Source organism: Phaeobacter gallaeciensis (assembly GCF_001678945.1).
Lineage (GTDB): Bacteria > Pseudomonadota > Alphaproteobacteria > Rhodobacterales > Rhodobacteraceae > Phycobacter > Phycobacter gallaeciensis_A.
The window spans coordinates 2,299,536-2,356,291 of the sequence record NZ_CP015124.1; the positions used below are offsets into that span (position 1 = coordinate 2,299,536).

The 56,756-nt window shown below is 60.9% G+C and carries 51 protein-coding genes; 29 read left to right on the plus strand and 22 right to left on the minus strand.

Translation table 11 applies throughout. The annotated features are described in order from the left end of the window. Positions 1–293 precede the first annotated feature (293 nt). Positions 294–2,390 carry a molybdopterin-dependent oxidoreductase gene (locus tag JL2886_RS11005; RefSeq protein ID WP_065272043.1) on the minus strand — a complete coding sequence of 699 codons (2,097 nt, stop codon included), beginning with the start codon at positions 2,388–2,390 and terminating at the stop codon, positions 294–296. Between the two features lie 216 nt (positions 2,391–2,606). After that, on the minus strand, positions 2,607–3,995 hold the full coding sequence (ahcY, locus tag JL2886_RS11010; RefSeq protein ID WP_065272031.1) for an adenosylhomocysteinase: 1,389 nt from the start codon (positions 3,993–3,995) through the stop codon (positions 2,607–2,609). 764 nt (positions 3,996–4,759) lie between these two features. Between ahcY and JL2886_RS11015 the strand changes: the two genes are divergently transcribed. Then, entirely contained in the window at positions 4,760–5,200 is a 441-nt protein-coding gene (locus tag JL2886_RS11015; RefSeq protein WP_065272044.1) for a response regulator, read from the plus strand. Positions 5,201–5,306: 106 nt separating this feature from the next. Here the strand turns inward: JL2886_RS11015 and JL2886_RS11020 are convergent, their stop codons facing one another. From JL2886_RS11020 to msrA, 6 genes are all read right to left on the minus strand, one after another. Further along, positions 5,307–5,855 (minus strand): biotin transporter BioY, encoded by a 549-nt coding sequence (locus JL2886_RS11020; protein WP_065272045.1) that lies wholly within the window; start codon positions 5,853–5,855, stop codon positions 5,307–5,309. Between the two features lie 47 nt (positions 5,856–5,902). Further along, complete coding sequence (locus JL2886_RS11025; RefSeq protein WP_065272046.1) at positions 5,903–6,502, minus strand: energy-coupling factor transporter transmembrane component T family protein; 600 nt, start codon at positions 6,500–6,502, stop codon at positions 5,903–5,905. Beyond that, positions 6,477–7,262 (minus strand): energy-coupling factor ABC transporter ATP-binding protein, encoded by a 786-nt coding sequence (locus JL2886_RS11030; protein WP_237028360.1) that lies wholly within the window; start codon positions 7,260–7,262, stop codon positions 6,477–6,479. Before JL2886_RS11030 ends, JL2886_RS11025 begins: the two co-directional genes overlap by 26 nt. A 261-nt stretch (positions 7,263–7,523) precedes the next feature. Next, positions 7,524–9,743: a putative bifunctional diguanylate cyclase/phosphodiesterase gene (locus JL2886_RS11035; protein WP_165832671.1), complete on the minus strand. Its 2,220-nt coding sequence runs from the start codon at positions 9,741–9,743 to the stop codon at positions 7,524–7,526. Positions 9,744–9,897: 154 nt separating this feature from the next. Beyond that, the gene (locus tag JL2886_RS11040; protein WP_082996063.1) at positions 9,898–10,674 is read right to left on the minus strand and encodes a substrate-binding periplasmic protein; all 777 of its coding nucleotides are present in this window, start codon (positions 10,672–10,674) and stop codon (positions 9,898–9,900) included. A 222-nt stretch (positions 10,675–10,896) separates the two neighbouring features. Then, positions 10,897–11,562 (minus strand): peptide-methionine (S)-S-oxide reductase MsrA, encoded by a 666-nt coding sequence (msrA, locus tag JL2886_RS11045; protein WP_065273652.1) that lies wholly within the window; start codon positions 11,560–11,562, stop codon positions 10,897–10,899. A 141-nt stretch (positions 11,563–11,703) separates the two neighbouring features. On the opposite strand from msrA, the gene JL2886_RS11050 reads away from it, so the two are divergent. Both JL2886_RS11050 and JL2886_RS11055 read left to right on the plus strand, forming a co-directional pair. Then, the gene (locus tag JL2886_RS11050; protein WP_065272049.1) at positions 11,704–12,612 is read left to right on the plus strand and encodes a D-amino acid aminotransferase; all 909 of its coding nucleotides are present in this window, start codon (positions 11,704–11,706) and stop codon (positions 12,610–12,612) included. Further along, positions 12,612–13,325 carry a branched-chain amino acid aminotransferase gene (locus tag JL2886_RS11055; RefSeq protein ID WP_065272050.1) on the plus strand — a complete coding sequence of 238 codons (714 nt, stop codon included), beginning with the start codon at positions 12,612–12,614 and terminating at the stop codon, positions 13,323–13,325. The genes JL2886_RS11050 and JL2886_RS11055 overlap by 1 nt, the downstream gene beginning before the upstream one ends. A gap of 22 nt (positions 13,326–13,347) precedes the next feature. Here the strand turns inward: JL2886_RS11055 and JL2886_RS11060 are convergent, their stop codons facing one another. From JL2886_RS11060 to JL2886_RS11070, 3 genes are all read right to left on the minus strand, one after another. Further along, on the minus strand, positions 13,348–13,632 hold the full coding sequence (locus JL2886_RS11060; protein WP_065272051.1) for an SCP2 sterol-binding domain-containing protein: 285 nt from the start codon (positions 13,630–13,632) through the stop codon (positions 13,348–13,350). A gap of 80 nt (positions 13,633–13,712) precedes the next feature. Further along, on the minus strand, positions 13,713–14,177 hold the full coding sequence (locus tag JL2886_RS11065; protein WP_065272052.1) for a DUF1810 domain-containing protein: 465 nt from the start codon (positions 14,175–14,177) through the stop codon (positions 13,713–13,715). Further along, positions 14,174–15,400 carry an argininosuccinate synthase gene (locus JL2886_RS11070; RefSeq protein WP_065272053.1) on the minus strand — a complete coding sequence of 409 codons (1,227 nt, stop codon included), beginning with the start codon at positions 15,398–15,400 and terminating at the stop codon, positions 14,174–14,176. Before JL2886_RS11070 ends, JL2886_RS11065 begins: the two co-directional genes overlap by 4 nt. Positions 15,401–15,537: 137 nt before the next feature. Here JL2886_RS11070 and JL2886_RS11075 point away from each other — a divergent pair, with 137 nt between their 5' ends. Together JL2886_RS11075 and ilvA are read left to right on the plus strand one after the other, a co-directional pair. After that, on the plus strand, positions 15,538–16,296 hold the full coding sequence (locus JL2886_RS11075; RefSeq protein WP_133245355.1) for a hypothetical protein: 759 nt from the start codon (positions 15,538–15,540) through the stop codon (positions 16,294–16,296). Between the two features lie 70 nt (positions 16,297–16,366). Further along, positions 16,367–17,605, plus strand: coding sequence for a threonine ammonia-lyase IlvA (gene ilvA, locus JL2886_RS11080; RefSeq protein ID WP_065272055.1), 1,239 nt, complete (start codon positions 16,367–16,369; stop codon positions 17,603–17,605). A gap of 58 nt (positions 17,606–17,663) precedes the next feature. Here ilvA and JL2886_RS11085 read toward each other — a convergent pair whose 3' ends face one another. Then, positions 17,664–17,987: an Hpt domain-containing protein gene (locus JL2886_RS11085; protein WP_065272056.1), complete on the minus strand. Its 324-nt coding sequence runs from the start codon at positions 17,985–17,987 to the stop codon at positions 17,664–17,666. A 215-nt stretch (positions 17,988–18,202) separates the two neighbouring features. Between JL2886_RS11085 and JL2886_RS11090 the strand changes: the two genes are divergently transcribed. Continuing rightward, entirely contained in the window at positions 18,203–19,435 is a 1,233-nt protein-coding gene (locus JL2886_RS11090) for a PP2C family protein-serine/threonine phosphatase (RefSeq protein ID WP_420480628.1), read from the plus strand. A 282-nt stretch (positions 19,436–19,717) separates the two neighbouring features. On the opposite strand, the gene JL2886_RS11095 is transcribed toward JL2886_RS11090, so the two are convergent. Continuing rightward, positions 19,718–20,155, minus strand: coding sequence for an NUDIX hydrolase (locus tag JL2886_RS11095; protein WP_065273653.1), 438 nt, complete (start codon positions 20,153–20,155; stop codon positions 19,718–19,720). A 76-nt stretch (positions 20,156–20,231) separates the two neighbouring features. Here JL2886_RS11095 and JL2886_RS11100 point away from each other — a divergent pair, with 76 nt between their 5' ends. The 8 genes from JL2886_RS11100 (at position 20,232) to JL2886_RS11135 (ending at position 29,667) form a co-directional block, all read left to right on the plus strand. Then, positions 20,232–21,218 carry an Hsp33 family molecular chaperone HslO gene (locus JL2886_RS11100; protein ID WP_065272058.1) on the plus strand — a complete coding sequence of 329 codons (987 nt, stop codon included), beginning with the start codon at positions 20,232–20,234 and terminating at the stop codon, positions 21,216–21,218. Between the two features lie 65 nt (positions 21,219–21,283). After that, on the plus strand, positions 21,284–21,856 hold the full coding sequence (locus tag JL2886_RS11105; protein WP_420480636.1) for a CoA pyrophosphatase: 573 nt from the start codon (positions 21,284–21,286) through the stop codon (positions 21,854–21,856). Then, positions 21,856–23,019, plus strand: a complete 1,164-nt coding sequence (locus tag JL2886_RS11110; RefSeq protein WP_065272060.1) for a CCA tRNA nucleotidyltransferase — start codon at positions 21,856–21,858, stop codon at positions 23,017–23,019. The genes JL2886_RS11105 and JL2886_RS11110 overlap by 1 nt, the downstream gene beginning before the upstream one ends. A gap of 227 nt (positions 23,020–23,246) precedes the next feature. Then, positions 23,247–25,091, plus strand: a complete 1,845-nt coding sequence (locus tag JL2886_RS11115; protein ID WP_065272061.1) for an ABC transporter ATP-binding protein — start codon at positions 23,247–23,249, stop codon at positions 25,089–25,091. Continuing rightward, on the plus strand, positions 25,085–26,938 hold the full coding sequence (locus tag JL2886_RS11120; protein ID WP_065272062.1) for an ABC transporter ATP-binding protein: 1,854 nt from the start codon (positions 25,085–25,087) through the stop codon (positions 26,936–26,938). The genes JL2886_RS11115 and JL2886_RS11120 overlap by 7 nt, the downstream gene beginning before the upstream one ends. 78 nt (positions 26,939–27,016) lie before the next feature. Beyond that, positions 27,017–28,264, plus strand: coding sequence for a class I SAM-dependent RNA methyltransferase (locus tag JL2886_RS11125; protein WP_065272063.1), 1,248 nt, complete (start codon positions 27,017–27,019; stop codon positions 28,262–28,264). 23 nt (positions 28,265–28,287) lie between these two features. Continuing rightward, positions 28,288–29,085, plus strand: a complete 798-nt coding sequence (locus tag JL2886_RS11130; protein ID WP_065273654.1) for an ion transporter — start codon at positions 28,288–28,290, stop codon at positions 29,083–29,085. Positions 29,086–29,148: 63 nt separating this feature from the next. Beyond that, the gene (locus JL2886_RS11135) at positions 29,149–29,667 is read left to right on the plus strand and encodes a L,D-transpeptidase family protein (RefSeq protein ID WP_065272064.1); all 519 of its coding nucleotides are present in this window, start codon (positions 29,149–29,151) and stop codon (positions 29,665–29,667) included. A 63-nt stretch (positions 29,668–29,730) separates the two neighbouring features. Here the strand turns inward: JL2886_RS11135 and JL2886_RS11140 are convergent, their stop codons facing one another. Continuing rightward, positions 29,731–30,225, minus strand: a complete 495-nt coding sequence (locus tag JL2886_RS11140) for a CAP domain-containing protein (protein WP_065273655.1) — start codon at positions 30,223–30,225, stop codon at positions 29,731–29,733. A 167-nt stretch (positions 30,226–30,392) separates the two neighbouring features. Between JL2886_RS11140 and JL2886_RS11145 the strand changes: the two genes are divergently transcribed. Next, positions 30,393–31,010, plus strand: coding sequence for a L,D-transpeptidase (locus JL2886_RS11145; RefSeq protein ID WP_065272065.1), 618 nt, complete (start codon positions 30,393–30,395; stop codon positions 31,008–31,010). 138 nt (positions 31,011–31,148) lie between these two features. Next, positions 31,149–31,331 carry a hypothetical protein gene (locus tag JL2886_RS11150; RefSeq protein WP_065272066.1) on the plus strand — a complete coding sequence of 61 codons (183 nt, stop codon included), beginning with the start codon at positions 31,149–31,151 and terminating at the stop codon, positions 31,329–31,331. A gap of 91 nt (positions 31,332–31,422) precedes the next feature. Here JL2886_RS11150 and JL2886_RS11155 read toward each other — a convergent pair whose 3' ends face one another. The 3 genes from JL2886_RS11155 to JL2886_RS11165 form a co-directional block, all read right to left on the minus strand. Then, complete coding sequence (locus JL2886_RS11155; RefSeq protein ID WP_065272067.1) at positions 31,423–34,425, minus strand: aminotransferase class III-fold pyridoxal phosphate-dependent enzyme; 3,003 nt, start codon at positions 34,423–34,425, stop codon at positions 31,423–31,425. Positions 34,426–34,492: 67 nt separating this feature from the next. Beyond that, positions 34,493–35,554, minus strand: coding sequence for a ferrochelatase (hemH, locus tag JL2886_RS11160; RefSeq protein ID WP_065272068.1), 1,062 nt, complete (start codon positions 35,552–35,554; stop codon positions 34,493–34,495). 125 nt (positions 35,555–35,679) lie between these two features. Further along, positions 35,680–36,510 (minus strand): SAM-dependent methyltransferase, encoded by an 831-nt coding sequence (locus JL2886_RS11165; protein ID WP_065272069.1) that lies wholly within the window; start codon positions 36,508–36,510, stop codon positions 35,680–35,682. Between the two features lie 14 nt (positions 36,511–36,524). Here JL2886_RS11165 and JL2886_RS11170 point away from each other — a divergent pair, with 14 nt between their 5' ends. The 4 genes from JL2886_RS11170 to JL2886_RS11185 all read left to right on the plus strand — a co-directional run bounded on the left by JL2886_RS11170 (position 36,525) and on the right by JL2886_RS11185 (position 38,882). After that, positions 36,525–37,253: a ComF family protein gene (locus JL2886_RS11170; RefSeq protein ID WP_065272070.1), complete on the plus strand. Its 729-nt coding sequence runs from the start codon at positions 36,525–36,527 to the stop codon at positions 37,251–37,253. Between the two features lie 86 nt (positions 37,254–37,339). Continuing rightward, a complete protein-coding gene (gene grxC, locus JL2886_RS11175; RefSeq protein ID WP_065273656.1) occupies positions 37,340–37,597 on the plus strand; it encodes a glutaredoxin 3 in 258 nt (85 codons plus the stop codon). 17 nt (positions 37,598–37,614) lie between these two features. Beyond that, positions 37,615–38,445, plus strand: a complete 831-nt coding sequence (locus tag JL2886_RS11180) for a carbon-nitrogen hydrolase family protein (protein ID WP_065272071.1) — start codon at positions 37,615–37,617, stop codon at positions 38,443–38,445. After that, the gene (locus JL2886_RS11185; RefSeq protein WP_065272072.1) at positions 38,445–38,882 is read left to right on the plus strand and encodes a MarR family winged helix-turn-helix transcriptional regulator; all 438 of its coding nucleotides are present in this window, start codon (positions 38,445–38,447) and stop codon (positions 38,880–38,882) included. The genes JL2886_RS11180 and JL2886_RS11185 overlap by 1 nt, the downstream gene beginning before the upstream one ends. Positions 38,883–39,189: 307 nt before the next feature. On the opposite strand, the gene ubiG is transcribed toward JL2886_RS11185, so the two are convergent. Next, positions 39,190–39,939: a bifunctional 2-polyprenyl-6-hydroxyphenol methylase/3-demethylubiquinol 3-O-methyltransferase UbiG gene (gene ubiG, locus JL2886_RS11190; RefSeq protein WP_065272073.1), complete on the minus strand. Its 750-nt coding sequence runs from the start codon at positions 39,937–39,939 to the stop codon at positions 39,190–39,192. Positions 39,940–39,988: 49 nt separating this feature from the next. Between ubiG and pip the strand changes: the two genes are divergently transcribed. From pip to infB, 6 genes are all read left to right on the plus strand, one after another. Further along, a complete protein-coding gene (gene pip, locus JL2886_RS11195) occupies positions 39,989–40,969 on the plus strand; it encodes a prolyl aminopeptidase (RefSeq protein ID WP_065272074.1) in 981 nt (326 codons plus the stop codon). Beyond that, a complete protein-coding gene (locus tag JL2886_RS11200; RefSeq protein ID WP_065272075.1) occupies positions 40,966–41,811 on the plus strand; it encodes an ABC transporter substrate-binding protein in 846 nt (281 codons plus the stop codon). Before pip ends, JL2886_RS11200 begins: the two co-directional genes overlap by 4 nt. A gap of 163 nt (positions 41,812–41,974) precedes the next feature. Then, on the plus strand, positions 41,975–42,592 hold the full coding sequence (rimP, locus tag JL2886_RS11210; protein WP_065272077.1) for a ribosome maturation factor RimP: 618 nt from the start codon (positions 41,975–41,977) through the stop codon (positions 42,590–42,592). Beyond that, positions 42,592–44,226 carry a transcription termination factor NusA gene (gene nusA, locus JL2886_RS11215; RefSeq protein ID WP_065272078.1) on the plus strand — a complete coding sequence of 545 codons (1,635 nt, stop codon included), beginning with the start codon at positions 42,592–42,594 and terminating at the stop codon, positions 44,224–44,226. Before rimP ends, nusA begins: the two co-directional genes overlap by 1 nt. A 29-nt stretch (positions 44,227–44,255) precedes the next feature. After that, positions 44,256–44,876: an RNA-binding protein gene (locus tag JL2886_RS11220; protein WP_065272079.1), complete on the plus strand. Its 621-nt coding sequence runs from the start codon at positions 44,256–44,258 to the stop codon at positions 44,874–44,876. An 8-nt stretch (positions 44,877–44,884) separates the two neighbouring features. Continuing rightward, entirely contained in the window at positions 44,885–47,371 is a 2,487-nt protein-coding gene (gene infB / locus JL2886_RS11225; protein ID WP_065272080.1) for a translation initiation factor IF-2, read from the plus strand. A 517-nt stretch (positions 47,372–47,888) separates the two neighbouring features. Here infB and mutT read toward each other — a convergent pair. From mutT to JL2886_RS11240, 3 genes are read right to left on the minus strand one after another with little or no spacing between them, the layout of a single operon-like run. Next, the gene (gene mutT / locus JL2886_RS11230; RefSeq protein ID WP_065272081.1) at positions 47,889–48,287 is read right to left on the minus strand and encodes an 8-oxo-dGTP diphosphatase MutT; all 399 of its coding nucleotides are present in this window, start codon (positions 48,285–48,287) and stop codon (positions 47,889–47,891) included. After that, positions 48,284–49,510 (minus strand): bifunctional glutamate N-acetyltransferase/amino-acid acetyltransferase ArgJ, encoded by a 1,227-nt coding sequence (argJ, locus tag JL2886_RS11235; RefSeq protein WP_065272082.1) that lies wholly within the window; start codon positions 49,508–49,510, stop codon positions 48,284–48,286. The genes mutT and argJ overlap by 4 nt, the downstream gene beginning before the upstream one ends. A gap of 4 nt (positions 49,511–49,514) precedes the next feature. Further along, positions 49,515–50,366 (minus strand): peptidylprolyl isomerase, encoded by an 852-nt coding sequence (locus tag JL2886_RS11240; RefSeq protein ID WP_065272083.1) that lies wholly within the window; start codon positions 50,364–50,366, stop codon positions 49,515–49,517. A 178-nt stretch (positions 50,367–50,544) separates the two neighbouring features. Here JL2886_RS11240 and secA point away from each other — a divergent pair, with 178 nt between their 5' ends. From secA to JL2886_RS11255, 3 genes are all read left to right on the plus strand, one after another. Continuing rightward, a complete protein-coding gene (gene secA, locus JL2886_RS11245; RefSeq protein WP_065272084.1) occupies positions 50,545–53,271 on the plus strand; it encodes a preprotein translocase subunit SecA in 2,727 nt (908 codons plus the stop codon). A gap of 202 nt (positions 53,272–53,473) precedes the next feature. Further along, positions 53,474–54,403 carry a hypothetical protein gene (locus JL2886_RS11250; RefSeq protein ID WP_065272085.1) on the plus strand — a complete coding sequence of 310 codons (930 nt, stop codon included), beginning with the start codon at positions 53,474–53,476 and terminating at the stop codon, positions 54,401–54,403. A gap of 24 nt (positions 54,404–54,427) precedes the next feature. Continuing rightward, entirely contained in the window at positions 54,428–55,981 is a 1,554-nt protein-coding gene (locus JL2886_RS11255; protein WP_065272086.1) for a substrate-binding domain-containing protein, read from the plus strand. A 21-nt stretch (positions 55,982–56,002) separates the two neighbouring features. On the opposite strand, the gene radC is transcribed toward JL2886_RS11255, so the two are convergent. Then, a complete protein-coding gene (gene radC / locus JL2886_RS11260) occupies positions 56,003–56,734 on the minus strand; it encodes a RadC family protein (protein WP_420480637.1) in 732 nt (243 codons plus the stop codon). Positions 56,735–56,756: the final 22 nt, after the last annotated feature.

The following is a 56,756-nucleotide window of genomic DNA, read 5'->3' on the forward strand; positions in this document are numbered from 1 at the left end:
TCCTTCCGCTTGAATAAAAACCGGTTAAAAAACCGTTCGATTTCGATATAAACCAATCTTTATTTTGAGCGGGTTTGAGTCAATCTAGGGGGCCATGGGCAATCGTTCAGCCAGCACCCCCCTTTTGGCGGCGACATGTACTGAACGGATACAAAGGGCCAGAAAGGGAGCAGCACCTATCCTTTTGTGCATTTGACAGCCCATTTCTCGAGGTATCCCCAATCAGATTGGCCTGCGGTCCGGGGCCGGGTCCAGCCCCGAGAAAAGGCCCCGGATACCGCCTGCTCTGTCGCCTATGCGATAGCCTTCACTGCCACCGGAACCCCGTTAAAGGCCGCATTGCCGCTGATGGGATCAATCCGGGTGTCATCGGTCAGATCATTGATCGAGATGGTCTGAACCCGGGTCGCCGTGGTCAGTTTCCCCTGCCGCTGTCCCCAGCCCTGCGGGATAGACACAACCCCCGGTGCAATCTCATCCGTCACCTCGGCCGGCATGGTGACCTGCCCGACACGGCTGAGCACCGCAACGTCCATCCCGTCCTCGATGCTCAGCCGGTTCGCATCGGCGGGGTGCATCTGCACCGTGCAGCGGTTGCGCCCCTTCACCAGACGCTGGCTGTTCTGTGTCCAGCTGTTGTGGCTGCGTACCTGCCGACGCCCGATCATCAGCAGCGGGTAATCATCGCTGACCGGCGGCTCAAAGGCCAGCAGTCGCGGCAAGTCAGCAAGGAACACCTCTGGCGCCAGATCCAGCTTGCCATCCGGTGTTTCCAGCCGATCGGCAATGCTTTCAACGAGCGGCCCCAGATCAATCGCTCCGGTCTCAGCACCCAGCATCGCGTCTGTTGTCACCCGATCGCCGTGGTATCCGCGCGGCAACAGCGCCGTCAGCGTCTCAACCGGCGAAGGGCCGATGCTGTTGCTCCCACTCAACCTCGCGGCCAGCCGGGCGATGACCTCCCACTCCTGCGGGTTGTCATTGGGCGGCGTAAACACCGGCTCGGCAAAGGCAGCGGTATTGCGCACGGCAAAACTGTGGAACACCATATCATAAACGTGCTCTTCAAGCGCCACGGTGGCGGGCAGGATCAGATCGGCATGGCGGGTGGTGTCATTGATGTGCAGATCAATCGACATCATGAAATCCAGCTGCTCCATCGCCGCCCCGATGCGCAGCCCGTTGGGCGCAGTCAGCACAGGATTACCTGCCACGGTGACCATGGCTCGGATCTGCCCCTCGCCCGGAGTTTCCATCTCCTCGGCCAGGACCGAGACAGGGAATTCACCGTTATACAGCGGCTGGCCGGACACCCGCGAGCGTTTCTCGGGATAGCTGCGCACGCGACCCTTGCGGCTGGTCATACCCACGTAATCCAGCGCTGGGGTGGTGAACATGGCGCCGCCCGGGCTGTCAAAATTGCCGGTGACGATATTGAGCGCATTGCTGGCCCATTGGCACAGGGCACCAAAGCTTTGTGTCGAGGCCCCCATGCGCGCATAGCTTACCGCCGAACCGGCGCGGGCAAAATCATGGGCTAGAGAGCGGATAGTATCTGCGTCGATACCGGTCATTTTTGCCGCAAGGTCTGGAGTGAACGGTTGCACCGCCTGTTTCAGCGCATCGCGACCCCGCACCACCGGATCCAGCGCACCGGGGCTGTCCAGACCAGTCGCAAAAACCTCATGGATCAGCGCCAGCAGCAGGAAGGCATCAGTCTCAGGGCGGATGAACAGATGTGCGCTGGCCTTTTCGGCGGTTTCGGTGCGTCTGGGGTCCACCACAACGCTGCGCCCACCGCGCGCGTGCAGCTCCTCCATCCGCTTGCCAAATCCCGGCGCGGTCATCATCGACCCATTCGACACCAGGGGATTGCCGCCGATGATCAGCATGAAATCGGTGCGGTCCACATCCGGCACCGGGATCAGCATCGGATGGCCCAGCATGTGGATCGAGGCAACGTGATGCGGGATCTGATCCGCCGTGGCCGAGGAATAGCGGTTCTGCGTCCCCAGCGCCTTGACCAGCCGCGGCAGGGTCAGGAGGTTGCCGAACTTATGCGCGTTGGGATTGCCCAGATAGACACCCACCGCGTCCTTGCCATGGGCCTCCTGCACCTCTTCGATCCGGGTTGCGGCATATTCCAGCGCCTCTTCCCAGGACACCGGCACGAACTGGCCGTCCACCTTTTTCAACGGCGTGGTCACCCGGTCCGGGTCGGTGCGGAAATCCTGCAGGGCAATCGCCTTGGGACAGATATGGCCCCGCGACAGGGGGTCATCCGGGTTGGGTTTGATCGACACGACCTCGGTGTCGGTATGCGTGACGATCAAGCCGCACATGGCTTCGCATATATTGCAGGTCCGGAATTGTGTCTTTTGGTCGCTCATGGCTGCCTCCCCTGTTCCTCCCGGTCCAGCGGCGTGCAAAGCCACAGGGACCAGGATCAGCCTAGACCAGCCGTCGTCACCTTGTCAGAGCCTTATCCCGCGTCTTTCCGGTTTCGACCAAACGTCATCTCGCAGTTTCTGCGCCCTATCGAAGCCAAAACAAAAAAGCCCCCGCATGATTTGCGGGGGCTTTGTGGTGTTCTGCTGTGAGGCCGGTCAGTAGCGGTAGTGTTCTGGCTTGAAGGGACCTTCCGGGGTGACGCCGATATAGGCGGCCTGCTCGGGGCTGAGCGTGGTCAGCTTGACGCCGATACGCTCCAGATGCAGGCGGGCGACCTTCTCGTCCAGATGCTTGGGCAGGATGTAGACCTCGTTTTTATACTCCTCACCGCGGGTCCACAGCTCGATCTGCGCCAGAACCTGGTTGGTGAAAGAGGCCGACATCACAAACGACGGGTGGCCGGTGGCATTGCCAAGGTTCAACAGGCGCCCTTCGGACAGAAGGATGATGCGGTTGCCCGAGGGCATCTCGATCATATCCACCTGTTCCTTGATGTTGGTCCACTTGTGGTTCTTGAGGTTCGCCACCTGGATCTCATTGTCGAAGTGGCCGATGTTGCCGACGATGGCCATGTCCTTCATCGCGCGCATATGCTCGATGCGGATCACGTCCTTGTTGCCGGTGGTGGTGATGAAGATATCGGCGCTGGAGACCACGTCTTCCAGCAGCACCACCTCAAACCCGTCCATCGCCGCCTGCAGAGCACAGATCGGGTCCGCTTCGGTGACCTTCACGCGGGCCCCCGCGCCGCGCAGAGAGGCAGCCGAGCCTTTGCCCACGTCGCCGTAGCCGCAGACCACGGCAACCTTGCCGGCCATCATGGTGTCGGTGGCGCGGCGGATGCCGTCGACCAGGCTTTCCTTGCAGCCGTATTTGTTGTCGAACTTCGACTTGGTGACCGAGTCATTGACGTTGATCGCCGGGAAGGGCAGCTGACCCTGTTTCACCAGCTCGTAAAGACGATGCACGCCGGTGGTGGTCTCTTCGGAAACGCCCTTGATCGCGTCGCGGGTCTTGGTGAACCAGCCGGGGCTTTCCTTCATGCGTTTCTGGATCTGCGCCTTGATCGCGGCTTCTTCTTCGGAGCCGGGCACCGGGATGATGTCCTCACCTGCTTCGGCGCGGGCGCCCAGCAGCACGTAGAGCGTCGCATCGCCGCCATCGTCGAGGATCATGTTGGCACCTTCGGCGAACTGGAAGGAGCGGTCGAGGTAATCCCAATGCTCTTCCAGGGTCTGGCCCTTGATAGCGAAGACCGGAATGCCTGCCTCGGCAATCGCCGCCGCCGCGTGATCCTGGGTCGAGAAGATGTTGCAGGATGCCCAGCGGACATCGGCGCCAAGCGCCACCAGGGTTTCGATCAGCACCGCGGTCTGGATGGTCATATGCAGGGAGCCGACGATACGGGCGCCCTTCAACGGCTTGCTGTCCCCGTATTCCGCGCGCAGGGACATCAGCCCCGGCATTTCGGTTTCCGCGATATCCAGTTCCTTGCGGCCAAACCCGGCCAATGCGATGTCTTTGACGATGTAATCCGTGCCCATTGGCAACTCCATTCTGGCTCAGCCTCAACTTGGCCACGCACTTAACACCGCAACGCTTTACAAGCAATGAAACCGCCCAGAGTGTCAGTTTTCGGAACCGGCTTCGACGACTGTGAAGCGGGGCCAACACAGATCGTCAGGGCACCCCATAGGGGTCTGGGCGTTCCGTCGAAGATGGTCGGCGATTCGTGACTGCGGCAGTGAAAACGTCGCGCGCCGATATTCTCCTCACCGACAGGTGGGCGGGGTTTCTGGGGTGACTTAAGTTTCGGGTGCAAAAATTATTGAGGCCGTTGCGGCCCGTTCATTCTATTTACGGTGATATGCGCTTATGGCTTTGAGTTGAGCAAAATTGTGCCCACCTCAGACTTGACTAAAATTCCTGCACAGGTGTTGGCTTGCGTTCTTGATAATTGCGCTAAGTAATTGGATTGTAATAAAAATCGTTTTTGGATTTGTTGCGTTCCCTGAGGTATGGCTTTATTTTGCTGGGCTGTTTTCCGTATGTTTAGAAAATTGGCCGTTAATTCTAGATAACTTGTATGTTTTAACGTCTTGGGGTGTGTTAAGGTTAACAACCTGAGCGGGTGTGATCTGTCGTGTTCCGCCAGATGTGAACTTTTGGGCTGAATCTGAATGCGGATTCTCAGCGTGTCTTCCTTGCGTCGTAAATCCGCATTTCCAGATCGCAGCCGATCCCAGACAGGCTCTGGGGGTGTTGGTACGTTTGTGGGTAGAAACCCGGCCTTTGGGAGGGTGTTGTTATGTCTGCTTTGAGATCCGAAACCATAGAAACCCGCGCCATCCCGGCGCTGTCGGTCCTGGCCGTTGACGATGATCCCTGGGTGCGCCTTCGTCTGGAGGAATTCCTGTGCGAAGCGGGCGTGCCTTTTGAGTTGTGCGCGGATCCTCATGAGGCGTTTCGGCGCTGCGCGGCGCGGCGGACGGCGTATGGTCTGGTGCTGATGGATATCCGGTTTCCCGCTGGCAATCTGGTGGGGGAGATTTCCCGGAAGATTGCCGCGCTTGGGGGTGGTTCGGCGGGCCCTGCGATCATTGGGATGTCGGATTGCGCCAACCTGGAGAAATTCCAGCGTGGCACCGAATGGGGGATGATCGATATCCTGCCCAAGCCTCTGTTCAAATGGCTGATTATCAATCTTGCGCATGAATTTTGCGGCGGCGAGGAGGTCCAAGAGGGCTAAGGCGCCGAGGGGCATCAGACTGGCGTGGCGATCTGATCAACGGAGCAGGCATGGGGCCTGCTCCGTTGCGGTGTATATCAGAATGTCCGAGGCTTTGGGTCGGACCTTAGCTGTTGCGCGATAGCAGGCTGCCGGGGCGCGCTCGCGCCAGTCCGGCGGTCAGCAACCCGGCAACCACGGCCTTCAGGATGTCGCCCGGAATGAAGATCAGGACCAGGGCTGCAGCGTCGGGAAAGGACTTGTCGAGGGTGATGGCCATTCCGGCCACACCAAACAGATAGAGCACGACGATCCCGCCCAGCATTGCGGCGATGATCGCCGTCGCCACCAGCGGAATACCCCGCATCCGCTCCATGATCAGGCCGGTGACAAAGGCCGCAATCGGGAAGCCAACAAGGAAGCCAGCTGTGGGCGAGGAAAAGACGCTGAGCCCACCGCGCCCGCCGGACAGCAGAGGCAGGCCAAGAGCGACGAGAAGCAGGAACAGCAGAACGGCCAGCAACCCGCGCCGGGCGCCCAGTACCGTGCCGCAGAGCATGATACCGAGGCTCTGGGCCGAAACGGGCACGCCAAAGGCAAGGGTGATCTGCGGGATCAGCCCCAATGCGGCGATCAGTGCCGCAAAAAGAGCGATGTAAGCGATAGAACGTTCCATGTGATTTCGATCCTTGTGCATGCCCCGCTGCGCAGCCGGGCCTAAGATTATTGAACGCCGCCGCGCGCCTTCAGCGCCTCGGCAACGTGGTCGGCGTCATCCAGCGCCAGAATGGTCATCGGCAGCGCAATACGCCACGACGGGCGGCGCGGTGATCTTGCGCGCCAGGCCTCGGCCAAATCCGCGCCGCGATGTGCCAGCAGCGGGCCAAAGCGGATCACCAGCGCGATTGCGGTTTCAAGCGTCCGGGTGCTGAGGCCAATCCGGCGAAACGGCGTCAACAGCCATGCGGCAACCCCGACCATATCAGTGAGCCGGGTGGTCATGGTGACAAAATTCGCCAGTGCTACGGCGGTGGTCAGCCGCAGCGCGATGGTCATCCCGGTTGCCGGTGTGCCTTCGATCAGATGCCACAGCGCGATGACCAGGAAGAAGGGCCAGAGAATGCGCAAGGTCCTCAGACCACTGGTGGCAAAGACGCGTCCGGCGCTGAGGTAGAGACCCAGCGTCAGCGCCAGCGCGCCACCCTGCGCCGCTGGTGTTTTCAGGGAGAACAGAACCACCGTTGTGGCGCAAAGGATGGCCAGCTTTAGCCCCGCAGGCCACCGGTGTGCCCAGGTTTCAACTGGCGAGGTCAGAGAGATCATCGCTTGCCCCCCATTTGGTCATCTGTCTGGTGAATTCCGGCAGGACGTCTGCGGCCGGTCCGTCGGCGCGCAGCCTGCCGCCCTCAATCCACAGGATACGGTCATAGTGTTCAAGGTGTTGCGGGTCGTGCGAGACGTGGAAAAGCTGTGTTTCGGCCTGATCCAGCGCGCGCTGCAACTGCATGCGGGTTGGGATATCCAGCCCGGCAAAGGGTTCATCCAGCAGGATGATGCGCGGTTTCATGGCGAGAATGGCCATCAGGCACAGCAGTTGTTTTTGCCCCTGCGACAGAAGATGTGTCGGCGCCTTTGCCCATTGCGATTTTCCGAAACGGGCCAGGGTTTGCGCCACCTCTGCGGCGGTGTCGAATTTGCTCAGACCCATCTGGCGCAGCCCGAAACCGATCTCTTCTTCCACCGTGGGGAAAATGATCTGCCGGTCTGGGTTCTGGAACAGCACGCCCACCAGCTCCAGCGCCGCCTTGCGGTCGCGCGACAGGTCGATACCGTCGACCCGGGCCTCTCCCTGATCTGGCGCGATCAGGCCGGCCAGGACGCGCGACAGAGTGGTTTTTCCTGATCCATTGCGCCCGACGATTCCAACCCGCGCTTCATCGGCGCGAAATGAGATGTCCTGCAACAGCGTCTTTTCGCCTGCGATCACATGCACCGCCTGCAGATCCACCACGGCAGCCCGGGCAGAGTCGGCAGTGGGTGCGCCTGCGCTGTCCAGCCTCTGGTCCGGTGCAGCAGGTTTCAAAACGCGGGGCTCCTTTGTGGCGATGATGGCGTGGCGAAATCGGTTCGGCAGGTGATACCGGTTTTTTTGCTTCAGGCAACGTTTTCCGCAAGAAAATCAGCCAAATCGAGGCCGGGAGGGGTCTGATGGCTGGTCAAAAGCCTGCGCCGTGTCAAAGCAATACCAGAACCGGCGTGCCGGGTTGCGGCAGCGCCAGTGAGATTGAGCCAGAAATAGCCAACCCGTGACCGGGGTTTTGCTGCGGATTTTGGTGCGCGCTTGTCAGTTGGACATTTGCAGGTGCAGACCGGCGCCAGGGAAGAGACGAGCGGTCGCAGCACGTTCGGCCATGGGCGGGCCATCGAAATAGCCTTGCAGATAATCGACCTTGCATTCCCGAAGCAGCTGCCGGTGCACTTCGGTCTCAGCGCCTTCGCCGGTGACATGCATGCCAAGGGCATGCCCCAGTTCCGCGATGGCCACGACGATGGCCCGGGTTTCGGCGGAATCAGGCAGTTTGGAGACAAAGGCCGCGTCGACCTTGATCTTGTTCACCGGGAATTTCTGCAGGTAGCTGAGCGAGGAATAGCCCATGCCAAAATCGTCAAGTGCCACGGTCACGCCCAGCCGTTGCAGGGCTTCGATCTCTTTCAGCGCAGACTGGCCGCTCGACAGGACAACTGTTTCGGTGATTTCGGCCTCGACCGCGCTGGCGGGGCAGCCGGTTTCATACAGGCAGTCATTGACGAATTCATCGACTTGCGAGCCAAACAGCTTGGGTGAGAGATTAACTGCCACCCGGCCGGTCCAGCCCATGTCATGCCAGCGTGCCGCGGCGCGGAAGGCATGGGTCATGATCTGGTAGGTTAGCTCGCGGATCAGCCCGCTGTCTTCGGCGACAGGGATGAATTCCGCCGGAGAGATGCTGCCCAGATGCCGGTGATGCCAGCGTGCAAGGGTTTCAAATCCGATGATCTGACCTGTCTTGAGGTCGGTCTGGACCTGAAAGACGGGGCGGATGCTGCCTTCGTTGAGGGCGCCGCGCAATTCCCGCTCCAGAAGGGTTTTGCGTTTGATGACGGTTTCCAGATCCTTGTGGAAAATCTCGACCCGGCCACGGCCGCCCTTTTTCGCCTCATAAAGCGCCAGATCAGCGCAGCGGATGCCATCGGTGGATCCGGCCTCAGAACCAGACAGGGTTGCGATTCCCGCACTCATGCCGGTGTGCAGGACGTTGCCGTCGATGGTCAGCGGTTTCGACAGATCATAGACCAGCGAGTTGGCAATGCTGTTCAGGCGTTCCTCGCTTGCGGCGCCTTTGACGAGGATCGCAAACTCGTCGCCGCCAAGCCGCGCTGCCAAGGCGTTTTTCCCGCAGTTGCCCAGGAATTTTTCACCCACGACCTTTAGCAGGGCGTCACCGGTGGGATGGCCAAGCGTGTCGTTGATCATCTTGAAATGATCCAGATCCGCCAGCAGGATCGATACCTGTTCCCCCTGATTGAGCCAGTTGCCGAGGGTGTGCTCTAGCAGGCGCCGGTTCGGCAGGCCGGTCAGGCTGTCATGTTCCGCCATGAATTTGACGCGCGCGGCCTGACGTGCCTGATCGCTGTGATCGGTGGCCAGCAGCAGTGTGCCCAAATACAGGCCCTCTTCGTCCCGGATCGGACCGCCCCGCACCAACAGGTTCAGCTCTTCACCGCTGTTGAAATGGGTGACGCTTGCCTCGGCGGCAAAATCCTGATTGGCGGCGACGCGTTCTTCGATCTGTTCGGCCACGTCCTGCGGCAACCAGGAGCGGAAGTTCAGTTTTTCCCCGTCCCGCGCATCGGCAAAGAAGATGCTGGCGTTGGCGTTGGAGAACACCACGTGACCCGTTTCATCCGTCAGGATCACGCCATCGCGGGTGGATTTCAGGGCGCGGTAAATACGTTTTCTTTCGCGCCTGCTTGCTTCGGTCGTGTGGGCGCGCAGGTCTGCCATTTCGACCTCATTGCGGCGCATCTGCTCCAGCGTCTGTGCCAGCATGCCGATCTCATCAGTACGGGACTGATAGGGAACCGCCGTGTCAAACCGGCCATTGTAAATATCGTCGATCGCTGTGCCGATCTTGGTCAGCGGCTGCGAAATCCGCGTCAGGACAAGAAACACGCTGACGGCCAGCAGGGCAAAGATAAGTACCGAGACCGCAGCATGCTGAACCGTCGTGTCCATCAAGGGACCAGTGACGTGTTCCACTGGGAGAGTCAGCCGTAATTCTCCCAGCTCTTCGTGTTGGTCACCCAGAACATACTCGATCACATGTGTGGTGATGAAATCCCCTTCACTCGGGGTGAATCCCGGTGCGGTAGCGGCCGCGATCTGCTCGCCAGCCAGACCAATAATTTCAACACTTGCGACCTGGCCAAGGGCCACGATCTGTTGCAGCGATTGTTCCACCTGAACAATGTCGAAATCCCACAGAGCCTGCGTCACGGTCGTTGCCGTCAATCGGGCGACCATGTCCCCTTGCTGGTGCTGACCCTCTATCAGATGCGCTCTGTGATCATAGGATTCGTAGGTCAGACCTGCCGCCAGGATTAGAAAAACTGGGATCAGGACGCCCAACAGAATGCGGGTGCGAAGGGTTTTGGGGCCGACAACATTCATGGCAGAATTACTCAGTCAGTCCATAGCGTTTCAGGATCTCACCGTAGCGCCCAGATGCCTTGAGCTGCGCTACCCCTTCTGTCAGCTGCTGCGCATAAAGCGCAGATGCCTCCAGCGCCGGGGAGAAACCGATGTGAAGCTCCGTCGCCTCGCCATAGTTCGCGACTTGCAAATCGTCCTGCAATCCCAGCTGATCGATCATGTAGGTCACAACCGAACGTTCATCGATTGCCATGTCGATCCGCCCGGCCTTCAGCTTTTGCAGATTTCGTTTCAGGGCATCATCGCCGCCGATCATCTGAACCCGCTCGGGGTTTCTGGCGTTCTCTGCAACATAGGCGGCGATCACGGTGTTGTACTCATAGTCCAGGATTGCCCCGATCCGGATACCTTCCAGATCTTCAGCGGTCGCGATTGACCGGGCTTCCCCGGCGCGGAACACGACAGCCTCCTGATAGTTGCCCATGGGCGGGCCAAGGATCAGATCAGGCGATTCTTCCTGATCGGTGCCGATGACACCGGTAATGTCGCCGCTGAGAGCCTGCGACAGGCTGCGGCTCCAGGTCATCGACGTATAACGTACCTCGTGCCCAAAAAGCGCCAGCGCCTCTTGCGCCACTTCCACCATATACCCCGGCTGGTCGCTGGCCGGATCACAGTTGAATGGACACCAGGCGTCAGCGCGCAGGTCAATGACATCCGCGCTGACAGGCGTCCCTAGCAACAACAGTGCAGCCAGAACATTCATCGCTGATCTGGCACGGATGGGACGGACACTCCGCATGCGACTGTTACCTCCTAAAAACAAGTAACAGTCAGACTGCGCGAGACGGGTTAAATGAATCTCAGTACCTGCCCGGCAAAACGCAAAACCACCGTAATTTTCGGTCGTTTTATAGAGAGAAATTTAATAAACACCGCGCGCGATCTTGCCCTCAGGCAGGCGGGCAATGCGCCTTAGCGTGCGGGAACTGCTCCAATAAGGTTTGGGCCAGTGGTGTTTCGCCTAGTGAGCGTTGGCAAAGGGCGCTGCATCCCCCCACAGCTGCCGCACCCGGGCATCGCGGCCGCAGGCCTCACGGTAGCGTTTATAGGCGCTGGACTGTCTCTTGGGGCCAAAGCGGGTAAAGACCAGATTGTCGCCCTTGTAGTAATCCTGATGGTAATCCTCGGCCCGGTAAAAGGGACCGGCTGGCAGGACTGGCGTGACGATGGTCTGCCCCAGCTCTGCCTGCGCCTTGGCCTTTGCCTGGTCTGCGGTTGTTTTTTCCGCGTCGGAGGACACGAAAACGGCGGTACGGTAGCTTTCGCCGCGATCGCAGAATTGGCCGCCCGGATCGGTAGGGTCGACGGAGCGAAAAAACAGATCCAGCAGATGCGCGCGACTTACCTTGGCCGGGTCAAAGGTGATCTGCACCGCCTCGTAATGACCGGTGCCGCCACGGCCGACCTCCTTGTAGGTGGGGTTCTTGGTGGTGCCGCCGGTGTAGCCAGAAACGGCCTCGGAGACGCCGGGAACCGATTCAAAATCGCTCTCGACGCACCAGAAACAGCCGCCCGCAACGGTCAGCGTTTCCTGCTCGGCCGCATGGGCTTCATATCCGCGCAACAGGCCCGCAGCCAGGATCAGGATGGCCAGGGAAACCTGTTTGATGTGATGCAATGTCTTCATCATCGCCTCCGTTTTTTGAAACCCTGCCGCCGGGCGCGCCTGCGCTCAACCCATGTCATCAAATGTCACGCACTGGTGAGCGCAAGTTATCGCTTGGAAATTGGATCCAATCTGGCTAGCGTGCCGCAAAAGGAGGGTCCTATGACTGAAAAAATGAGTACCCATCAGGCTGAAGAAGATCAGCGCAACGAAGAGATCCTCATCTATCTGAACGGGAAGATCGTGCCCAAGGCCGAGGCCACCGTCAGCGTCTATGACAGCGGTTTCATGCTGGGGGACGGCGTTTGGGAAGGGCTGCGCCTTTACAACGGCACCTGGGCCTTCATCGACGAACACCTGAACCGTCTGTTCGAGGCGGCCAAGGCCATAGATCTGGATATCGGCCTGACCCCGGAGGGTGTGAAACAAGCGGTGCTGGACACGCAAAAGGCTAACGGCATGACCACGGATGCCCATGCCCGGCTGATGGTGACGCGCGGCCCGAAAACGCGGCCCTTCCAGCACCCCAGCCTGTCGCAGCAGGGGCCGACCATGGTCATCATCATGGAGCATTCGCGCCCGCATCTGCCGCGCCCGATCCGGCTCGCGACCGTGCCCCATATTCGCGGCCTGCCGATGAGCCAGGACCCCAAGCTGAACTCTCATTCCAAACTAAACTGTATCCTGGCCTGCATCGCCGCCGAAAAGGCAGGCGCGGACGAAGGGCTGATGCTGGATGTGAACGGCTTTGTGAACACCACCAACGCCTGCAACTTCTTCATCGTGCGCGGTGGCGAGGTTTGGACCTCGACCGGGGATTACTGCATGAACGGCATCACCCGGCAAAAGGTGATCGACCTGTGTCGCGCCAATGACATCCCCGTGCATGAACGCAACTATTCGCTGGTCGACACCTATGGCGCCGATGAGGCGTTTCTGACCGGCACATTCGGCGCGCAGACCCCGGTGGGCGATATCGACGGACGCCAGATCGGCACGGGCGAAATGGGTCCGGTGACCAAACGGATCAGGGCGCTCTACAAGGGTCTGATCGAGCAGGAGTGCGCCTGATGCGGATTGCAATGTGGTCAGGGCCGCGGAACCTGTCGACGGCGATGATGTATTCCTTTGGCAACCGTGGCGATTGCGCGGTGGTCGATGAACCCTTTTACGCCGCCTATCTGAAGATGACGGGCCTCGATCATCCCATGCGCGAAGAGATCATGGACAGCCAGAGCCAGGATCCACAGGCGGTGGCCGATATGCTGATCGGCGATATTCCGGCTGCAAAACCGGTTTATTATCAAAAGCATATGAGCCAGCACATGATCCCCGGCATGCCGCGCGACTGGATGCGGGAGGTGACCAATGTCTTCCTGATCCGTCACCCGGCGCGGGTCATCGCCTCTTATGCGGCGAAACGCGAGAACCCCAACCTGGACGATATCGGCTTTCGTCAGCAGGCCGAGCTGTATGATCTCTGTCGCAGCTGGGGACAGGCACCAGTGGTAGTGGACAGCTATGACATCCGCCAGGACCCCGCAGCCAAGCTGGAACAGATGTGCGATGCCATCGGCCTTGCCTATTCGCCCAAGATGCTGAGCTGGCCCAAAGGCGGCCACAAGGACGATGGCGTCTGGGCCGAGGTCTGGTATGGCGCGGTCTGGACCTCTACCGGTTTTGCCGGTCCCGAAGGCGATCTGCCCGAGGTGCCCGAACACCTGCAACCAGTGCTGGAGGAGGCGATGCCCTATTACGAGCAGTTGAAGGCGGTGAAGATCTAAGGCCGCTTCACGGGCAGGCTGGTCAGCCGATCAGCTTGCCCAGTTTCATCGCCACGCCCATGTCGCCGGTGATCTTGATCTTGCCCATCATCACGGCGGTCATTGGGTTCAGCTTGCCGGTCAGCAGCTTTTTCAGATTTTCTTCCGACAGGCGCAGGGTGCAGTCGGTGTCGCTGTCTTCAGTGGTCGCGGTGCCATCGGCCAGAACGATGACGCCCTCCTCGCCGCAGTCGAATTTCAGCGAGCCGTCAAAGCTTTTGTCGGACAGGCCGGACTGGATACCGGCGGCGATGTCGTGAAGTGCCATCAGGGAATCTCCTCTTGCCTGACGTGAGCGTTAGGCAAGGGATTTGTGCTGGGCAAGCATGACCAAGCGGGAGGCGAGCCTCAGGCGCTTGCCAGTGCCTCGATCGTCAGCGGACAGGGGCTGCCGCTGTAAAATTCATCAAGAACCTGTTTGAATTCGCCCGGTGCATCCGGCACGGCGGCAAACAGCGTCATGGAAGAGCGCAGTTTCTTGGCGTCGACCTTGCCGAGGATCTCGGCGGCGTCCTGATCTGCGTGCGACAGCATCAGGCGGGACACCTCGACCAGACGGGCGCTGAGCACCTCGTGGCCAAGATAGGCCTTGGCCTCGGCCAGATCCTCGATCCCGTAAAGCTGTGCCATGTGGGATTTGCCAAGCTCGGCCAGTTGCGGGAAGACGAACCACATCCAGTGGCTCGTCTTTTTACCCACAGAAAGTTCGCTCAGGACATCGGACCAGACCGTGTCCTGGGCTTCGACGAACATTTCCAGCTCTTCTTCGAAATCGTCCTCGAAATCGCCGTCTATGTCGTAGTCGTCACTCATTTTTTCAGCCGACGGTCGCGTGCGGCCAGAAGTTTCAGGCGCAGGGCGTTCAGCTGGATAAAGCCTGCCGCGTCTTCCTGATTGTAGGCGCCGGCGTCTTCTTCAAAGGTCACGTGGGCCTCGGAATAGAGCGAATGCTCGGAATCACGCGCCACCACAAAGACTGACCCTTTGTAGAGTTTCAGGGTCACGGTGCCGGTGACATGCTCCTGGCTCTTGTCGATCAGGGCCTGCAGCATTTCACGCTCGGGGCTGTACCAGAAGCCGTTGTAGATCAGCTCGGCATAGCGGGGCATGATCGAATCCTTCAGGTGGCCTGCGCCACTGTCGAGGGTGATCTGCTCGATACCGCGGTGCGCCTGCAGCAGGATGGTGCCGCCGGGGGTCTCGTAGATGCCGCGGGATTTCATGCCGACAAAGCGGTTTTCCACAAAATCCAGACGGCCAATGCCATGCTTGCGGCCATATTCGTTCAGCGCGGTCAGGATGGTGGCCGGGCTCATCGCCTCGCCGTTGATCGAAACCGCATCGCCCTGCTCGAAACCGATGGTGATGATTTCCGGCGTATCCGGTGCATCCTCGGGGTTCACGGTGCGCTGGTAGACGTAATCGGGGGCCTGCTCGGCGGGATCTTCCAGCACTTTGCCCTCGGAAGAGGTGTGCAGCAGGTTCGCATCGACCGAGAAGGGCGCTTCGCCGCGCTTGTCCTTGGCGATCGGAATCTGGTTCTTCTCGGCGAATTCCAAGAGGCGCGTGCGCGAGGTCAGGTCCCATTCCCGCCAGGGGGCGATCACCTTGATGTCGGGGTTCAGCGCATAGGCGGCCAGTTCAAAGCGCACCTGGTCGTTGCCCTTGCCGGTGGCGCCATGGGCCACGGCATCGGCTCCGGTTTCAGCGGCGATTTCCACCAGACGTTTGGAGATCAGCGGACGTGCGATGGAGGTGCCCAGCAGGTACTCGCCCTCATAGAGCGCATTGCCACGGAACATCGGGAAGACGAAGTCTTTCACGAACTCTTCGCGGACGTCTTCGATGTAGATGTTTTCCGGCTTGATGCCCAGCATCTCGGCCTTTTTGCGGGCGGGCTCCAGCTCTTCGCCCTGGCCCAGATCGGCGGTAAAGGTCACCACCTCGCAGCCATATTCGGTCTGCAGCCATTTCAGGATGATCGACGTATCAAGGCCGCCAGAGTAGGCCAGCACAACTTTTTTGGGCGCGGACATGGGTTTTCCTCTTGATCAGAACGTTTGCGGGGTAGCGGGTTTTGCAGAGAAGGGCAAGGTTCGCCGGGTTTTCCTTGTCTTGCTGCGCGCAATACGTGCATGAATGCCGGAACGATTATTTTCAGGAGACATTTCCCGTGACCGGCTGGAAGATATTTTCGCATTCAATCGAAATGATAAGCAGGAACTTTCAACAAGCGGTGCAGATCTTTCTTGTGCCCTTGGTTCTCATCGCATTGGTCATATTCGCGATGGTCGGTCAGATGGCAAGCGAACTGACGATGCATGGAAATGGAGCGTCAGTTCCAATCGGTATGGTTGGGCCGGGTATGTTCCTAAAATTCTTTTTGCTCTCGCTGGTCGTCGCGCTGATCAGCATGTGGGGCATTGTAGCCTGGCACCGCTATGTGCTGCTCGAAGAGATGCCTAAAGGGTGGATACCACGGCTCAACCCTTCAAACATCGTTATGTACCTGCTGCGCAGCCTTCAGTTGATGCTTGTATCGATGGTCTGCATGCTTCCGGTTGCTTTCATCGGCTCAGCCATCGTGCAGGCCGGGGGCGTGATTGGTGCAGTCCTGATGGTAGTCTGTCTTGTTGCCGTTTCTGTGTTTGTCGGTCGAATGGTGCTTGTCCTGCCTGCGGCGGCAATCGGTGCGTCCTTTGGGCTAAGCGATGCGTTGCGCGCGACACAGGGGCAGTGGCCGACTTTCCTTGCTGTGGGTTTTTTCATCTTTTTGGCAAATGCAGTTGCAGCGGTGATACTGCTTGGTCTGTCTTCGGTTCCGTGGCTGATGAACGTTGTTCAACTCGGCTTTTCCGCTGTGCTGAGCCTGCTCAATATCAGCATCCTGACCACGCTTTACGGTTACTACGAGGAAAAGCGTTCGATCTGATATCGGTATTCTTTTGCATGCTTTGCGCCTGCCCCTTGCCTTGGGGGCGGGCTTGCGCCACTGAAAGGGTATGAGCGATTTTCAGACCCGGTTCAAAGATGCCGCCCGCGCCGCCGAGGCGGCCATGCGCGAGGTGTTTCCCGCAACGCCCCTGCAGCGCAATGTTCACCTGTCCGAACGCTTCGGGGCGGATATCTACCTCAAGCGTGAGGATCTGAGCCCGGTCCGCTCCTACAAGATCCGCGGCGCGCTCAACGCCATGCGCAAGCAGCCCGATCAGGATCTCTTTGTCTGCGCCTCGGCCGGCAATCACGCGCAGGGCGTTGCCTTCATGTGTCGGCATCTGGGCAAGCGCGGGGTGATCTTCATGCCGGTGACAACGCCGCAGCAAAAGATCCAGAAGACCCGCATGTTCGGCGGTGACAATATCGAGGTGCACCTGATCGGCGACTATTTCGACGACACGCTGTCTGCTGCACAAGAGTGGTGCGCGCGGGAGGGTGGGCATTTCCTGTCGCCCTTTGACGACAGCGATGTGATCGAAGGTCAGGCCTCGATCGCGGTGGAAATCGAAGAGCAGCTTGGCGGGATCCCCGACCATGTGATTTTGCCAGTGGGCGGGGGTGGCATGTCCTCGGGCGTTGCGACCTTTTTTGGCGATGCGGTGCATTGCCTCTTTGCGGAACCCACAGGCGGGGCCTGCCTGCGCGCGGCGCTGACGGCAGGACATCCGGTGGCGCTGGACAAGGTGGATACTTTTGTCGATGGCGCCGCGGTGGGCACCATCGGGGCGCAGCCCTTTGACCTTCTGAAACACATCCCGCTGCCGGATGTGATCGCCATTTCAGAGGACCGGATCTGCACCACCATCATCGAGATGCTGAATGTCGAAGGCATCGTGCTGGAACCCGCTGGCGCGCTGTCGGTCGAGGCGCTGAACGATGTGCGCTCCTGGATTCGCGGTAAAAGCGTCGTGTGTGTCACCTCGGGCGGGAATTTCGATTTCGAACGTCTGCCAGAGGTCAAGGAACGTGCCCTGCGCTATTCGGGCATCAAGAAATACTTCCTGTTGCGTCTGCCGCAGCGGCCCGGCGCGCTGAAGGAGTTCCTCAACATCCTTGGCCCCGAGGATGATATTGCGCGGTTCGAGTATCTGAAGAAATCGGCGCGCAACTTCGGCTCGGTTCTGATCGGGATCGAAACCAAGCGCCCGGAGAATTTTGCCGCGCTTTTTGCCCGCCTTGATGAGGCAGGCATGACCTATACCGATATCACCAATGACGAAACGCTGGCGCAGTTTCTGATCTGAAAGGTTCTTCTCAGGCAGAGGGGGTACGCTCAGACCGGTAGCTGAGGACGACAGTCGGTCAACTCAGGTTGGGCAGCTCTGCCAGAAACTGCGTCTTGGATTTCTCATAGGCAGAGATCACCGCGTCCAGATCGACCGATCCGGCGGCGCCGCTTGCCGATTGGCGCTCCCCGGCAAGACAGAGGTCAGAGAAGGCATCAAAACCCAGATTCATTGCGCTGCCTTTGAGGAAATGAAGGTCCTGCTCCAAGGCGCCGCGATCTCCAGTGCGAAGTTTGCTGATCACGCCCTCTACCTCCTCCAGGAAGAGCTCCACAACCTCATCGAAGTCCTCTTCCCCTACTTCCTGGCGAAGTTCCTTGACGCGAGGCCAGTTAATCATAATCCAAGTCCTGCTTCTTGTTTCCTGGTAAGTATTTCATAACGTCCCACGGGTAAATTTAAAGTGAAAGCAGGTGGTGAGTTCAATCTTTCCGCTTCATAACCTGTTAAAGAACTGGCTGGATAATGCCCGCTATTGTGGGCAAATTCCTTGCTAGTGTATTGAGGTGTCGTTAGTTGCTGCCAGACAGTCCCGTGGACCATGAGGAAGACGCTATGAGCGGATCGATCAACCGTGTGCTGGTTGTCGATGATAGTCGGCTGCAGCGCCGGATTCTTGTCGCGTCTCTGAAGAAATGGGGTTTTGACGTTCTGGAAGCCGAGGGCGGCGAACAGGCGATGGAAATCTGCCGGAACGATCCGCCGGATCTTATCCTCAGCGACTGGATGATGCCTGGCATGAACGGTATCGAGTTCTGCCGTGAATTTCGGGCTCAGGGCACTGATAAATATAGCTATTTCATCCTTCTGACCTCCAAGAGTGAAAAGAACGAAGTTGCCGAAGGCCTGGATGCAGGGGCTGATGATTTCCTCACCAAACCGGTCAGCTCGGATGAGCTGCGGGCGCGGATTTCGGCCGGAGAACGGATCCTGCGGATGCAGCGTGAGCTGTCCGAGAAGAACCGGATCGTCTCGGAAACCCTGGGTGAGTTGCAGCGAGTTTATGACGCGATCGACAAGGATCTGATTCAGGCGCGCAAGATTCAGGAATCACTGGTGCCGGAGCTGTCCAAGTCGTTTGGCTCCTCGACCGTCAGCCTGCTTTTGAAGCCTTGTGGCCATATCGGTGGCGATTTGGTGGGCATGTTTTGTCCGGGCGTCAACCGAATCGGCTTCTATTCCATCGATGTATCGGGCCACGGGATCACCTCGGCGATGATGACCGCACGACTGGGTGGCTACCTGTCTTCGACCTATTTCGACCAGAACGTCGGCATGGAAAAGCGGTTCAACCGATTCTATGCGCTGCGGCAGCCGGAAGAGGTGGCCAGCATGCTGAACGCCCGCCTGATCGCGGATACCGGCATCGAAGAATACTTCACCATGGCCTATTGCATCGTCGATCTGCGCAGCGGCGTGCTGAAGATGGTGCAGGCCGGGCATCCGCACCCCTTGCTGCTGCGCAAGGATGGAACCGCTGAATTCATCGGCAAAGGCGGGGTCCCCGTCGGTCTGGTGCCGGATATCGGCTACAGCCAGGAAGAGATAGTGATGGAAAAGGGCGACCGGCTGCTGCTTTACTCCGATGGTTTTACCGAAGCGCGCCTGGAATCCGGTGAGATGCTGGAGGCCGAGGGGCTGCTCGAACTGATCCGCAAATGCGACAGCAGCCAGTCCGGCAAGGAGTTCCTGGACGATCTCTACTGGAACCTGACCCAGATCCTGTCGCCAGAGCACGGGCTGGAGGATGACGTTTCCGCCACCCTGTTCGAATACGAAGGACCGTAATCCGGACCGTATCCCTGCACCGGGATCGTTTCGGCAGGGCTCTCCCGCCAATCGCCTGATGATCAACGATCATCGGCTCTTGTTGGGCCGGGCTGCACGCCAGGGCGTGCAGCGGTCACGCTTCTAACGCCACTCATATACACAACCAACCCTATGGAATCCCACCGCAGCGCGCTTGCGCGCTGCCATGCCCAAGGGGGACCGAAGGCCCAGTGGGCCGTTCAAGTCACGCGCGGGAGTGCCCCCGGGGCTATGTTGTGTGGTGGACGGTCCACATTTCCCCTACGGGCAGAACCGGGCGGCAAAATGGCGATCCCCGGGGTTGCCGAGGTGCGTAACGGCTTCATCAGCGGGCATCCACAGCGCCTCGTGGCCGGGCTCCAGCGGAGGGCCCAAGCGCTGCAGGGGCCGGGCCATATAGATATGGCAGAGTTTCTCCGCCCAGAGATGGTATTCCGGCATGAAGACGAACCGCCGGAATGCACCAAGGCGACGTGGCGCGGCGATACTCCATCCGGTTTCCTCATAAACCTCCCGATGAAGCGCGGGCAGGGGCGATTCGCCGGGGTCAATGCCGCCTCCGGGCAGCTGGATGTCCGGCCCCGGATCCATCTGGCAGGTCAGCAGCAATTGCCCGTCGCGCGGAAGCAGCGCATAGATTCCGGGCCGCAGCCTGTAGCTTCGCCCCGCTTCGGGCGGCTTTCCAAAACGTCTGATCACATGCGCCCCCTTCACTCCGAATGGCAAAACCCTATATAGGCTCGATATGCCAACCTCCGGCGTGTAAGGAAACCCCATGACACTTGGTTCGAAAATCGCGTGGGACGATACGGTCCTGCCCTTCCAGCTTGATGCCTCGGACATGCGCGGCCGCGTCGCGCGTCTTGACGGCGTTCTGGATGGTATTCTGAAACAGCACGACTATCCGCCCCAGGTGGAGGCGCTGGTGGCCGAAATGGCCCTGCTGACCGCTCTGATCGGCCAGACCATCAAACTGCGCTGGAAACTGTCGCTGCAGGTGCAGTCCAAGGGCGCCGCCGTGCGGATGATCGCCACCGATTACTATGCACCAGAGAAAGAGGGCGATCCGGCCCGGATCCGCGCCTATGCCAGCTATGATCCCTCCCGGCTGGAGCCCGGCCTGCCCTTTGATCAGGTGGGCGAGGGGTATTTTGCCATCATGATCGACCAGGGCCACGATATGCAGCCCTATCAGGGGATCACACCGCTGGCGGGCGGCTCGCTTTCGGCCTGCGCCGAGGCCTATTTCGCCCAGTCCGAGCAGCTGCCCACGCGGTTCAGCCTCAGCTTTGGGAAATCTTCCGAACCGGGCGTCTCCGAACGCTGGCGCGCGGGTGGCATGATGCTGCAACACATGCCCAAGGCGTCGCCCTTTGCGGCAGAACTGCAGGGCACCGGGGATATCCTCAATGCGGCGGATCTGATCCCGGAAGAGACCGCGGAAAACTGGAACCGGGTCAATATGCTGCTGGCCACGGTTGAGGATCTGGAACTGATCGGCCCAACGGTCTCGCCGACCGATCTTCTGGTCCGACTGTTCCACGAGGAACAGCCGCGCGTCTATGATGCGCAGGCGGTGCAGTTTGGCTGTACCTGCTCGGAAGAGCGGGTGCGCAACAGCCTGTCGATCTACTCGGCCAAGGATCTGGAGACGATGACCACAGAGGACGGCCGGGTGACCGCCGATTGCCAGTTCTGTGGCGCCCATTACGATCTGGCCCCGAAGACGCTGGGCTTTGAGGCCGAAAACCCGCCGTCCTGACCAAAGCGAGCTGAGCGACCGACAATATGTATGACACTCCCGAGGACCTGAAACAGCGCCTTTCCATGGCCGTGCAAAGCGGCCCGGATGCGGGGTCCTCGGATTTTGACCTCAATCCGGAGATGTCCCTGCCGCAGGCGCGCAAGCTGCGCCCGGCCGGCGTTCTGGTGCCGATCTCGTTGGCCTCAGGTGCCCCGCGGGTCACCCTGACAAAACGGTCTTCTGCGCTCAAACACCACCCGGGGCAGATCGCCTTTCCGGGCGGCAAGGTGGACGAGGGCGATAGGGATGTCACTCATACTGCCCTGCGCGAAGCCTGGGAGGAGATCGGTCTGCCGCAGGATCTGCCCGAGGTTCTGGGCGCGCTGCCGACCCATGAAACGGTCACCAGTTTCACCGTCACGCCGGTGGTGGCACTGCTCAGGTCAGAGTTTGACATCCGCCCCGAGGCGGGCGAGGTGGCCGAGGTCTTTTCTGTGCCGCTCTCTCATGTTCTGGATCCGGCCAATTACATCATCGAATCGCGCCGCTGGCGGGGTACGCGGCGGCGGTATTACACTGTGCCCTATGGTCCCTATTACATCTGGGGGGCCACCGCACGGATGCTGCGCCAGTTTGCAGACCGGATGCAGAGCTGATGCGGATCGACCAACCCTGGCTGCATGCGCCCGAGACGCAGGCCGTCTGCGCCGCGCTGACAGAGGCGGGCGCGCAAGCGCTGTTCGTGGGCGGATGCGTGCGCAATGCACTGCTGGGGGTGCCAGTTTCCGATCTTGATATCGCCACGGATGTGCCGCCGGACACCGTGCTGGCGCTGGCCCAAAAGGCTGGGATCCGCGCCGTTCCGACCGGCATCGACCATGGCACCGTGACGCTGATCAAGGGCGGTATCCCGCATGAGATCACCACCTTTCGCAAGGATGTGGACACCGATGGCCGCCGCGCCGTCGTTGCCTTTTCCACCGATATCGCCGAGGACGCCGCGCGCCGGGATTTTACCGTGAACGCGCTTTATGCGCGCCCAGACGGCAGCATTGTCGATCCTTTGGGCGGGATGCCCGACCTTCAGGCACGGCGCATCCGGTTTATCGGCACAGCAGACCACCGCATACGCGAGGATTACCTGCGCTCGCTGCGCTATTTCCGATTCCATGCCTGGTATGGCGATCAAGCTGCAGGCTTTGACCCCGATGCGCTGGCTGCGATTGCGGCTAACCTCGACGGGCTGGGACAATTGTCGCGCGAACGGGTGGGGGCAGAACTGTTGAAGCTGCTCGACGCGCCGGATCCGGCGCCTGCGGTGGCGGTAATGCGCCAGACCGGGGTTCTGGGACAGATCCTGCCGGGGGCGGATGACCGCGCGCTGGCGCCGCTTGTCCATCTTGAGGGCGAGGCTGGGCTTTCTGCCGATCCGATCCGGCGGCTGGCTGCGATCAGTGGCGGCGCAGACCTGCAAGAATCGCTCCGGCTCAGCAAGGATCAGGCGCGCAGGCTGGAACGCCTTTATGAGGCTGCAACCGGCACCCTGGGCGCGGGTGAGCTGGGGTATCGGCTGGGCGCGGATCAGGGGCGCGATGCGCTGCTCCTGCGGGCAGCACTGCTCGAGCAACCCCTGGCGCCGGACGCGCTTGCGGCAGCAACTCATGGCAGCGCCCAGACCTGCCCGGTGGCGGCGCGGGACCTGATGCCAGACCTTAGTGGTGCGGCGCTGGGCGCGGCGTTGAAACAGCTGGAATCGGATTGGATCGCCTCGGGGTTTTCCCTTGATCGCGCGGCATTGCTGGCACGGCTGAACGGCTGATCCTCCCCCCGCGGAGTCGCAAGCTGAGACAAACGGGGTGACAAAGGCAGGATGGGTGATTATCCATTGGGCAGTCGTGGACGACAGGCACCGGGAGGAATGCTCATGTATTACGGGATCTGGTACAGCTAACGCCGATACCACCCGTTTGTCAGGGGGCCTTGACGGCACCCATCTGACGCATGTCCGCATTCCATAATTTGCTCAAGTGATTGGAGCACCCGCTCATGTTTCGTTTCTTTGAAAACCTCATTGATCCCTATTGCGACTATCCCGAAAAAGACGTGCCTCCGACGCGGCTCTGGCCGTTTCTGCGCGACTATGCCCAGCCCTTCAAACGCGTCTTTGTGCTGACGGCGATGATGTCGGTGGTGGTGGCCGCTATCGAGATCGGGCTGATCTATTACATGGGCCGGGTGGTGGATCTGCTGGGGGGAACGCCCGCTCAGGTCTGGCAGGATCACGGCACCGAGCTGATCGTCGTCGCCCTTTTGATCCTGTTCCTGCGGCCCGCCCTGCAGCTGGTGGATGTGCTGCTGCTGAACAATGCGATCCTGCCCAATTTCGGCACGCTCATCCGCTGGCGGGCACATCGGCATGTGCTGCGCCAATCGGTCAGCTGGTTCGAAAACGATTTTGCCGGCCGCATTGCCAACCGGATCATGCAGACGCCCCCGGCCGCCGGAGAGGTGGTGTTTCAGGTCTTTGACGCCATCACCTTTTCACTGGCCTATCTGGTGGGGGCTGCGGTGCTGCTTTTTGCCGCCGACGCGCGGCTGATGCTGCCGCTGGCGATCTGGTTCGCGCTTTATGCGCTGCTGGTGCGCTGGACCGTGCGGCGCGTGGGCCCGGCCAGCGAAGCGGCCTCCGATGCGCGCTCCACCGTGACGGGGCGGGTGGTGGACAGCTATTCCAATATCCACTCGGTCAAGATGTTCGCCCATGATGATCGTGAGCTTTCCTATGCCAAAGAGGCGATCGAGGACGCGCGCACGACCTTTCAGGACGAGATGCGGATCTTCACCGTGATGGATGGGGTTCTGGTCATGCTGAACGGGTTGCTGATCGTTGGCGTCGTCGGCTGGGCCTTCCTGTTGTGGATGCAAGGCGCGGCTTCGGTTGGTGTGGTAGCGGCAGCAACCGCGCTGACGCTGCGGCTCAACGCGATGACCGGCTGGATCATGTGGGCGCTGACATCGTTTTTCCGCCAGCTGGGCGTGGTGGCCGAGGGGATGCGGACCATCGCCCAGCCGATCACGCTGGTCGATCAAGCAAAGGCGCAGCCTTTGCAACTGAGCGCGGGAGAGATCGAGCTGCGGGATCTGTCGCACCATTATGGCCGCGAGGCAGGCGGGCTGGACAGCATCAGCCTGATCATCAAACCGGGTGAGAAGATCGGCCTGATCGGGCGCTCTGGTGCGGGCAAATCGACGCTCGTGAAGCTTTTGCTTCGGTTCTACGATCCGGACCGGGGGCAAATTCTGATCGATGGGCAGGACATCCGGCAGGTGACGCAAGACAGCCTGCGCCAGAATATCGGCATGGTGCAGCAGGACAGCGCGCTGCTGCATCGGTCGGTGCGGGACAATCTGCTCTATGGCCGCCCGGATGCCAGTGAGGAAGAGATGCTCGCCGCCGCCCGGCAGGCCCAGGCGCAGGAGTTCATTCTGGATCTGGAGGACCCGCAGGGGCGCACAGGATATGACGCCCATGTGGGCGAGCGCGGCGTGAAACTCTCTGGCGGGCAACGTCAGCGGATCACCCTGGCGCGGGTCATTCTGAAGGACGCACCGATTCTGTTACTGGACGAGGCAACCTCGGCGCTCGATTCCGAGGTCGAGGCCGCCATTCAGGAGACCCTTTATGGCATGATGGAGGGCAAGACGGTGATTGCCATCGCCCACCGCCTTTCCACCATCGCCCAGATGGACCGTATTCTGGTGCTGGATCAGGGACGGATTGCCGAACAGGGCAGCCATGACGCGCTTTTGCAGCAGGGCGGCCTATATGCACAATTCTGGGCACGCCAATCGGGTGGCTTTCTGAACGCAGAGGCAGAAGAACAATGCTGAAATCCTTTCTCGACCGGCGTCTCAATCCGTTCCGGCCTGCCGCAGGGCCGCCGCCGGAAACGCTTGTGGCCTTTGCGCGCTGGGCGCTGGCGGGGGCCTGGCCGGTGTTGGGGCTGTTCACGATCCTGTCGGTGATGGCCGGCGGTATGGATACGCTCAACGCTTTTCTTCTGGGATTCATCATCGACACGGCGGTTGATGCCGGGCCGCAGGCCTTCTTTGCCGAACATATGCTGGTGGTGGTGGCCTTTGCGGCCTTCTTCCTGCTGTTTCGCCCGGCGATTCTGGGGCTCGGCGCCTTTGCCAATGCGGTGCTGGTGCAGCCTTTCATTTCGCCGCTGATCCTGTCGCGGATCAACACTTGGGTTTTGGGCCAGTCGGTCAGCTATTTCGACGATGATTTTGCGGGGCGCATTGCGCAAAAGCAGATGCAGACCGCCAATGCCATGACGCAGGTCGCGGTTGAGGGGATCAACGTGGTGATCTTTGGCCTTGCGGCGCTGATCAGTACCTTTGCCCTTCTGGGGTCGATCGATTGGCGGATTACCGGGCTGTTTGCGATCTGGCTCATCGGCTATTTCAGCCTGATCCGCTGGTTCCTGCCGCGCGTCCGCGAACGCTCGGGCAAGATGGCCGGGGCGCGGGCCATGGTGTCCGGGCAGGTGGTCGACACGATCACCAATATCAAGACGGTGAAGCTTTTCGCCCATGCTGGTAACGAGGAAGAAAGCGCCAAGGATGCCATGGCGGGCTACCGCGATGCTAGGCTGCATCTTGGCACCCTGTCAGCGAGCTTCCGCTTCTGCCTGATGGGCTGCGCCGGTGTTCTTCCGGTGATGATGATCGGTGCCTCGCTGCTCCTGTGGCAGGGCGGACAGGCCAGCGAAGGCGATATCGTGGCGGCGGGCACCATCGCGATCCGGCTGGCACAGATGACCGGCTGGCTCAGCTTTGCGCTGATGGGGATTTACGCCAACGTGGGCGAGGTGGAAAACGGGATCAAGACGCTGGCCCGGTTCGACCGCATCACCGATTCCGAAGATGCCCGCGATCTGGTGGTGCGCGAGGGACAGGTGCATTTCGATCACGTCAGTTTTTCCTATGGCCGCAATATCGGCGGCGTGCGCAGCATCGACCTGACCATCAAACCGGGGGAGAAACTGGGCATTGTCGGGGCTTCGGGCGCCGGGAAGTCGACCTTGGTGTCGCTGCTCTTGCGGCTTTACGATGCCGAAGAGGGGCGCGTACTGATCGATGGGCAGGACATCACTGGCGTCACCCAGGACAGCCTGCGGCGGCAGATCGGCATGGTCACGCAGGAAACCGCCATGTTCAATCGCTCCGCCCGCGACAATATCCTGTATGGCCGCCCCGATGCCAGCGAGGCAGAGCTGATCGCCGCCGCACAGAAGGCCGAGGCGCATGAGTTCATTCAGGATCTTGCGGACGGTCAGGGGCGCGAGGGCTATGAGGCGCATCTGGGCGAGCGTGGCGTCAAACTGTCCGGCGGTCAGCGTCAGCGGATCGCCCTGGCCCGCGCGATCCTGAAGGATGCGCCTATCCTGGTTTTGGACGAGGCAACCTCGGCGCTGGATTCCGAGGTCGAAGCCTCAATCCAGACCGCGCTGGAACGGGTGATGGAGGGCAAGACGGTTCTGGCCATCGCCCACCGCCTGTCCACGCTCAGCGAAATGGATCGGATCATCGTGATGGATCAGGGCCAGATGGTCGAGGTGGGCAGCCACGAGGATCTTTTGGCGCAGGGCGGGCGATATGCGCAGTTCTGGGCACGTCAGTCCGGCGGTTTTATCTGCACCGACGAAGACTCGACCGAAGCTGCCGAATAGCCACCGGCGCAGGAGGGTTTGCCCGCCCCGTGCCGTTTGGCTCTTTTGCGCCGGGTCTGTGCAGGCTATCTACGCTGCATGACAGATGCAGCCAGAACCACAGCTACGATCACCCGTCTTGGCCAACAGGGCGACGGGGTCGCCGAAGGCCCGTTGTTCGCCCCCCGCACCCTGCCGGGAGAGGTGGTCAGCGGTATAGTCAGCGGCAGCCAGCTGACCGAAGTGCGGATCGAAACGCCCTCCGAAACCCGCGTGCAGGCGCCGTGCCGACACTATAAATCCTGTGGTGGCTGCCAGTTGCAGCACGCCAGCGATGCCTTTGTCGCCGATTGGAAGGTCGAGGTGGTGAAAACCGCGCTGCGGGCGCAGGGGCTTGAGACCGAATTCCGCCCCATCCATACCTCGCCGTCGCGCAGCCGCCGCCGCGCCACCCTGACCGTGCGCCGCACTAAGAAGGGCGCGATGGCGGGGTTTCACGGGCGTGCATCGGATGTGATCACCCCGATTCCGGATTGCCAACTGCTGGATCCGGCGTTGATCCGGGCCATTCCATTGGCCGAGGAACTCGCCATGGCCGGGGCCAGCCGCAAGGCGCCCCTTTCTGTCACGCTGACCACATCCGAGGTCGGGCTGGACGTGATGGTGCGTGAGGGCAAGCCCCTGGATGGCTCCCTGCGGCTGGAACTGGCGCGCATCGCTGGTCAGAACGGCGTGGCCCGACTCACCTGGGGGGATGAGCAGGTGCTGATGGAGCAGCCCCCGGTGCAGGCTTTTGGTCCCGCCCGCGTCTGCCCGCCGCCGGGGTCGTTTCTGCAAGCCACCAAGGATGGCGAGGCGGCGCTGCTGTCTGCCGTTCAGGAAATCACCAAAGGTGCCAAACGCCTTGTCGACCTTTTTGCGGGATGCGGCACTTTCGCCCTGCCACTAGCGCAGGATGCCGAAGTTCACGCAGTCGAGGGCGAGCGGGACATGATTGCCGCGCTGGATGCGGGCTGGCGCCGGGCGCAGGGGCTGAAAAAGGTCACCTCCGAAGTCCGCGATCTGTTCCGCAATCCTCTGCTGCCTGAGGATCTGAACCCCTTTGGCGCCCATTTCGACGCTGCGGTCATCGACCCGCCCCGCGCGGGTGGTGAGGCGCAGATTGCCCAGCTGGCACAGGCCCGCACGCCGGTTATTGCCTATGTTTCCTGCTACCCGGTGACCTTTGCCCGCGACGCAAAGACGCTAGTCGTTGCGGGCTATCGTCTGAACTGGGTCCAGGTGGTTGACCAGTTCCGCTGGTCCGCCCATACCGAACTGGCTGCCAGTTTCACGCTGGACAGCTGACAGGCACCCAACAGACTGGATTGATGAGCGTGATGCAGACCCTTCGCAAGATCCTGGACAGTCACCGGTTCAGCCGGTTCGTGACGACGGTCATCCTGATCAACGCGGTCACGCTAGGGATGGAGACCTCGGCCGGGATTATGGAGCGGATCGGTCCGATCATCCATTTCATCGACTACCTGTGCCTGTCCATTTTCGTTGCCGAGATTCTGGCCAAGCTTTTGGTGGCGCGGCTGCGGTTCTTTGTCAGCGGCTGGAACGTTTTTGATTTCGTCATCGTCGGTATCGCGCTGGTGCCGGGGGCACAGGGGCTGTCGGTGCTGCGGGCGCTCAGGATCCTGCGGGTTTTGCGGGTCATCTCGGTAGCCCCCCGCCTGCGTCGCGTGGTGGAGGGTTTCATTACCGCGCTGCCGGGGATGGGCTCGGTGTTCCTGCTGATGGCGATCATTTTCTATATTGGCGCGGTGATGGCGACCAAACTGTTCGGTCATAGTTTCCCAGAATGGTTCGGTGATCTTGGCCTCAGCGCCTATTCCCTGTTCCAGATCATGACGCTGGAAAGCTGGTCGATGGGAATCGTGCGCCCGGTGATGGAGGTCTACCCCTATGCTTGGGCCTTCTTCGTGCCGTTTATCATGGTCACGACCTTTGCCGTGGTGAACCTTCTGGTGGGTCTTATTGTGAACTCCATGCAGGATGCCCATTCCGAAGAAGACGACCAGCGCACTGGCGCCTACCGCGACGAGGTTCTGGCGCGGCTGGAGGCCATCGAACGGCGCCTTTCCGACAGCGCGGCCGCGGATCAGCAGACAAAGAAGTGATTTCGAGTTCGGAAATTTTCGGGTATTCTGCGCCTCAGGCAGTCAATAAAAACAGGTTCGAAAATGGACAGGCGGTTATTCGGGCTCGGAGCGGTTTCTTGTGCGATGGTTGCTGGGTGCAGCCAGGCTGAGAGCAAGTTCAAAAGCTATTCAGGCCCCGAGGTGACCTCGATCGTGGTCAACAAGGGCGCGCGTAAAATGTATCTTCTCAACAACGAGGATGTGTTGCGCGAATATGAGGTCGATCTCGGCTTTGCGCCGGACGGGGCCAAGCGTGTCGAAGGCGACGGTAAGACGCCGGAAGGCACCTATCTGATCGACCGTCGCAACCCGAACAGCAGCTTTCACCTGTCGGTGGGCATTTCTTATCCCAACTCGGCGGATGTCGCCCATGCTCAATCCCTGGGGAAAAAGCCGGGTGGAGAGATCTTCATTCACGGAGAGCCGAATGACCACAAGGACCGCAAGCGTGCGGCGCGGGTCAAGGATTGGACAGCAGGCTGTATCGCCGTCAAGAACCACGAGATCGAAGAGGTCTACGCCATGGTTCAGACCGGCACCCTGATTTCCCTGCGCCCCTGAGGGCGTCGAGAATCCGCAGCCTGTCCCTATAGCCTGGGGCAGTGCTGCCCGGTGAGCGGGCTTTTAGTTGCCCATCACCAGCGTCCACCAGATCTTGCCGTTGGGTTCTTGGTACCAGGAAAAGCCCATGTTGGTGGCCTTGGGATCCAGAATCACCGCGCGGGTACCGCGGTCTTCCATCCAGGCGGTCAGGGTCTGAAGCTCGTTCTCGTAGGTTTCCGAAATCGCCTCGCCCAGCATGGAGCCGGGGTAGCCAGTGCGGGCGACGCGATCCAGCGGCGAGGACCCGTCTGAGCCGAAGTGCCAGGGACGGTTCTGAACCGACATGTCACGCGAATGGGTGGCGGCAGCGGCGTTCAGCTGGGCATTCAGCTGGACCTGCGGGGCAGAGGCCGCCTGGCGCAGTGCATTAACCGAATCGAGCATACGGATCTGTACTTTGTCGGCATTGCGGATCCTGTAGACTGTTCCGCCGCCCTCACCCGTCTGAGGGACCGGAGTGCAGGCCGCAGCAAGGGTAACGAAGGCAGCAGCCAGGATCAGGAAAACACGCGTCATCATGCATCTCGCTCAGTTTCATTGTTCCTGCACTTAGCCTTCCTGAGGCGCAGGTGCAAACCTGCGTCGGCCATTCGGGACCCTTAATCGGCGGTTTGATTTGCGACTGAGGCTTAAGAGCCATAATATACCGCCAGTATTTTGATGTTTACCTGCAGGGAAAGACCATGACCCACAGTCTGTTTGATAAACCGTCCCGGCGCCAATTTCTGGCAGGGTCGGCGGCGCTGCTGTCCTCTCCGGCCCTCGCCGAAGGTGTCGCGCAGGACGAGGATGTTGCCTATGATCCCCTGCGCCCGCCGCCAGAGCCGGAACCGCCGGTCAAACGCAATATCTCGGCCTTCCGCGCCAAAAACTGGAGGCCCTATTTCGACAATCTGCGCAAAGGAGCGATTCTCGTCGATATCGACAGCCGGGCGCTGCATTACTGGTCAGAGGATGAATCGGTCTACAAATTGTTCCCCTCTTCGGTGCCCTTGTCCGATGATCTGACCCGCCGGGGTCGGACTTCAGTCATCCGCAAGGTTGATGGCCCCAGCTGGTCGCCGACGCCGAACATGCTGAAACGGAACCCTGAATGGCCAAAATACATCCCGCCAGGACCGGATAACCCATTGGGATCACATGCTTTGTATCTCAGCTGGAAGTTCTACCGCATCCATGGGACCCACGATACGCGCAAAATTGGGCGGAAATCGTCGAACGGCTGCATCGGGCTTTATAACGAGCACATCGCGCAGCTGTTTCAGCTGACCAAGGTGGGCACGCAAGTGTTGCTAATTTGACGACATTGCCGCACGCGCAAGGCTGCCCTTTTAAACAAGCATTTGCATTCCCGAGGGTTACTTGGTTAGAAAAAAATACGAGATAAGTCTTGGGTGCGTAGGCCATTGTTGTGTCCGACGCGAATTCTGGAGGTTAACATGAAAAAACTCGTTATCGCAGCTGCTCTGACTGCCGCCGCTTCCACCGCTTCTGCCGGCAACCTGGCAGAGCCCGTTATCGAAGCACCGGTAATCGTTGAGCAGGCCGAAAGCTCGTCTTCCGGCATCCTGCTGCCGCTGCTGCTGCTGGTCCTGGTTGGCGCAGCTGTCGCAAGCAACTAATTGCTTCTTGCAAGATTTAAAAAGGCGGTGGTTTTCCACCGCCTTTTTTATTGCCTGCTGGCCGGAAACAGAGTGTCCGGTGGGGCCGCCCTCAGAGGGTGGCGACCTCATCCAGAATAAGATCAAGCGTCTGCACGATCATCTCCACGTCATCGCTGTCGATGGTCAGCGGCGGACGAATCTTCAGGATGTTGTCCTTGGGTCCTTCGCTGCCGATCAGGATGCGGTGATCGCGCATGCGGTTCTTGACGTATGAACAGATCCCGGTCGCCTCGCTGCCATCTGCGTTGATCAACTCCAGCCCCAGAAACAGCCCCATGCCGCGCACATCACCGACGCAGGCATGTTTCGCCTCAAGCTGCCGCAGTCCTGCCATCAGCTGGTCGCCCATGGCCTTGGCGTTCTGTTGCAGCCCTTCGTCATCGACGATGTCCAGCACCTCCTTGCCGATGCGGCAGGACAGGGTCGACCCACCGAAGGTCGAGAAGAACTCCGGCCCCTTGGCGAAACTGTCGGCAATGGCGCGGGTGGTGACAAGAACACCCAGCGGGTGGCCGTTGCCGATGGGCTTGCCCATCACCACGATATCGGGCAGCGCGCCCTGGTGTTCAAAGCCGAAGTAATAGTCCCCGAGCCGTCCCAGACCGGTCTGCACTTCGTCGGCGATGCAGATGCCCCCGGCGGCGCGGACCTTTTCATAGACCGCTGGCAGGTACCCCTTGGGCGGGATGATCTGCCCGCCGACCGAGGGGAAGGTTTCGGCGATAAACCCGGCCAGCCCGTGTCCCTTGTCCTTCAGCTTGGCAATCGCAGGATCGACGAGGTCCGCGAATTTCTGCGCTCGGTTCGCATCGTCGCGTTTGAAGCTGCCGCGATAGTCGTCCGCGACCTCGACCAGTTCCACCCAGTCCGATTGGCCAACGCCGCCCTTGGCGTTGAATTTGTAGGCGGAGATGTCGATCACGCCGGTGGTGTTGCCGTGATAGCCGTGGTCTGGCGTCACCATGCCCTTGGCGCCGGTATGGGCGCGGGCTAGCCGCAGGGCCAGCTCGTTCGCCTCGGTGCCGGAGTTGACGAAGAAACAGACCTCGAACGGGGCTGGCAGTTTCGACAGCACCTTCTCGGCAAAGGCGACCTGCGCGGGGTGCAGGTAGCGGGTGTTGGAGTTCATCCGCTTCAGCTGATCCGCCGCCACCGCCTGAATGCGTGGGTGGGCATGGCCCACGTGCGGCACGTTGTTATAAGCATCGAGATAGGGCCGGCCCCATTCATCGAACAGATGGTGTTTCCAGCCCCGCAGCAGCATCACCGGATCGGAGTAGGTGAGGCTGAGATTGCCGCCAAAATGCGCGCGGCGCCCTTTCAGGACTTCACCCTTGTCGGTGGGCTGATAGCCGGTCTTGTCATCGGGCAGGTTCATCAGGGCCGCCGGGTTGGGGCAGATCGCGTGCCACAGGTACATCTCGTCCGGGTCACCGACACCGGGCCAGTCGGCCTCGATCCCGTCGGTGGTCATCGCCAGCTGGAAATGCACATGCGGTGCCCAACCGCCGTTCTGGGTGGGATCGCCCAAGCGGCAGAAGGCTTCGCCCCGCGCCACGGTGTCGCCGGGTTTCAGGCGGTCGCAGCACTCCGGATCCAGATGGCCGTAAAGTGTGTAGAAGGTGTCTCCCGCCGGTGTCTCATGGCGCAGAATGATGGTGCCGCCATAGTCGAGGTGATGCGCGCGGTTCTCGACGATGAAGACCTCGCCCGCCAGCGGCGCATATAGGGGAGCGCCCGCCGGGGCAAAGCCATCGACGCCCAGATGCACGGTGCGCCGGTTGCTGGCCTTCCAGCGCCCCTTGCGAAAGGCGGGCGCGGTATAGATCAGCCGGGGTTCGTTGTAATAGCCCAGCCAGATGCCGGTGCCGTATTCCTCGCCGACGCGGGCGGCTTCTTCCAGCGGCATATCGAACGGGTTCTGCGGCCAGGTGGCGTTTTCGACCGAGAGCGACCCCATCGGCACGTCGCTCAGGTCCGTGCCCATCAGGGGAGCGAAATTGCCGCGTTCTGCATTTAGCCACGCCAGCACTCGATCGGCGCCCTCCACCACCGGCAGACCACAGGCGGCGCGCAGGCGGGCGTTCACCAGCTTGGCGTTCAGGTCAAAGCCTTCGAGGAACCGCCAAGCAGGCGCCTGCGAGATGGTCACGTAAGGATCATCGGGGTTCTCTGCGCCCATCAAGGTAGAGTTCACCACTGAGACCGCAAGCCGCGCCCGCAACAGCGGCCAGATCATGTCTACCTCCGCTGGGGTCAGTGGGCAGGCGGAATGATAGCCGGACACCAGCGCAGCCAGCGCGGCCTCGGGGTCGGGATGGTCCAGAACGATATAGGCGGCCGCGATCGCCAGATCGCAGACGCGCGGCGCGTTGCACATATCGCCAAGGTCGATGAGGCCGGATACCCGGCGCGGTTCGCTGAGTTCTCCCGATACGATGATATTGTAATCATTGGCATCATTGTGGATTGCCTGCTGCGGCAGCTTGGCAAGGTCGGGTGCCAGTTCGGCAAAGGCGCCATGAATATCGGTCAGCAGGGCCCTGCGGGCCGGATCGGCAATGCAATCCAGATCATCGGCAATCCACCCGGCCTGCATCAGGTTCCATTTGAAATCCCGCTCAAGGCCCGGATGCTGAAAATCCGCCAGCGCCGCGTTGGTCTTGCCCAGCACCGCGCCAACCTCGTGGATCAGGCTGTCGGATTTCGGTGCCGCCTTGGCGTAGCAGCGGCCGGGCAGTTGGTTGATGACCCAGACCAGCCGTTCGGCGCCGGTTTCATCGGCAATCGCGCACATTGCGGCGCCGTTGCTGGCCCGGATCACGCGCGGGCAGGGCAGATCCGGCGCCGCCCTGGCTATATGGTCGAGGGCCTGCACCTGCATATCGACCAGATCCTGCGCGCAGCCGGGGCGCATCGCCTTGACGATATAGCCGGAGCCATCCGCCGCCAGCGCCAGAAAGTTCAGATCGTATTCGCCATCAAGGCGGGTTAGCTCCGCCTCGATCCCCCAATGTGCCGCAAATGCGGCTGCCCAATGCGCCTGTGTCATAAAACCCCCCGATCCGCCGCTTCGGCGGTAACCCAATATTGGATCCTATTTGAACCGGGGCGCGGCGTTAGTCCACCCAGCCTTTCAAATTCTGTTCGATGACACCGGCCAGTGCTGCGATGTGATCGTCATCATCGTTGAGGCAGGGGATATAGAGGAAGTCCTCGCCACCCGCCTCTTCAAAGCTTTCCTTGATCTCTTCGTTGATCTCTTCGAGCGTTTCGATGCAGTCGGCAGAGAATGCCGGGGCGATCACGGCGATGTTCTTTTTGCCTTCCTTGGCCAGCGTGGCGACGTGGTCAACGGTATAGGGTTTCAGCCATTCCTCGGGGCCAAAGACCGATTGGAAGGTCGTCGTAATCTGGGTGTCTTCCCAGCCAAGGCGTTCCTTCAGAAGGCGCGTCGTTTTCTGGCACTGGCAGTGGTAGGGATCGCCCTGCATCAGATAGCGTTTCGGCATCCCGTGGTAGGATACGACCAGAATATCGGGGCGACTCGACGCCTTGGCGTAGGCCTCTTCGACGGAACGCGCCAGCGCATCGATATAGGCGGGTTCGTCGAAATAGGCGGGAATGGTGCGGGCGGCGGGCTGCCAGGTTTCTTCCATCAGAGCGCGGAAGAACTGGTCATTCGCGGTGCCCGATGTGGCGCCGGCATATTGTGGATAGAGCGGCACGAACAGGATCTTCTGGCAGCCCGCCTTGACCATTTCGCGGACCTTGGACTTGGTCGACGGGTTGCCATAGCGCATGCAGAAATCGACCATGACCTGATCGCCATACCGGTCGGACATCACCTTTGCCATCTTGGCGGTCTGGTCCTTGGTGATGGTCATCAGCGGGCTTTCGCCCTTGTCGTGGTTCCAGATGGATTTATAGGCCTCGCCCGAACTGAACGGACGTTTGGTCAGGATGATCAGCTGCAACAGCGGCTGCCATTTCCACGACGGGTAGTCGATCACCCGCTTGTCCGACAGGAATTCGCTCAGATAGCGGCGCATGGGCCAGTAGCTATAGTCATCCGGGGTGCCGAGGTTCGCAAGCAGAATGCCCACCTTTTCCGGCTGCACCTTGGGGTGGTCGGCAGGAGCATGAACAGGGCATTTTGCAGTTGAGGTCGAATCCAGCATTGATGTGTCCTGTGCGGTTGAGGCTTTGTGTTTCGGCGCAATAGTAATGGCATACGCGGTCAAAGACCAATCGGATCAAATTTGTGCAGCCATCGCGTTTGCCTATTGTCCGCAGTGGCGCGGGCCTAGTCGGGCAGCTTGGTTTCCGGCACTTTCAGGGCATCCGCCAGCCGCATCTGGGCCGAGCCGGGGCGCAGCGGTTTCTGCTGGCTTTCAGAGGGCGACCAGCCGGTCAGGCAGATGAGTTCGAAACTGGCGGGCAGGCGGCCGGTCTCGGTCTCGAAGTGCTGGCGATAGATCTCTTCGGCACGGTGGAACAGGCGGCGCGGGACCGGGCGTTTCAGGCGGGATGTCAGGGCGTTGGTTTCCCCCATGTCCCGCAATTCGCGCATCAGATGCATCAGGTCGCGGTATTCCGCCGTCAGCGGCACCACATCGGCCACCGGCAAGGCGAACCCGGCCCGTTGCAGCAGGGCGCCCAGATCGCGGACCTCGCCCATCGGGGCGATACGCGGAGACAACCCGCCCAGTACCTCGGTTTCTGCTCCGGCCAGCGCCACGCGCAGCTCCTGCAATGTCTGCCCGCCCAGCATCACCGCCAGCAGCAACCCGTCTTCCTTCAGGGCGCGGCGGCACTGGATCAGCTGGCCGACCGGATCATTGGCCCAGTGCAGGCCCATGGCATGGATCACCACGTCATGGGCGCCGGGTTGCAGATCCAGAACATCGTCGTCTGCAACGCAGGTCGCACCGCCCAGGGCACCGTCCCAAATCTCCGCAAAAGGAGACACCACCGCAGGGGCGGTAAAGGTTCTGTTAACCATGCTGAGGCGATCTTCGACCTCGTCCCGTGCCATCTGGTGCAGGAACAGGGCCTCTTGCTGCCGCCGGGCCCGATGCGCTGCCAAAGCCTGCCTGTCAAACAGCTGTGGCTGGTGTTGTGTGTTTTGCGTCATGGGGGGCTACTTAAATGCTGTTGGCGCAGTTTCAAACCGCTGTTTCACTGATCTATCCGCCACGCTGTCTGGGCTGCGGCGGGCTGGTCGGACAGGACGCGGGCCTGTGCGGTCCCTGCTGGCGCGAGACGGAGTTCATTTCCGGCACGGTTTGCGAAGGCTGCGGGGTGCCCCTGCCCGGGGAGAGCGACGGATTTCGCATCGAATGCGATGATTGCATGGCGACCCCCCGCCCGTGGAGCCAAGGCCGTGCCGCGCTTGTCTATGGCGGTAAGGCGCGCGAGCTGGTGCTGGCGCTGAAACATGGGGACCGGCTTGATATTGCTACTCCGGCGGCGGCCTGGATGGCGCGGGTGGCGGAACCTTTGCTGCAGGATAGTCCGCTGGTCTGCCCGGTGCCCCTGCACTGGAGCCGACTTCTGAAACGCCGCTACAATCAGTCCGCCGTGCTGGCCAGGGCGCTGGCACACCGCGCTGGGCTGCAATATTGCCCCGATCTGCTGCGCCGCCACCGCAGAACGCCGTCATTGGACGGGCTGTCGCGCGCCGAACGGTTCCGGCTGTTGGGCGATGTGATCGGGGTGCCGCCGCGCAAGGCGCCTGCCTTGAGCGGTCGCAACGTCTTGTTGGTGGATGATGTGATGACCTCCGGGGCGACCCTGTCGGCCTGCGCCGATGCCTGCCTGCGCGCTGGTGCGGAAGAGGTGCGGATCGTCGTTCTGGCCCGCGTCACGCATGCGTGACCGCCTGACCGGTGCCTCTGGCAAAGATTGCAATGCGGCCCCATATCCCTCACAAACGCAAAAACCCGAATATATTGGAGACCTGCATGAAACCGGTGGAAATCTACACCTCGCCCCTGTGCGGCTTTTGCCACGCCGCAAAACGGCTTTTGAACCAGAAGGGTGTGACCTTTTCCGAGGTCGACGTTATGATGAACCCGAAACGCAAACCTGAAATGATCCAGCGCGCGAACGGGGGCCGCACGGTGCCGCAGATTTTCATCGGCGACACGCATGTGGGCGGTTGTGATGAGCTTTACGCGCTTGAACAGGCCGGCAAACTGGATCAGTTGCTGTCCGCCTGAAACCGGAGACCCACCTGATGCGCGCAGCCCTGTTGCAGATGACCTCAAGCGATGATCCAGCCGAGAATCTGGACAGCGTGCGCGCCATGATGGCCACAGCGGTGGCCGAGGGCGCCGGTTTCGTGCTGACGCCCGAGGTCACCAATTGCCTTTCGACCAGCCGCGCGCATCAGAAAGCCGTCCTGCATCACGAAGAAGACGATCCGACCCTGGCTGCCCTGCGCGACGAGGCCGCGAAACTGGGCGTCTGGATGGTGCTCGGCTCGCTCGGCATCAAGACCCACGATGCGGATGGGCGCTTTGCCAATCGCCAGTTCCTGATCGGCCCCGATGGCGGGATCGTCGCCCGCTATGACAAGATCCACATGTTCGATGTGGAGGTCACGCCTGAGGAAACCTACCGCGAATCGGATGGCTATCGCCCCGGCACCCGCGCGGTGCTGGCAGAGACTCCCTTTGCCAGGATCGGCATGACCATCTGCTACGATGTGCGCTTTCCCCATCTGCACCGGACGCTGGCGCAGGCCGGGGCGCAGGTGCTGACGGTTCCGGCAGCATTTTCCCACGTGACTGGCGCCGCCCATTGGCACACGCTGCTGCAGGCCCGCGCGATCGAAACCGGCTGCTACGTGCTGGCGCCTGCCCAGACCGGCACCCATCCAGCCAGCCGGGGCGCATCGCGCCGCACATTCGGGCATTCGCTGGTTGTGGCGCCCTGGGGAGAGATTCTGGCGGATGCCGGGACCGATCCCGGGGTTGTCTGCGTTGATCTTGATATGGGAAAAGTGGCAGAAGCACGCAAGCGCGTTCCCGCGCTGACCCATGATCGAGAGTTCGACGGACCCTGATGGAAGAATCACATTCTCTGGCCGTTTCGCTGTTCAGTGAAATCCTGATGGCCGACCAGCTGGCGCGTTCGCGGCTGGGCAAGGCCCTGCCCAAGGGAATGGAACTGTCGCATTTTTCGGTTCTGAACCATCTGGCACGGGCCGGGCTGGAACGCTCTCCGGCGCAGCTGGCGAAGGCGTTTCACGTCACCCGCGGTGCCATGACCAATACGCTGAACAAGCTGGAGATGGCGGGTTATGTGCATATCCGCCCCGACTGGGATGATGCCCGACGCAAGATGGTGGCGATCAGCCCCGCGGGCAGGCAGGCGCGCGATGCGGCGCTGGCCAGTATCGTGCCGGTAATCTCCGAAGTGGTGGATGAGCTGGGCGGCGACCGGGTGCGTGCCGCACTTCCGATCCTGCGGGAGTTGCGCAGCAAGCTGGAAGACGACTAAGCGCCGCCCGGTGCGGCCTCCATGCCCTTGCGTTTTCCTATGCCCCAAAAAGAAAGGGATGCCGTGTAACGGGCATCCCTGTCTCAATTTCCCATACGGCCGCGTGAGTGGTGGCAGCGATCATTTCGCATTGCGCCGATAGGCCATCGGGTACAGCATTCACTCTGTTAAGGGCCAAGGCCCGGTATCGGTCAGACTAAAACCCAACCGATCGGACGGTTTTATACTAAATCGAGTCAAACGCCAAGTACGCAGAGGGATTAGGTCTCCTATACGAAAGGATAGGAGGCGGTTATCCGCCACCTTGTTATGCGGTGGGTTTGGTGCTGGCCGTGACGTAGTTGACCGAAAGATCGCGCGGAGAAATCGACCAGCCCCAGGTCACCGGGTTGAACACGAACCCCTTACGGTCGACTGGCTCCAGCCCCGCCTTGCGCAGCAGCTCGAACAGCTCGTCCGGGGTGATGAATTTATTCCATTCATGCGTGCCGCGCGGCAGCCAGCGCATCACCACCTCGGCGCCAAAGATGGCCATGACATAGCTTTTGGGATTGCGGTTGATGGTGGAACAGATCTGCAAGCCGCCAGGTTTCAGCAACTCCCGCGTTGCGGTCAGATAACTCAGCGGATCGGCCACATGTTCAACCACCTCCATGTTGAGAACCACGTCGAACTGTTCACCGGCTTCGGCCAGGGCCTCGGCAGTGGTGTGGCGGTAATCGATGGTAAGGCCGGATTGTTCCGCATGAATCCGCGCCACCGGCAGGTTCCCGGCGGCAGCATCGGCCCCCACGACCTCGGCGCCAAGGCGCGCCATCGGTTCCGACAACAGCCCGCCGCCGCAGCCAATGTCGAGAAGGCGCAGGCCCCTGAATGGCTCCGGCTGCGTCAGATCACGGCCGAATTCCCCGGCGATCTGCTGGGTGATGTAATCAAGCCGACAGGGATTCAGCATATGCAATGGCTTGAACTTGCCGTTGGGATCCCACCACTCCGCGGCCATTGCTTCGAATTTGGCGATCTCGGACGGGTCTACCGTGGACTGAGGCGCTTGCATTCCTGTCTCCGTGTGTTCTTTTGTGTCTAACAGACTAGTTAGGTCAGTAATGGACAAATACTCGGACCAAAAGCGCGCAGTGCAGTATCTTTATCCTCCGGTCGATGCCTACGACCAGCGTATGCTGGATGTGGGGCAGGGCCACAGCATTTATGTTGAGCAATCGGGCAACCCCAAGGGCATTCCGGTGATTGTCTGTCATGGTGGTCCCGGCGGCGGCAGCAGCCCGGCGATGCGGCGCTATTTCGATCCCAATATCTATCGGGTGATTCTTTTTGATCAGCGCGGCTGCGGCCGCTCGCGTCCCCATGCCTCTTGCGAGGATAACACCACCTGGCATCTGGTTGCCGATATGGAGGAGATCCGCCGCCTGCTGGAGATCGACAGCTGGCTATTGTTCGGTGGCAGCTGGGGGGCGACGCTGGCGCTGATTTATGCGCAGACGCACCCGGAGCGCGTGCAGCACATCATCCTGCGCGGTGTCTTCCTGATGACACAAAGCGAACTCGACTGGTTTTACGGGGGCGGCGCCGGGCGGTTCTGGCCGGAAACCTGGGCGCGGTTTGTCGCGCTGGTCCCGCATGACGAGCGGCACGATATGATCGCCGCTTATAACAAGCGCCTGTTTTCCGGCGATGTGAACGAGGAAATCCGATTCGGTCGTGCCTGGTCATCCTGGGAGAACGCCCTGGCCTCGGTCCATTCTAACGGTCATGGCGGCGAAAGCCCCGGCGATTATGCCCGCGCTTTTGCCCGGCTGGAAAACCACTATTTCATCAATGGCGGTTTTCTGGATTTCGATGGGCAGATCCTCGCCAATATGGGGCGGATTTCCCATATTCCGGGCATCATCGTGCAGGGCCGTTACGACATGATCTGCCCGCCGACCTCGGCCTGGCGCCTGAACGAGCTGTGGCCAAATGCCGAGTTGAAAATGATCCGCAATGCAGGTCATGCCTTGTCGGAGCCGGGAATCAGTGCCGAACTGGTGCGCACGATGGACCGGATTGCCGAGGAGATGCTGCCATGACCCGTATCGACCGCCGCGCGCTGTTTACCTCTGGTGCTGCGGCTGCCTTGCTGGCGGCGACGGGCACGTCATTGGCGGCTGCGCCGCGGGCGGGCGGGGTGCTGCGTCTTGCGGTGCCGCGTCAGGATGGGCTGATGGAGCAGGTGGCGCGTGGCGCCGTCTTCGACACCCTGACAGAGATCGCGCCCGATGGCGTGTTGCGGGGCGAGCTGGCCGAGGGATGGCACAGCAGCGACGCGGCCCGGACCTGGTCCTTTGATCTGCGCAGCGACGTGCGGTTCCATGATGGCGCGGCCATGACGGCGGCGGATGTGGTTGCCTCGCTGAGCGGGCGCGGCATCGACGGCGCCGAGGTTGCCTTGGTGCAGCAGGTCGCCGACCATCGGATCGAGATCCAGCTGACGGTCGCAAATCCCCATCTTCCTTACCTTCTGGCGGATCCGGCGCATGTCATCGCTCCGGCGGGCCAGGTGGATATGCCATTGGCGCAGGCCGTGGGCACCGGCTGTTACCGCGTCGAGCGGGCGCAGGACGGACGGCATTTCCGCGCGGCAAAACTGGCCGATCATTACAAGGCCGGGCAGGCAGGCTGGGTGGATACGGTCGAGGTGATCGTCATCCCGGATGCCCGCGTGCGGACCGAGGCGCTGCGTGATGGTTATGTGGATGTGGCGGCATTGCCTGCACCAGAGGGGCTGATCGAAAAGGGCGGATTCCTGTATCATCCTTCGGCCAGCGACATGGCGCTAGCGGCGCGCAGCGATGTGGGAATGCCCCGCACCGTGGGCCGCCGCGCGGCGCTGGATGATGGCCGTATTGCCGAACGCTGGTGGCGGATCTGACCGGGGCGCAGGCCGGTTTCGAACTTCTCCTTGCAGATTCGCCCCATCAAGCGTATATGCCTTTCACAACAGCGGCGCGTTGGGCTCTGGTCCAAGGCTCCACCGGGATTTTCAACGGGCCGCGCGCCCGTTTTTTTGTGTCCGAAAGACAGCTGGAACCCGAATGACCAACGACCTGATTGCCAAAGCCGCGATTGACCGCCGCCTTGCCGAGATCATCACCCCGGTGATCGAGGATCTGGGCTATGAGCTGGTCCGTATCCGGCTGATGTCCGGCAAGACGACAACCCTGCAGATCATGGCCGACAAACCCGATGGCGGGATCGAAGTTGATGATTGTGCCGATATTTCGAATGCCGTCAGCGCAGTTCTGGACGTCGAGGATCCGATCCTTGACGCCTACGCGCTTGAGGTCTCCAGCCCCGGCATCGACCGCCCCCTGACGCGTCTCAAGGACTTTGACATGTTCGAAGGCTATGAGGCCAAGCTGGAAACCGCCGAACTGATCGACGGTCGTCGCCGCTTCAAGGGCGAGCTGGCCGGTGTCGAGGATGACGAGGTTCTGATCAATATCGAGGAACACGGCGAGCCCGTGACCATCGGTCTGAAGTTCGACTGGCTGAGCGATGCCAAGCTGGTGCTGACCGACGATCTGATCAAGGAAATGCTGCGCCAGCGCAAGGCGGCTGGCACGCTGAACGAAGATGCTTTTGACGACGTTATCGAAGATACGCCCCTTGAGGGCGAGGTGACCGAAGGGTCCGAAGAGGAGAACAAGTAATGGCCATCACCTCTGCAAACCAGCTTGAGCTGTTGCAAACCGCCGAAGCCGTGGCGCGCGAGAAAATGATCGACCCCGGCCTGGTGGTCGAAGCCATGGAAGAAAGCCTCGCCCGGGCGGCCAAAAGCCGCTACGGCAGCGAAATGGACATCCGTGTGTCCATCGACCGCAAGACCGGCAAGGCCACCTTTACCCGCGTGCGCTCGGTCGTCGAAGATGAAGAGCTGGAAAACTACCAGTCGGAAATGACCGTCGAACAGGCCAAGCAGTACATGGCTGATCCCAAGGTGGGCGACACCTATGTGGAAGAGGTTCCGCCGGTAGAAATGGGCCGTATCGCGGCCCAATCGGCCAAGCAGGTCATTCTGCAGAAGGTGCGCGAAGCAGAGCGTGACCGCCAGTATGAAGAATTCAAGGACCGCGCCGGTACCATCATCAACGGTCTGGTCAAACGCGAAGAGTTCGGCAACGTCATCGTCGATGTGGGCGCTGGCGAAGCGATCCTGCGCCGCAACGAGAAGATCGGCCGCGAAAGCTATCGTCCGAACGATCGTATCCGCTGCTACATCAAGGATGTGCGCCGCGAACCGCGCGGCCCGCAGATCTTCCTCAGCCGTACTGCGCCGGAATTCATGGCCGAGCTGTTCAAGATGGAAGTGCCTGAAATCTATGATGGTATCATTGAGATCAAGGCCGTTGCCCGTGATCCCGGTTCGCGCGCCAAGATCGCCGTGATTTCCTATGATGGTTCGATCGACCCGGTGGGCGCCTGCGTCGGTATGCGCGGCAGCCGCGTGCAGGCCGTTGTGAACGAACTGCAGGGTGAAAAGATCGACATCATCCCGTGGAACGAAGATCAGCCGACTTTCCTCGTCAACGCGCTGCAGCCGGCCGAAGTGTCGAAAGTGGTTCTGGACGAAGAAGCTGGCAAGATCGAAGTTGTGGTCCCCGAGGAACAGCTGAGCCTGGCCATCGGCCGCCGTGGTCAGAACGTACGTCTGGCCTCGCAGCTGACCGGTCTCGACATCGACATCATGACCGAGGAAGAGGAATCGGCGCGTCGCCAAAAGGAATTCGAAGCGCGCACCGGCCTGTTCATGGAAACTCTGGATCTGGACGAATTCTTTGCCCAGCTGCTGGTCTCCGAAGGGTTCACCAGCCTCGAAGAGGTTGCCTATGTGGAGCTCGATGAACTGCTGGTCATCGACGGTGTTGACGAAGGCACCGCCGAAGAGCTTCAGGCCCGGGCCCGTGACTACCTCGAAGCCAAGGCCAAGGCGGCGATTGATGCCGCCCGTGCGCTGGGCGCAGAGGACAGCCTGATTGACTTTGACGGTCTGACACCCCAGATGATTGAGGCACTGGCAAAGGACGGCATCAAGACGCTGGAAGACTTTGCCACCTGCGCGGACTGGGAACTGGCCGGCGGCTGGACCACGGATGGCGGCGAACGGATCAAGGACGACGGTATTCTGGAACCTTTCGGCATGTCGCTGGAAGAGGCACAGGATATGGTCATGACAGCCCGCGTATTGCTGGGCTGGGTTGATCCCGCCGAACTGGAACCGGAAGTCTCGGAAGATGACGAGGCCGAAGGTGACGAAGAAGCCGCTGACACAGGGGCCGGGGTCTGATCCCCGCTGCTCCTGAAAGGAGACGCTGAATGGCTCGCGGAGGCGCCGAAAAAGACCGGTCAGACGGCCCGGAGCGAAAGTGCATCGCAACAGGTGAGGTCCAGCCCAAGCAGGGCCTCATCCGGTTCGTGATGGGCCCCGACGGGCAGGTCGTTGCGGATGTGTTCGGTAAACTCCCCGGTCGGGGCGTTTATGTGACCGCCAGCCGTTCTGCGTTAGATACGGCGGTAAAGAAGAAACTCTTCGCCCGTGGCTTCAAGGCCCAGGTGAAGGTGCCCGAAGACCTTGCAGACGAGGTGGAGCGGCAGGTTCTGCGCCGTCTCGTTGATCTGATCAGCCTGGCCCGCAAGTCGGGTGATGCGGTCGGTGGCTATGAAAAAGTCAAGGATTGGCTGCTGAAGGAAGAGGCGAGTGTGCTGATTCAGGCGGCTGACGGATCCGGGCGTGGAAAGTCGAAACTGAGCACGCCGCACCGGGGGAACTATATCGGTTGCCTCTCTGCGGATGAGCTGGGGATGGCATTTGGGCGTCAAACTGTGATACATGCGGCGCTGGCCTCTGGTGGACTCAGCAAACGTGTTGTAGAGGAAGCGCAACGATTGCAGGGTTTGCGCGAAATGGTGGGCGGCAAGGGCCGCACGGAAGGATAAAGAGCTTTATGAGCGATAGTGACGGCAAAAAGACATTGGGTTTGCGTGGTGGTTCCCGGCCTGGGAACGTGAAACAGAGCTTCAGCCATGGGCGGACCAAGAATGTCGTAGTGGAAACCAAGCGCAAACGCGTTGTGGTTCCCAAGCCGGGTGCGGGTAAAGGCGGCAGTGGTGCGTCTCCCGCGACGGATGGATCCCGTCGACCTGCCGGCATCACCGACGCGGAAATGGCCCGCCGCCTGAAGGCGCTGCAGGCTGCCAAGGCGCGTGAAGTCGAAGAAGCCGCGCAGCGCGAGGCCGAGGAAAAGGCCCGTGCCGAAGAGCGTGAGCGCCGCCGCGCCGAGCAGGAAGCCAAGGAACGCGAACAGCGCGAAGCCGAGGAAAAAGCCCGTCGCAAGGCGGAAGAGGAAGAGCGCAAGCGCCTCGAAGCTGAAGAAGCGGCCAAGCGTGCAGCAGCGGCTCCGGCAGCAGAGCCGGAGAAGGCAAAATCTGCCGGTCCCGCCGCAGGTCGTTCTGCGGCCAAACCCGCAGCCCAGGCCCCGCGCAAAGCCGACCGCGAACGCGAAGAGCGTGGCCGTGGTGGTAAAGGCCGCGACCAGGGTCGCCGTTCGGGCAAGCTGACATTGGGTCAGGCAACCGGCGAAGGTGGCCGCCAGCGGTCCATGGCGGCAATGAAGCGCAAGCAGGAGCGCGCGCGTCAGAAGGCAATGGGCACCGTCGAGCGTGAAAAGGTCATCCGTGACGTGCAGCTGCCGGAAACCATCGTTGTTTCCGAGCTGGCAAACCGTATGGCGGAACGCGTTGGTGACGTGGTCAAATCGCTCATGAACATGGGCATGATGGTCACCCAGAACCAGTCGATCGACGCCGATACGGCTGAACTGATCATCGAAGAATTCGGCCACAAAGTTGTCCGCGTTTCCGACTCGGACGTCGAAGACGTGATCAAAGAGGTCGAGGACAAGGAAGAAGATCTGCAGCCGCGTCCGCCAGTGATCACCATCATGGGCCACGTCGACCACGGTAAGACCTCGCTGCTGGATGCGATCCGCGATGCGCGGGTTGTGGCTGGCGAAGCAGGCGGTATCACCCAGCACATCGGTGCGTATCAGGTGACCACCGATAGCGGCACCGTACTGAGCTTCCTCGATACGCCGGGCCACGCGGCCTTCACCTCGATGCGCTCTCGCGGTGCTCAGGTGACGGATATCGTGGTTCTGGTTGTGGCTGCCGACGATTCGGTCATGCCGCAGACCATCGAGGCGATCAACCACGCCAAGGCTGCCGGTGTTCCGATGATCGTGGCGATCAACAAGATCGACAAACCTGCGGCCGATCCGAACAAGGTGCGTGCCGAGCTGCTGCAACACGAGGTGATCGTGGAAGCCATGTCCGGCGACGTTCAGGACGTGGAAGTGTCCGCCGTGACCGGCCAGGGCCTGGATGAACTGCTGGAAGCCATCGCGCTTCAGGCGGAAATCCTGGAACTGAAAGCCAACCCGAACCGTGCCGCCCAAGGCGCCGTGATCGAAGCACAGCTGGACGTGGGCCGCGGCCCGGTTGCCACTGTTCTGGTTCAGAACGGTACCCTGCATCAGGGCGACATCTTCGTTGTGGGTGAGCAGTACGGTAAGGTCCGTGCGCTGATCAACGACAAGGGTGAGCGCGTCAAGGAGGCCGGTCCGTCGGTTCCGGTCGAGGTTCTGGGTCTCAACGGCACGCCCGAAGCGGGTGACGTGCTGAACGTGACCGAGACCGAGGCACAGGCCCGCGAAATCGCGGAATACCGCGAGCAGGCCGCCAAGGACAAACGCGCCGCAGCCGGTGCTGCGACCACTCTGGAACAGCTGATGGCCAAGGCTAAGGAAGACGAAAACGTCTCCGAACTGCCGATCCTGGTCAAAGCAGACGTGCAGGGCTCTGCCGAAGCGATCGTTCAGGCGATGGAGAAGATCGGCAACGACGAGGTGCGCGTGCGCGTGCTGCACTCGGGTGTTGGTGCCATCACCGAAACCGATATCGGCCTGGCCGAAGCTTCCGGTGCGCCGGTCATGGGCTTCAACGTCCGTGCCAATACCTCGGCCCGTAACACTGCCAACCAGAAGGGCGTCGAGATCCGCTATTACTCGGTGATCTATGACCTTGTGGATGACGTGAAAGCGGCGGCCTCGGGCCTGCTGTCGGCCGAGATCAAGGAAAACTTCATCGGCTACGCGACCATCAAGGACGTGTTCAAGGTCTCCAACGTCGGCAAGGTTGCCGGCTGTCTGGTCACCGAAGGCGTTGCCCGTCGCTCGGCTGGTGTGCGTCTGCTGCGTGACAACGTGGTGATCCACGAAGGCACGCTGAAAACGCTGAAGCGCTTCAAGGATGAAGTCGCAGAGGTTCAGTCCGGTCAGGAATGCGGTATGGCCTTTGAGAACTACGAAGATATCCGCGCAGGCGATGTCATCGAAATCTTCGAGCGTCAGGAAGTTGAACGTAAGCTCGACTAAGGCGCTGCGACACTCAGAAACAGTCAAAACCCCGGCCTCTGTGCCGGGGTTTTTGCATCTTTGAGGTGGCGGGAGGTCTAGTGCCCGCCAAAACGGCTGAGGGCAGCCGCCGGGCTGCCCTCTATTGCCGTGAGTGATTGGTCTTCAGTGGGTCTTCAGTGTGCCGCGAAAATCGGTGGTATTCGGAGGCGTTCTGCCGCGCCTACCGGCACCCCGTTGCGGTCGTTGATGTGTGCCTGCATGAACCTGTCCCGGACCAGAAAACATGTGCCCAAATAGGTCTACCTGTTGTCTGATCCTTCGTCAGGGAGAAGTTCAAAAAGGTTCACTGCCAGATAGTGTAACCAGTTTTTGACAAATTGGTTAACAAAATCTTGACGACTTGCGCCAAAGCTACAATGGCTAGTGTTTCTACCGACAAATCTCCAATATCCGTTAGTAAATTGCGTCCGGATTGGAGGGAAAGTTGGGGGTATGCCGAGGGCAGCCCGCCGGGCGGACCGCCAATTTTGGAACGCTACAGCCAATCCCGCAGGATCGGAATCAGCGGAATATCGGCCGGAGGCATCGGGTAATCACGCAGCTCTTGCGGCCGAGCCCATTTCAGGACCTGGCCTTCCCGGGCCTGCGGAATGCCCTCCCATTTTCGGCATGCAAACAGCGGCATCAGCAGGTGAAAATCTTCATAGCTGTGGCTGGCAAAGGTCAGTGGCGCCAGGCAGGATTGCCAGGTGTTGATGCCCAGCTCCTCTTCCAGCTCGCGGATCAGCGCCACTTCGGGGGTCTCCCCGGCTTCAACCTTGCCGCCTGGGAATTCCCAAAGCCCGGCCATGGATTTGCCTTCGGGGCGCTGCGCCAGCAGGATCCGTCCTTCGACGTCGATCAGGGCCACGGCCGAGACGAGAACCGTTTTCATGACCGATAATCCGCGTTGATGGTGATGTATTGATGGGTCAAATCGCAGGTCCAGACCGTTGCCGCGCCATCGCCAAGACCCAGATCCACCTTGATCGTGATCTCGTCCTGTTTCATTTGCGCGGCGCCGTCCTCTTCCTTGTATGAGGGCGCAACCCAGCCTTTTTCGGCCACCAGAACATCGCCGAAGGAGATCGACAGCAGGTCCCTGTCCGCCGCAGCGCCGGATTTTCCGATTGCCATCACCACGCGGCCCCAGTTGGGGTCCTCACCCGCGATTGCGGTTTTCACCAGCGGCGAATTGGCAATCGCCAGCCCGTGGGTCTTGGCATCTGCGTCGCTTTCGGCGCCCGTCACCTGGATCTCGACGAACTTCGTGGCGCCTTCCCCATCGCGGACGACTTGATGCGCCAGATCCAGCATCACGCCCTCCAGCGCCTGCTCAAACTCCGGGTTCCCGGTTGCATCAACGCCCGATGCGCCGGTCGCGCAGAGCATCAGGCTGTCCGAGGTCGAGGTGTCGCTGTCTACCGTGATGCAGTTGAAGGTCCGGTCACAGATTTTGGCCAGCTGCGCCTGCAGCGCGCTTTGCTCGACCTTGGCATCGGTGAAGATATAGACCAGCATGGTCGCCATATCAGGCGCAATCATGCCAGATCCTTTGGCGATCCCGGCGATGTTCACGGTCTGCCCGTCGATGGTGACGGTGGCGCCAGCGCCCTTGGCAAAGGTATCGGTGGTCATGATGGCGGCTGCTGCTGCTTCCAGCGCATCGGCATTCAGCCCATCATTCAGCTCGGCGATTTTGGCGACGATCCGATCATGCGGCAGCGGTTCACCAATCACCCCGGTCGAGGCGGTAAAGACGCGCCCCGCTGGTGCCCCAGTGATGCCGGAGACGGCGGCGACGATCTCTGCCACCGAGGTTTGCCCGTGATGACCGGTAAAGGCATTGGAATTGCCCGAGTTGACCAGAATGGCGGCGCTCGCCGAGGGATCTGCCCCAAGTTTCTCCTGACAATCGCGCACAGGTGCAGATCGCGTCTTGGAGCGAGTGAACACCCCGGAAACCGTGGTGCCCGGATCCAGTACCGCCAGCATCACATCGGTCCGGTCTTGGTATTTTACACCAGCGGCTGCGGTGGCGAACCGCACGCCTTTGATCGTGGGAAGATCGGGAAATCCGGCCGGAGCCAGTGGAGAACGGGGCAGAGGTTTTGCCATCGGATCAGTTCCTTACCAGGCCAAGATCTTTAATCATCGCGGGGTCCAGCCCTTCAACTTCGGGTCGTTCGATGGTGGCCTCAGCTGTCAGTGCGTTGACGCGATCTTCGACGGCGCGTGTCCGCAGTTCCTGCTCCAGCTCGCCGCGCACTTCGTCAAAGCTGGGCGCGGCAGATTTGCGCCGTTCGCGCAGCAGGATCACGTGCCAGCCGAACTGTGTTTTCACCGGATCAGAGATATCCCCCGACCGCATGGCAAGTACAGCCTCTTCGAATTCGGGAACCATACTACCCAGCCCGAACCAGCCCAGATCACCGCCGCTTGGCCCGGAGGGGCCGGTCGACCGCGCCTTGGCAGTGGTGGCAAAATCGGCGCCGTCTTCCAGCTCCATCTTGATCTTTTTGGCTTCTTCTTCGGTTTCCACCAGAATGTGCGCCGCGTGGAATTCATCGCCGCCATCGCCGGTGGAGTATTTACGGTCATAGGCCGCGCGCAGGGCTTCCTCACCGGTTGCGTTGGCCATCACCATTTCGATGACATCAGCGGCCAGCAACGCCCGGCTTTCGTTTTCGACCGACAGCTCCACGTAATGGGGCACTTCGCCATGCAGTTGCTGTTTCAGTGCCGTCTGCTGGATCAGCTGGTCCAGAATGGCGTTGTACAGCACCTCGTCCGGCAGTTGCTTGTATTGCTGTGGCAGGTTTTCACGGGCCATGATCATGTGACCAAGGGTGATCTCTTCGCCGTTGACTGAGGCCACCACGGTATTGGCATGCGGTGCGGCCTGTACCGACAAAGGCAGTGCCATTACGGCCGCAGTTGCCGCGTCTCGCAGAAAAGTGAGACCTTTCAGCATTCAATTCTTCCTATTCCCGGGCCGCAGCATGGCGCGGCGTTGACACTTATATGCCTGCCGCTTACATCGCCTAAGGGCCAATGGCAGGACCGTCGTTTCCACCTTTGTTTATGGGTTGCGGGCAGGGCGGGCAAGCCTGCCTTAGGTCAGAAGCCATGACAGGACCGTGGGAGAGCACATGCTGGGTATCGGAACACTCGCCAAAAAGATTTTCGGCACACCGAATGACCGAAAAATCAAGGCGACGCGGCCGCTGATCGCAAAGATCAACGCGCTGGAACCCGAATTCGAAAAGCTCAGCGACCAGGGTCTGATCGAGAAAACCGAAGAACTGCGCAAACGCGCGCTGGACGGTGAAACCCTCGACGCTCTGTTGCCCGAAGCCTTTGCCAACGTACGCGAAGGGGCCCGCCGGGCGCTGGGTCTTCGGGCCTTTGATACGCAGCTGATGGGCGGTGTCTTCCTGCATCAGGGCAATATCGCCGAGATGAAAACGGGTGAGGGTAAGACACTTGTCGCCACTTTCCCGGCCTACCTCAATGCGCTGACCGGTAAGGGCGTGCATGTGGTTACGGTGAACGAATATCTGGCCAAACGTGACAGCGAGTGGATGGGCAAAGTCTTTGAACAGCTGGGCATGACCACAGGCGTGATCTGGTCCGGTCAGCCCGACGATCAGAAGATGGCGGCCTACCAGTCCGACGTGACCTATGCGACCAACAACGAGTTGGGCTTTGACTACCTGCGCGACAACATGAAGCCCAGCCTGGACCAAGTGTTCCAGAAGTATCACAACTTTGCCATCGTCGATGAGGTCGACTCGATCCTGATCGACGAGGCGCGTACGCCGCTGATCATTTCCGGCCCGGCTGAAGACCGCTCCGAGCTTTATACCACCATCGACACGGTGATCCCGCTCTTGAGCGAGGAACACTACGAGATCGACGAGAAGACCCGCGGTGTGACCTTCACCGAAGAGGGCAACGAATACCTTGAGCAGAAGCTGATCGAACGCGGTCTGCTGGAAGAGGGGGCCTCTCTCTATGACCCCGAAAGCACCACGGTGGTGCACCACGTCAATCAGGCCCTGCGCGCGCACAAGCTGTTCCAGCGCGACAAGGACTACATCGTGCGCGATGGCGAGGTTGTTCTGATCGACGAATTCACCGGCCGCATGATGGCCGGGCGCCGCCTGTCCGAAGGCCTGCATCAGGCCATCGAAGCCAAGGAAGAGGTGCAGATCCAGCCCGAGAACACGACGCTCGCCTCGGTGACCTTCCAGAACTATTTCCGCCTTTATGACCGCCTGTCCGGCATGACCGGCACCGCCATGACCGAGGCCGAGGAATTCGCCGAGATCTATGGTCTGGGCGTGGTCGAGGTTCCGACCAACCGGCCGATTGCACGGGTGGACGAGGACGATCAGGTCTACCGCACCGCGATGGAAAAATACCGCGCGATGATCGAAGAGACCAAGAAGGCCCATGCAAAGGGGCAGCCGGTTCTTCTGGGCACCACCTCAATCGAGAAATCCGAACTGCTGAGCCAGATGCTGCAGCAGGAAGGCATCGAGCATAACGTGCTGAACGCGCGCCACCACGAGCAGGAAGCGCAGATCGTCGCCGATGCCGGGCGGCTTGGCGCGGTGACCATCGCCACCAACATGGCGGGCCGGGGTACCGACATTCAGCTGGGCGGCAACGTCGACATCAAGGTGATGGCCGCGCTTGAAGCCAACCCCGATGCCGACCCTGCCGAGTTGCGCGCCGCCGAGGAAGCCAAGCACGCCGAAGAAAAGCAGAAGGTGCTCGACGCGGGTGGTTTGTTCGTGATGGCCTCTGAACGCCACGAAAGCCGCCGTATCGACAACCAGCTGCGCGGTCGTTCGGGCCGTCAGGGTGACCCGGGCCGTACCCGGTTCTACCTCAGCCTCGAAGACGACCTGATGCGCATCTTCGGGTCCGAGCGTCTCGACAAGGTGCTGTCCTCGCTAGGCATGAAAGAAGGCGAAGCGATCATTCACCCTTGGGTGAACAAATCGCTGGAACGTGCCCAGGCCAAGGTCGAGGGCCGCAACTTCGATATGCGTAAGAACGTGCTGAAGTTCGACGACGTGATGAACGACCAGCGCAAGGTGATCTTTGGCCAGCGCCGTGAAATCATGGCGGCAGAGGACCTGTCCGAGATCGTCAACGACATGCGTCACGAGGTGATCGACGACCTGATCGACACTTACATGCCGCCCAAGACCTACGCCGAACAGTGGGACACGGCAGGCCTGCAGGCTGCTGTGCTTGAAGGGCTGGGCATCGACGCGCCGGTGGCCGAATGGGCTGCCGAGGAAGGCGTCGATGACGAACAGATCCGCGAACGGCTTGAGGCCGCAAGCGATGCGCTGATGGCGGAAAAGACCGAAGCCTTCGGTCCGGAAAACATGCGCAACATCGAAAAGCAGGTGCTGCTGCAGACCATCGACGCCAAGTGGCGCGAACATCTGCTGACGCTGGAGCATCTGCGTTCGGTTGTGGGTTTCCGCGGCTATGCACAGCGTGATCCGCTGAACGAGTATAAGAACGAAAGCTTCCAGCTGTTCGAAAGCATGCTCGACTCCCTGCGCGAAGACGTTGCCAAGCAGCTGAGCCGCGTGCGTCCGATGAACGAAGAAGAGCAGCGCCAGATGATGATGGAAATGGCAGCCCGCCAGGCCGCCATGCAGCAAATGGCCTCCGCTGGCGGCGCACCTGCGCCTGCTGCAGAAGGCGAAGCTGTTGCTGAACTCGCGGAAGAGCCCGCGCCCGGATTTGTCGAGGATGATCCCGAAACCTGGGGCAACCCGTCGCGCAATGACAAATGCCCCTGTGGATCGGGCAAGAAGTTCAAACATTGCCACGGGCGTCTGGCCTGAGATACGCCTGCATCCCCGGTTGAACGCCAGCCGTTTTGACCGGGGATCGGCCCCTGATTTGGCCTGACCGCACGCGGGGGCCATTCAGACAGAGATATTAAAATTCTCTTTATTCTGCCCGAATCTCTCCCGCAGGCGGCCACAAACTGGCCGCCTTTCCCATGCTACACTTCCTTAACCTATCCAGGGTGTGGAGTGTGTGATGATGGACAAACGTATCTTGATCTTGAGCAGCGGAACCGTGGCCTGTGCGCTGGGGATCGGCTTTTTCATGCAGCAGTCCGCCGCTCCGCGTATCTATGAAACACCGGAGATCAGTGCTGCGTCGGTGCAGGTCCCGGCCGATCCGGATCTGTCCGAGCTGACCATCGAGAACATCACGCTGACCTCGGTTCCGCACGACGATCCGGCGCCGCAGCAGGCAGAGACCGCGCAGGCCGAAGCGGTCGTCGCCAAGGATGACTGCGCCCTGTCGGTCGCGGCCAATGCACTGCCCGGTGCTGTGGTGAAACTCGACGTATCCGCGCCCTGCCAGGCGGGAAAGCGACTGACGGTGCATCATCAGGGCATGATGTTCACGGTAGCGCTGGATGATACGGGCCATCTGACACAAGAGGTGCCAGCTTTGGCCACTTCGGCGGTATTCATCATCGAGCCGCAGGACGGGATGGCCGAAGTCGCAGTGGTGCCGGTGCCGGACCTTTCCGAAATCGACCGCGTCGCGTTGCAATGGACCGGCAACAGCGGTTTTGAAATTCATGCTCGCGAAAACGGCGCCGACTATGGCGCGCCGGGGCATGTCTGGCATGGTTCTGATCCGGTCTCTGGCATGGGCCATATGGTGCGGCTGGGCGATGACAGCCAGCTGGCGCCGCGTCTGGCCGAGGTTTACAGCTTCCCGCGCGCCGCCGAACAAGCCGGTGAAACGGTGGAAATCAGCGTCGAGGCAGAGATCACCGCGATCAACTGTGGCCGTGATGTTGAGGCGCAGGCCCTGACCCTGCATCGGGCTGGCGGGCAGAGCAAATTGCAGACTCGCGACTTGACGCTGGCAATCCCCGATTGCGCGGCCAAGGGTGACTTTCTGGTGTTGAATAATCTGTTGGAAAACCTGAAAATCGCCTCCAACTGATCCGCATTCATTCCAGGATTTCTCATGGCTTTCTTTCGTGCGGCGATTTGCGCCGCACTTCTTCTGTCCGGAACTGTCACATCGCTGGCCGCCCAGGATGTCACGCTGTCTTCTCCCGATGGGGCCGTGGAAATCACCGGCAACCTGTTGGGATTCGACGGAGAATATTACCGTGTCGACACCAAGTTCGGCGAGTTGACCGTCGACGGATCCGGGGTCAGCTGTGACGGTCCGGGCTGTCCCAGCCTGTCCGATTACGTGGCCGAGATCACCCTGTCGGGATCCTCGACCATGGCAGAGGTCCTGCTGCCCGCGCTGATCGAAGGGTTTGCCCTGCGCAACGGCTATCAGACGCGCCGCGATCCGCTGCCCGGCGACAATTTCGAATATGTTCTGCTGCGCGGGGATCGTCCCGCCGCCCGGTTCGATTTTTTCGTCAGCAATACCGACGAAGGCTTTGCTGATCTTCTGGCGGATGAGGCGGATATTGTGATGGCGCTGCGGGAAATCCGCCCGGCCGAGCGCGAACACGCGCAGGCGGCTGGCATGGGGGATATGACGGGCCCGTCGCGTAGCCGGGTTCTGGCGCTTGATGCGATGGTGCCGCTGGTGTCGCCGGAAAACCCGGTGCAGCGTATCTCTCTGCCGCAGCTGGTTGCGATCCTTTCCGGTGAGATCACCAACTGGTCCGAGCTGGGCGGCGCCGATGCATCAATTTCCCTGCACCTGCCGGTCGAAGGCTCCGGTCTGGCCCAGGCGGTTGAGGACAAGCTGCTGGCCCCGGCCAAGGCGACATTGATGCCTGATCTGCGTCGCCATGACCGGCACAGCACGATGGTGCGCATGGTTGCCACGGACCCCTTCGCACTCGCTATCGGCAGTTTTGCCAATACGGGCACCGCGCGGGCGCTGACCCTGACCGGGCCATGTGGGTTCTCCCTGCGCGCGACGCGCCGGTCGATCAAGACTGAGGATTACCCGCTGACCTCTCCCATGTTCCTTTACCTGCCGGAACGGCGGCTGCCCAAGGTGGCGCGGGATTTCCTTAGCTACGTGCGTGGGCCTGGTGCGCAGATCGTGATCCGCAGGGCGGGGTTCGTCGATCAGGCGCCGGAACGCGTGTCGATCGCTGCTCAGGGGGACCGGCTGGCCAACGCGATAGAGGCGGCAGGACCAGAGGTGGATCTGGAAGAACTGCAGCGGCTGACATCTACTCTGCGCGGGCTCCAGAGGCTGACAACATCCTTCCGGTTTGAACCGGGTTCAACCCGCCCCGATGCGCAATCCCGTAGCAACATCGAACAATTGGGCCGGGCGCTGGAGGCCGGGATCTACGATTCGCACAGGTTGCTCTTCGTCGGCTTCTCCGACGGAGTGGGACCGGCTGAGACAAACCGCAAGATCGCCATCAAGCGGGCCAATGCGGTGCGCGATGCGGTGGCGGCAGCGGCAGAGACCGCCAATCTCGACCGGGTAGAGATCGGCGTGGCTGCCTTTGGTGAGGCTCTGCCCATGGCCTGCGATGACAGCGCCTGGGGCCGCGAGGTGAACCGTCGGGTCGAAGTCTGGGTACGCTGACCCCTGCGGTGGGTGCCAGCGCTATAGATACCCGTGGCTGCGAAAGCTGAGTTCGGATGATTTTCCGATGATCAGGTGATCGTGCAGGGTGATGCCAAGCGCGGTCAGGGCGTTCTCAATGGTTGCGGTCATGCTGATATCGCTTTCCGAGGGGGTCGGATCGCCCGAGGGGTGATTGTGCACCAGAATCACAGCGCTGGCGTTCAGCTCCAGCGCCCGTTTGGCGACCTCGCGCGGGTAGACCGGCACATGATCGACGGTGCCGCGGGCCTGTTCCTCATCCGCGATCAGCACGTTCTTGCGGTCCAGGAAAAGCACCCGGAACTGCTCGACTTCAGAGTGGGACATGGTGGTGTGGCAGTAATCCAGCAGCGCATCCCAGCCGGAGAGTACCTGCCGCTGCATGATGCGGGAACGCGCCATGCGATGGGCGGCGGCCTCCAGTACCTTGAGATCGGTGATCACTGCTTCGCCAATGCCCTTTACCTGCAACAGGCGCTCTGCCGGGGCGGTGATGACCCGGTTGAAATCGCCGAAGGTGTCCATCAGCCTGCGGGCCAGCGGTTTGACGTCCTGACGCGGGATCGACCGGAACAGTATCAGTTCCAGCAGCTCATAATCCGGCATGGCTGCCGCGCCGCCCTCCATGAACCGCAGGCGCAGCCGGGCGCGGTGATCCTTGATATAGGACGGTAGGCGTCCGGCAGGCACCAGCGCATCGCGCGCTTCGTCACTGCAATCAAACAGTGGCAGGGTCTTGTCCCGGAGTGCGCCA

What these genes read in the sequence shown, in the direction of transcription:
- JL2886_RS11005 (WP_065272043.1), bottom strand. Translation starts at nt 2,390, where the DNA reads ATGAGCGACCAAAAGACACAATTCCGGACCTGCAATATATGCGAAGCC.
- ahcY (WP_065272031.1), bottom strand. Translation starts at nt 3,995, where the DNA reads ATGGGCACGGATTACATCGTCAAAGACATCGCATTGGCCGGGTTTGGC.
- JL2886_RS11015 (WP_065272044.1), top strand. Translation starts at nt 4,760, where the DNA reads ATGTCTGCTTTGAGATCCGAAACCATAGAAACCCGCGCCATCCCGGCG.
- JL2886_RS11020 (WP_065272045.1), bottom strand. Translation starts at nt 5,855, where the DNA reads ATGGAACGTTCTATCGCTTACATCGCTCTTTTTGCGGCACTGATCGCC.
- JL2886_RS11025 (WP_065272046.1), bottom strand. Translation starts at nt 6,502, where the DNA reads ATGATCTCTCTGACCTCGCCAGTTGAAACCTGGGCACACCGGTGGCCT.
- JL2886_RS11035 (WP_165832671.1), bottom strand. Translation starts at nt 9,743, where the DNA reads ATGGTCGCCCGATTGACGGCAACGACCGTGACGCAGGCTCTGTGGGAT.
- JL2886_RS11040 (WP_082996063.1), bottom strand. Translation starts at nt 10,674, where the DNA reads ATGCGGAGTGTCCGTCCCATCCGTGCCAGATCAGCGATGAATGTTCTG.
- msrA (WP_065273652.1), bottom strand. Translation starts at nt 11,562, where the DNA reads ATGAAGACATTGCATCACATCAAACAGGTTTCCCTGGCCATCCTGATC.
- JL2886_RS11050 (WP_065272049.1), top strand. Translation starts at nt 11,704, where the DNA reads ATGACTGAAAAAATGAGTACCCATCAGGCTGAAGAAGATCAGCGCAAC.
- JL2886_RS11055 (WP_065272050.1), top strand. Translation starts at nt 12,612, where the DNA reads ATGCGGATTGCAATGTGGTCAGGGCCGCGGAACCTGTCGACGGCGATG.
- JL2886_RS11060 (WP_065272051.1), bottom strand. Translation starts at nt 13,632, where the DNA reads ATGGCACTTCACGACATCGCCGCCGGTATCCAGTCCGGCCTGTCCGAC.
- JL2886_RS11065 (WP_065272052.1), bottom strand. Translation starts at nt 14,177, where the DNA reads ATGAGTGACGACTACGACATAGACGGCGATTTCGAGGACGATTTCGAA.
- JL2886_RS11070 (WP_065272053.1), bottom strand. Translation starts at nt 15,400, where the DNA reads ATGTCCGCGCCCAAAAAAGTTGTGCTGGCCTACTCTGGCGGCCTTGAT.
- ilvA (WP_065272055.1), top strand. Translation starts at nt 16,367, where the DNA reads ATGAGCGATTTTCAGACCCGGTTCAAAGATGCCGCCCGCGCCGCCGAG.
- JL2886_RS11085 (WP_065272056.1), bottom strand. Translation starts at nt 17,987, where the DNA reads ATGATTAACTGGCCTCGCGTCAAGGAACTTCGCCAGGAAGTAGGGGAA.
- JL2886_RS11090 (WP_420480628.1), top strand. Translation starts at nt 18,203, where the DNA reads ATGAGCGGATCGATCAACCGTGTGCTGGTTGTCGATGATAGTCGGCTG.
- JL2886_RS11100 (WP_065272058.1), top strand. Translation starts at nt 20,232, where the DNA reads ATGACACTTGGTTCGAAAATCGCGTGGGACGATACGGTCCTGCCCTTC.
- JL2886_RS11105 (WP_420480636.1), top strand. Translation starts at nt 21,284, where the DNA reads ATGGCCGTGCAAAGCGGCCCGGATGCGGGGTCCTCGGATTTTGACCTC.
- JL2886_RS11110 (WP_065272060.1), top strand. Translation starts at nt 21,856, where the DNA reads ATGCGGATCGACCAACCCTGGCTGCATGCGCCCGAGACGCAGGCCGTC.
- JL2886_RS11115 (WP_065272061.1), top strand. Translation starts at nt 23,247, where the DNA reads ATGTTTCGTTTCTTTGAAAACCTCATTGATCCCTATTGCGACTATCCC.
- JL2886_RS11120 (WP_065272062.1), top strand. Translation starts at nt 25,085, where the DNA reads ATGCTGAAATCCTTTCTCGACCGGCGTCTCAATCCGTTCCGGCCTGCC.
- JL2886_RS11125 (WP_065272063.1), top strand. Translation starts at nt 27,017, where the DNA reads ATGACAGATGCAGCCAGAACCACAGCTACGATCACCCGTCTTGGCCAA.
- JL2886_RS11130 (WP_065273654.1), top strand. Translation starts at nt 28,288, where the DNA reads ATGAGCGTGATGCAGACCCTTCGCAAGATCCTGGACAGTCACCGGTTC.
- JL2886_RS11135 (WP_065272064.1), top strand. Translation starts at nt 29,149, where the DNA reads ATGGACAGGCGGTTATTCGGGCTCGGAGCGGTTTCTTGTGCGATGGTT.
- JL2886_RS11140 (WP_065273655.1), bottom strand. Translation starts at nt 30,225, where the DNA reads ATGACGCGTGTTTTCCTGATCCTGGCTGCTGCCTTCGTTACCCTTGCT.
- JL2886_RS11145 (WP_065272065.1), top strand. Translation starts at nt 30,393, where the DNA reads ATGACCCACAGTCTGTTTGATAAACCGTCCCGGCGCCAATTTCTGGCA.
- JL2886_RS11150 (WP_065272066.1), top strand. Translation starts at nt 31,149, where the DNA reads ATGAAAAAACTCGTTATCGCAGCTGCTCTGACTGCCGCCGCTTCCACC.
- JL2886_RS11155 (WP_065272067.1), bottom strand. Translation starts at nt 34,425, where the DNA reads ATGACACAGGCGCATTGGGCAGCCGCATTTGCGGCACATTGGGGGATC.
- hemH (WP_065272068.1), bottom strand. Translation starts at nt 35,554, where the DNA reads ATGCTGGATTCGACCTCAACTGCAAAATGCCCTGTTCATGCTCCTGCC.
- JL2886_RS11165 (WP_065272069.1), bottom strand. Translation starts at nt 36,510, where the DNA reads ATGACGCAAAACACACAACACCAGCCACAGCTGTTTGACAGGCAGGCT.
- JL2886_RS11170 (WP_065272070.1), top strand. Translation starts at nt 36,525, where the DNA reads ATGCTGTTGGCGCAGTTTCAAACCGCTGTTTCACTGATCTATCCGCCA.
- grxC (WP_065273656.1), top strand. Translation starts at nt 37,340, where the DNA reads ATGAAACCGGTGGAAATCTACACCTCGCCCCTGTGCGGCTTTTGCCAC.
- JL2886_RS11180 (WP_065272071.1), top strand. Translation starts at nt 37,615, where the DNA reads ATGCGCGCAGCCCTGTTGCAGATGACCTCAAGCGATGATCCAGCCGAG.
- JL2886_RS11185 (WP_065272072.1), top strand. Translation starts at nt 38,445, where the DNA reads ATGGAAGAATCACATTCTCTGGCCGTTTCGCTGTTCAGTGAAATCCTG.
- ubiG (WP_065272073.1), bottom strand. Translation starts at nt 39,939, where the DNA reads ATGCAAGCGCCTCAGTCCACGGTAGACCCGTCCGAGATCGCCAAATTC.
- pip (WP_065272074.1), top strand. Translation starts at nt 39,989, where the DNA reads ATGGACAAATACTCGGACCAAAAGCGCGCAGTGCAGTATCTTTATCCT.
- JL2886_RS11200 (WP_065272075.1), top strand. Translation starts at nt 40,966, where the DNA reads ATGACCCGTATCGACCGCCGCGCGCTGTTTACCTCTGGTGCTGCGGCT.
- rimP (WP_065272077.1), top strand. Translation starts at nt 41,975, where the DNA reads ATGACCAACGACCTGATTGCCAAAGCCGCGATTGACCGCCGCCTTGCC.
- nusA (WP_065272078.1), top strand. Translation starts at nt 42,592, where the DNA reads ATGGCCATCACCTCTGCAAACCAGCTTGAGCTGTTGCAAACCGCCGAA.
- JL2886_RS11220 (WP_065272079.1), top strand. Translation starts at nt 44,256, where the DNA reads ATGGCTCGCGGAGGCGCCGAAAAAGACCGGTCAGACGGCCCGGAGCGA.
- infB (WP_065272080.1), top strand. Translation starts at nt 44,885, where the DNA reads ATGAGCGATAGTGACGGCAAAAAGACATTGGGTTTGCGTGGTGGTTCC.
- mutT (WP_065272081.1), bottom strand. Translation starts at nt 48,287, where the DNA reads ATGAAAACGGTTCTCGTCTCGGCCGTGGCCCTGATCGACGTCGAAGGA.
- argJ (WP_065272082.1), bottom strand. Translation starts at nt 49,510, where the DNA reads ATGGCAAAACCTCTGCCCCGTTCTCCACTGGCTCCGGCCGGATTTCCC.
- JL2886_RS11240 (WP_065272083.1), bottom strand. Translation starts at nt 50,366, where the DNA reads ATGCTGAAAGGTCTCACTTTTCTGCGAGACGCGGCAACTGCGGCCGTA.
- secA (WP_065272084.1), top strand. Translation starts at nt 50,545, where the DNA reads ATGCTGGGTATCGGAACACTCGCCAAAAAGATTTTCGGCACACCGAAT.
- JL2886_RS11250 (WP_065272085.1), top strand. Translation starts at nt 53,474, where the DNA reads ATGATGGACAAACGTATCTTGATCTTGAGCAGCGGAACCGTGGCCTGT.
- JL2886_RS11255 (WP_065272086.1), top strand. Translation starts at nt 54,428, where the DNA reads ATGGCTTTCTTTCGTGCGGCGATTTGCGCCGCACTTCTTCTGTCCGGA.